We start from the raw sequence: 57671 nt of genomic DNA on the forward strand, positions 1-57671 counted from the left end.
CCGGGCGGGGATCTCCTCGTTCGGTATCAGCGGCACGAACGCCCACGTCATCATCGAAGCCGCCGAGCCCGCCCCGCGGCCCGACTCCGGACCCGCATCCGCACCCGTCGCGGGCGGTACGGTCCCGTGGGTGCTCGCGGGCAGCACACCGGAGGCCCTGCGGGCGCAGGCCGTCCGGTTGCGCGAGCGACTGGACGACCTCGGCACCCGGGACCCGGCCGCCGTCGGGCACGCCCTGGCGACCTCCCGAGCCGCCCTGGAACACCGCGCGGTGCTCGTCGGCTCCGGCCACGAGGACCTGGCACGCGAACTGGACGCCCTCGTCCGCCAGGACCCGCCGCCCGGCGCGCTCCAGGGACCGGCGGCCGGCGGCGGCCTCGCGTTCCTGTTCACCGGACAGGGCGCGCAACGGCCCGGCATGGGGCGGGAGTTGTACGAGCGGTTCGCCGCGTTCGCCGAGGCGTTCGACGCGGTCGCCGCCCTGCTGGACAAACAACTGGAGCGCCCCCTGCGCGAGGTGCTGTGGGCCGAACCCGAACCGGCCGAACCCGCACGGGACGGATCCGCACGGGACGGATCCGAACCGGACGAACCCCGACTGCTCGACGAGACCGTCTGGACCCAGGCCGGACTGTTCGCGGTCGAGGTGGCACTGTTCCGGCTGCTGGAGTCCTGGGACGTACGGCCCGACTACCTGCTCGGTCACTCGATCGGCGAGATCGCCGCGGCGCACGTCGCGGGAGTGCTGTCCCTGCAGGACGCCACGACGCTGGTCGCGGCCCGCGGCCGGCTGATGCAGGCACTGCCGCGCACCGGGGCCATGGTCGCGGTCCGGGCCGCCGAGGCCGAGGTCGTACCCCTGCTGGGTGACGGCGTGGCGATCGCGGCGGTGAACGGCCCGTCCTCGGTGGTGATCTCCGGCGAGACGGACGCGGTGCTCGACACGGCCGCCCGGCTCGCCGCCGACGGCGTGCGGACCACCCGCCTGCGGGTCTCCCACGCGTTCCACTCCCCGCTGATGGAACCGATGCTGGACGACTTCCGCCGCGTCGCCGAGACCCTCACGTACCACCGTCCGCACCTCCCGGTCGTGTCCAACCTGACCGGCGGGATCACCGACCAGGGCTCGGCCGACCACTGGGTGCGCCACGTCCGCGCACCGGTCCGGTTCGCCGACGGTGTGCGGTTCCTGTCGGGCCTCGGCGTGACCACGTTCGTCGAGACCGGCCCCGACGCGGTCCTGTCGGCGCTGGGCAGGGAGTGCGTCGACAGCGGCGGCAGCGGCAGCGACGGCGAGAGCGACGGCAGCGGCGGCGTCGCGTTCATACCGCTGCTGCGCCGCGACCGGCCCGAGGAGCACGAGCTGGTGTCCGGTGTGGCCGCGGTCCACGCCCGCGGCGCGCACGTGGACTGGGACGCCTTCTTCGCGGGGCGGCCCCGTGACGCCTCGATCGACCTCCCGACGTACGCGTTCCAGCGGCGCCGCTTCTGGCTGGACGCGGGCGATCCCGCCCCCGGCGACGTCGGCCTCGCCGGGCTGGAACCGGTCGACCATCCGATCCTGCGCGCCGCGCTGGACACCCCGGACTCGGGCCGGGTCGTCCTCACCGGCCGTCTCGCGGCGGACGTCCGGACCTGGCTCGCCGACCACGCCGTACTGGGCTCGGTGCTGCTGCCCGGTACCGCCTTCGTGGACCTGGTCCTCACGGCGGGCACCCACGTCGGCTGCGGCACGCTCACCGAACTCACGCTGGAGGCACCGCTCGTACTGCCCGACCGGGGCGCCGTGGCCGTGCGGGTCACCGTGGACGAGCCGGACGGCGCCCGCGCCCGGACGGTCGCCGTCCACGCACGCCCCGAGGGCGAGCCCGACCTGCCCTGGACCCGGCACGCCACCGGCGTACTGGGGGCCGAGGCCGAGGAGCCCGCGTTCGACTTCACCGCCTGGCCACCCGCCGGGGCCGATGCCCTGGACGTCACCGGCGCCTACGAACTGCTCGCGGCCCGCGGGTACGGCTACGGCCCGGCCTTCCGGGGCCTGCGGGCCGCGTGGCGCCGTGGGGACGAGGTCTTCGCCGACATCGCCCTGCCGGACGCGGCCCGCGACGACGCGGCGCGGTTCGGTCTGCATCCCGCCCTGCTGGACGCGGCGCTGCACGTGGACGCCCTGGACGACGACGGCGCGACGAGCGTCCCCTTCTCCTGGGAGGGCGTGACGCTGCACGCCACGGGCGCGTCCGCCCTGCGCGTGCGCACCCGCCCGGCGACGGACGGCGACGGCACGTCGATCCTGCTCGCCGACGAGTCCGGCCGACCGGTGGCGACGGTGCGGTCCCTGGTCACCCGGCCCCTGTCGGCGGACCGTCTCACGAGCACCCGGCGCGGCCCGCTGTTCCACGTCGGCTGGACCCCGCTGCCACCCGGCCCCGCCGACACCGCCGGCCGGTTCGCCGTCGTGGGCACCGGCCGGATCGGACCACTCGCCCCCTGGTACGACGACGCGCCCAGGTACGCCGATCTCGCCGCGCTGGCGGACGCGGCGGCACCCGTGCCCGAACTCGTGCTGTTCCGCTGCCCGGCGCCTTCGCGTGACGGTCACGTACCCCTCGGGGTGCGCGCGACCACGACCGCGGTGCTGGAGGTCCTGCAGGGCTGGCTGGCCGACGAGCGGTTCGCCGACTCGCGGCTCGTCGTCGTGACGGGCGGCGCGGTGGACACCGGCGACGGCCGGATCGATGTGCGGCAGGCACCGGTGTGGGGCCTGGTCAGGGCAGCACAGACGGAGAACCCCGGCCGGTTCACCCTGCTGGACCTGGACCTGGACCTGGACCTGGACCCGGGCCTTGGCCTGGGCCCTGACCTGAACCTGGCCCCGGGCCTGAACCCGGACCTGGCCCCGGGCCTGAACCCGGACCTGGCCCCGGGCCTGAACCCGGACCTGGCCCCGGGCCTGGCCCCGGACCTTGGTGCGGGCGGTTCCGGCGGCGTGGCGCCGTCGCTTCCCGTCACCGAACCCGAGGTCGCGGTACGCGGCGGCAGGGCGCTGGTGCCCCGGCTGGCGAAGACCGCCGGACCCGCGGCCCCGACGGTCTGGGACCCCGACGGCACCGTCCTGGTCACCGGCGGGACCGGTGGGCTCGGCGCACTCGTGGCACGCCACCTGGTCACCGAGCACGGTGTCCGCCGGCTGGTGCTGGCGGGCCGCCGAGGCCCGGCGGCGCCGGGCGCCGCGGCCCTGGCCGCCGAACTGACCGCACTCGGCGCCGAGACCGTGGTGGCCGCCTGCGACACGGCCGACCGCGACGCGCTGGCCGCCCTCCTGGCCGCGATCCCGGCCGACCGGCCCCTCACCGCGGTGCTGCACCTGGCGGGCGTCCTGGACGACGGGCTGATCGGCTCGCTGACCCCGGCCCGGCTGGACGGCGTACTGCGCGCCAAGGCCGACGCCGCCTGGAACCTGCACGAACTGACCCTGGAGGCGGACCTGTCGGCGTTCGTGCTGTTCTCCTCGGTCAGCGGCCTGATGATGGGCGCCGGCCAGGGCAACTACGCCGCCGCCAACACCTTCCTGGACGCGCTCGCCGTGCACCGCCGCTCGCTCGGCCTGCCCGCGATGTCCCTCGCGTGGGGGCTGTGGGACGAGAGCGCCGGTATGGGCGGGCGCCTCGGCGAGGCCGACCGCGGCCGGGTCCGCGCCTCGGGGGTGCCGCCCCTGTCACCGGCCGAGGGGCTGGCGCTGTTCGACGACGCGCTGGCGGCCCGCGAGACGCTGCCGGTGCCGGTCCGGCTCGACACGGCGGCGCTGCGGGCCACCCGCGACGGTCTGCCCGCGCTGCTGCGCGGCCTCGTACCGTCCGCGCCCGCCTCACCCGCCGGACCCGCCCGCCCCGCCGCCGTGGGCCCTTCCCTCGGACAGCGGCTCACCGCTCTCGCGGGCGAGGACGAGCGGGAGTCGCTCCTGCTCGACCTGGTCCGCGCCGAGGTGGCGGCGGTCCGGCACGACGACCCCTCCGCAATCGACCCCGGGGCCCCGTTCACGGCGCTCGGACTCGACTCGCTCGCCTCGATCGAACTCCGCAACCGGCTGGGCGCCGCGTCCGGGCTGCGGCTGCCCGCGACCCTCACCTTCGACCATCCCACGCCCGCCGCACTGGCGAGGTTCCTGCTGGCCGAACTGCTCCCCGAGGGGGCGCCGTCCGCCCCGGACGAGGACTCGGTCCGCTCGGCACTCGCCACGATCCCGCTCGCCCGGCTGCGCGAGTCCGGGCTGCTGGACACCCTCCTGCGGCTCACGGAAACCGTCCCGCCGCACTCGGCGATCGCTTCGCTGCCCCGCCGGGCGCCGGCCCGCGACGACGACCGGACCGAGGAGACCAGGTCTGAGGAGGTCAGGGCGGAGGAGGTCAGGGCGGAGGAGATCAGGGGCATGGGCGTCGAGGACCTGCTCCGCGCCGCCCGCCGCACGACACCGACCTGAGGAACCGGCCCCGAGGAACACGCTTCGCACGGAACACCCCGCACGGAACGACCTTGAGAGGGAGAGACCGGCAATGGCGGAAACGATGGACCGCACGGCCGACCCGGGGCTGCGCTACCCCACCGACGAGGAGCTGCTGGCCCAGGTGCTGCGCCCCTACCGGGCGAAGAACTGCGAATACCTGAAGTCGGCCGTGGTCGGCGTGGACAGCGGCCCCGACGGCCGGCACAGGGTCGGCGCCGCCTGCACCTTCCAGATCCCCGAGTCGTGCTACATCGACGACACCGGACACTTCAACTCGGTCGAGTTCAACATCTGTTACAACCAGATGTTCTATTACCTCCTCGCGAAGTCCGTCCGGGAGAGCGTGCTGGAACCGTTCGCGCGCTGGACGATGGACGACTTCTGGGCCCGCCAGCTCGGCGACATCCTCATCACCGACTTCCGCAGCACGTTCCGCCGCCAGATGGGCGCCCGTCTGTTCCACGGCGAGATTGAGATGGCCGACGTCGCCGAGTGGGACGGCAGCGACATCCGCGACGCCCTCGTGGTGATCCGTACCAAGTGCCGTTACTGGGACGACCTGGGCGGCGACAGCCACGGCGAGGTCACCGTCGCGATCCTCAATCCGCCGCAGAGCGGTCCCTGACCAGCACGCGGGAGATGCGATGAACGTCCCGGCCGACCACGTCCCCTCCGCTGCCGGCCCCTGGCCGCCCGCCGGGGCCGTCCCGGTGCGCACCGACGACCTGTACGCCCTGCTCGCCGCGCGCGGATACCAGTACGGTCCCGCGTTCCGTGGGCTGCGCGCGGCCTGGCGGCGGGGCGAGGAGGTCTTCGCCGACATCACGCTGGACGGCGCGACCGGCACCGCCTCCTCCTCCTACCTTCTGCACCCCGCCCTCTTCGACGGCGCCCTGCACGGAGCTCTGCTCCCGTCGGAGGACCGGCGGGACGCACTGCTGCTGCCGTTCATCTGGCGAGGGGTGCGGATACGGAACTCCGGCGCCCGCGACGTGCGTCTGCGTCTGGCGCCGAGCGGTGACGACGCGGTGTCGCTGACCCTCACCGACACCGAGGGGCGGGAGGTGGCCGCGGTCCGCTCGCTCGCGTTCCGCCCGGTCACCGCCGAGCAGCTCGACCGCGAGGGCCAGGGCGGCACCCTCCTGCGCGTCGCCTGGAACACCGTGCGGCTGCCGTCCGACGACAGGCCCGCGGCAGCGCACTGGGCCTTCCTCGGCACCGACCACCTCGGCGTGACCGGCGCCCTGAAGGCCGCCGGCCGACAGCCCGGGATCTACCCCTCGCTGCGTGACCTGGACGCCGGTCTGCGCGACGGCGGCACCGTCCCCGACGTCGTCGTGGTCTCCTGCACCGACGAGGGCGCCGAGGCGCGTGCCGCGACACAGCGGGCGCTCGTCCTGGTGCAGGAGTGGCTCGACGACGAACGGCTCGGCGGTGCCCGCCTGGTCCTCGTCACCCGGGGTGCCGTCGCGGCGCGTACCGGGGAGGACGTGCCCGATCTCGCCGGGGCCGCCGTGTGGGGCCTGGTGCGCGCCGCCCAGTCCGAACATCCCGGCAGGTTCCACCTGGTGGACGTGGACGACGTCGAGTCCTTCGGCGCCGCGCTGGTGTCCGGTGTGGAGGCCGGGGAGCCGCAGCTCGCCGTCCGCGACGGCGGCCTGTCGCGCCCGCGCCTGGTCCGCTGCCCGCCCGGGACGTCCGCGCGCCGCCCCGACACCGCAGGGACCGTCCTCGTCACCGGCGGGCTCGGCGCCCTGGGCGCGCTCGTGGCCCGTCACCTCGTACGCCGCCACGGTGTCCGCCGCCTCGTGCTGCTCGGCCGCCGGGGCCCCGCCACCCCCGGGGCCGGCGAGCTGGCGGCGGAACTGACGGCACTGGGAGCGGACGTACGGGTCGTGGCCTGCGACGCGGCCGACCGTACGGCCCTGGAGCGCGTCCTGGCGAGCGTGCCCGACCGGTATCCGCTCACCGCCGTCGTCCACGCGGCGGGCGCCGTCGACGACGGCACCGTCACCGAACTCACCCCGCGCAAGGTCGAACGCGTACTGCGCCCCAAGATCAACGCGGCGCTGAACCTGCACGAACTGACCCGCTGCGACCTGATCCTGTTCTCTTCGGTGTCCGGGCTGGTCGGCAGCGCGGGACAGGCCGCCTACGCCGCCGCCAACACCTTCCTGGACGCGCTCGCGCACCGCCGCCGCGCCCTCGGCCTCCCCGGCGTCTCGCTCGCCTGGGGTCTGTGGGCGGACGGCATGGGCGCGGAACTGGGCACCGCCGACCTCGCCCGGATGCGCCGCAACGGACTGGCGCTCCTGACCGCCGCCCAGGGACTGGCCCTGCTGGACGCGGCCGTCTCCCGGACGGAACCCGCGCTCGCCCCCGTCCGGCTGGACGACGAGGCGCTGCGCCAGGGCGCCGGGTCCCTCCCCGAGTTGCTCCGGGACCTGGCCGCCCCCGTGTCCGGCACGGCTCCGGCCGGGCGGCCCGCCGGGGCCGAGGCGCTGCGCGAACGGCTCGCCGGGCTGCCCGTGGCCGAACGCGACGCCGCCGTCCTGGAGTTCGTCCGCGCCGAGGTCGCCGCCGTTCTAGGCCATCAGGCGCCCGAGGGCGTGGACCCCGGCCTGGAGTTCCGCGAGATCGGCCTGGACTCGCTCACCAACCTGGAGCTGAACCGCCGGCTGGCGACCGCGACCGGACTGCGCCTGCCGGTCACCCTGTCCTTCGACTACCCGAGCCCCGCCGAACTGGCCGGGCACCTCGCGCGGCGGCTCGCCTGACGGACCGTGCACCCGACGAAGGGACCGGACATGCACACAGTGATCGTCGGCGGCGGAGTGATCGGCCTCGCCACGGCGTGGCGGGCGCTCGCCCAGGGACTGGCCGTCACCGTCGTGGACCCCGAGCCCGCGAGCCGGGCGTCGTACGCCTCGGCGGGCATGCTCCCGCCCGCCAACGAGCAGCTCTACGACGACGAGCCCCTGCGGCGCCTGTATCTGGCCTCCCGCGACCGCTACCCCTCGTTCGTCGCGGAACTGGAGGAGGTGTCCGGCCGGTCCACCGGACACCGCCGCGACGGCGTCCTGGACGTCGCCCTCGACGCGGCGGCCGTCGCCGACCTCGACCGCGCGCACCGCTTCCACAAGGCGCACGGCATCAGGACCGAGGCCCTCACCGCCGAGGAATGCCGCGTGTACGAACCGAGGTTCGCCCCGTCGGTGCGCGGCGGCCTCCTCGCCCCCGACGACGGGGCGGTCGATCCCAGGCGGCTGACCGCGGCGCTGCTGGCCGCGGTCGAGCGGCTCGGCGGCACGCTCGTCACCGACCGGGTCACCGACGTGCTGATCGAGGGCCGCGCCACCGGCGTACGGCTCGCCGGGGGCGGCACGGTGACCGGCGACCGTACCGTCCTCGCGGCCGGCTGCTGGACTCATCTGCTCGGCGGTCTGCCGCCCGGGGTCGTCCCGGAGATCCGGCCGGTCAAGGGGCAGATCCTGCGTCTGCGCTCCGAGGAGCCGTTCCTCCACCGCACCACCCGGGGCCTGGCCGGCGGCTCGGCGGTGTACCTGGTGCCGCGCGCCGACGGCGAACTGGTCGTGGGCGCGACCTACGAGGAGCGCGGCTACGACACGACCGTCACCGCGGGCGGCCTCGCCGAACTCCTGGACAAGGCCCGCGCGGTGCTGCCCGAGGTCACCGGTCTGGCGTTCGCCGAGGTGAGCGCCGCGCTGCGGCCCGGCTCGCCGGACGACCGTCCGCTGATCGGCGCCACGTCCGTCCCGGACCTGCTGCTGGCCACCGGGCACTTCCGCATCGGGGTGCAGCTGTGCGCGGTGACCGCGGACGCGCTCGCCACGGTGCTGTCCGGCGACGAACTCCCCGACGCGGTGCGGCCGTTCTCACCCCTACGCGGTGACGGCGTCGGTACCCACTAGGGCACCCGCGAGCGTCCCCTCCGCGTTGCGTGTCCACGCGGGTTCGTCCTGGCGTCGCGAGCGGACGACGACCGGCCGCCGGCCCGTCCCGTCCGCCGCGCCGGCCACCAACTGCAGCAGGACCGCGCCGTCCGGGGCGAACGTGACCGGGGTGTGCAGCACCAGTTCCTCGATCTCGTCGCAGCCGGTCGCGCCCGCCGCGTGCATCGCCAGTTCCACCAGGGCCGTACCGGGCAGCAGCACCGTGCCGAGGATCGTGTGGTCGGCCAGCCACGGCTGGGCCGCGAGCGAGATCCGCCCGGTGAACAGGTGCCCCCCGTCGGGCAGTTCGGTCGCGGTCGACAGCAGCGCGTGCCCCGCGTCGTCGAGCCCGAGCCCGGCCGCGCCGCCCACCGACGCGGGGGCCCGCAGCCAGTACCGCTGCCGTTCGAACGGATAGGTCGGCAGCTCCACCAGCCGTACGTCTCCCGCGGCGCCCCAGTTCACCCCGCTCGTGCGGGCCCGGGCGAGGGCGGCGGTGAGGGTGTGGGCCTCGGAGCGGCCCGGGCGCAGCAGCGGCAGCAGGACCGGAACGGCCGCCGCGTCTTCATCGGGCCCGGCCGGCACGGTCTCCGCAAGCGCGGAGAGCACTCCGCTGGGTCCGAGCTCCAGACAGGTGCGTACGCCCTCGGCCCGCAGGGTCTGCACGCCCTGCCCGAACCGGACGGCCCCGCGGACGTGCCGGACCCAGTAGTCGGGTGTCGCGATCTCGGGTCCGGCGACGGCACCGGTGAGGTTGGACACGACCGGGATCGCCGGCGGCCGGAACGTGAGCGTCCCGGCGACGCGCCGGAACTCCTTTAGCATTCCGTCCATGTGGGCCGAGTGGAAGGCGTGACTGACCGTCAGCCGCCGTGTCCTGACGCCGAGTTCCTCCCAGTGGGCGGCGACGGCGAGGACCGCGTCCTCGTCGCCGGAGACGACGGTGGCCAGCGGCCCGTTCACCGCCGCGACCGACACCCCGCCCGGCAGCGAGGCGGCCACCTCGTCCTCGCCGGCCTGGACCGACACCATCGCCCCGCCCGCGGGCGCCTCCTGCATGAGGCGGGCCCGCGCCGCGACGAGGACGCACGCGTCGGACAGCGTGAGCACCCCGGCGAGATGGGCCGCGCTCACCTCACCGAGCGAGTGGCCGAGCAGATGGCCGGGTGTGACGTCCAGCGACTCCAGCAGCCGGAACAGGGCGACCTGGAGCGCGAACAGCCCCGGCTGGGTGTACTGCGTCCGGTGCAGGGCCGCCGCCTCGGGCGTGCCGGGCTCGGCGAACACCACGCTCCTGAGCGGACGCTCCAGATGCGGGTCGATGTGCGCGCAGACCTGGTCGAACGCCTCCGCGAACGCCGGATACGTCTCGTACAGCTCACGGCCCATGCCCGGCCGCTGGGAGCCCTGGCCGGTGAACAGGAAGGCGGGTGTCCCGCCGCCCACCGCCTCGCCGCCCACCGCGTGGCCGCCCGCCATCTCGCCGTCCGCCTCGTACGGCCGGCCGTCGGCCAGGGCGCGCAGGCCGGCGAGCAGTTCGTCGCGGCTCTCGCCGAACACCGTCGCCCGGTGGTCGAACGCGGCGCGGCCGGCGGCGAGCGTGTAGCCGATGTCGGCCGCGTCCAGAGCGGGCCGCCCGCCGATGAACCGGTGGAGCCGTGCCGCGTGGGCGCGCAGCGCCTCCTCGGACCTGGCCGACAGCGGCCACGGCAGGGGAGCCGTGCCCGTCCGTGGTGGCTGCGGGCGCACCGGCGCCTGTTCGAGGACGACGTGCGCGTTGGTGCCCGAGATGCCGAACGACGAGACGGCCGTCCGGCGCGCCCGCCCGGTCTCGGGCCACGGTGTCGCCCGGTCGAGCAGCGCGACCTTTCCCCGCGACCAGTCGACGTGCGGGGACGGAGTACCGGCGTGCAGGGTGCGGGGGAGCAGGCCGTGCCGCATCGCCAGCACCATCTTGATGACGCCGCCCACTCCGGCGGCGGCCTGCGCGTGCCCGATGTTGGACTTCAGCGACCCCAGCCACAGCGGCCGTTCCCTGCCCTGGCCGTACGTCGCGATGAGGGCCTGCGCCTCGATCGGGTCGCCGAGCGCGGTGCCGGTGCCGTGCGCCTCGACCGCGTCCACGTCGGCGGCGTCCAGCCGTGCCGCGGCCAGCGCCTGACGGATCACCCGCTGCTGGGCCGGGCCGCTGGGCGCGGTCAGCCCGTTGCTGGCGCCGTCCTGGTTGACGGCGCTGCCGCGCAGCACCGCGAGCACGGGATGCCCGTTGCGCTCGGCGTCCGACAGCCGCTCCAGCAGCAGCAGTCCCGCGCCCTCGCTCCACGCGGTGCCGTCCGCGTCGGCCGAGAAGGGCTTGCACCGGCCGTCGGGAGCCAGGCCGCGCTGCTGGCTGAACTCCACGAACATGCCGGGAGTGGCCATCACGGCGACACCGCCCGCGAGCGCCAGCGAGCACTCGCCCTGCCGCAGCGACTGCGCGGCCTGGTGCAGTGCGACGAGCGAGGACGAGCAGGCCGTGTCGACCGTCACCGCCGGCCCCTCAAGGCCCAGGGTGAAGGCGATGCGCCCGGAGGTCAGGCTCGGTGAGCCGCCGGTGAGCAGATAACCGCCGAGGCCCTCGGAGGAGTCCTGGAGCCGGGGCCCGTACTCCTGGGCGGTGGCGCCCACGAACACCCCGGTGCTGCTGCCGCGCAGTGTGCCCGGGTCGATGCCGGCCCGTTCCAGCGTCTCCCAGGCGACCTCAAGCAGCACCCGCTGCTGCGGGTCCATCGAGGTGGCCTCGCGGGGGCTGATCCCGAAGAACGCCGCGTCGAACCCGTCGGCCCCGTCGAGGAAACCGCCGCGCCGCACATAGGTCCGGCCGGGGGTGGCGGGTTCGGGGGCGTACAGGGCGTCGAGGTCCCAGTCGCGGTCGGCGGGGAAGTCGGAGATCGCGTCCGTGCCCGCGGTCACCAGGTCCCACAGCTCGCCCGGGGAGCCGACGCCACCGGGGTAGCGGCAGCCCATCGCCACGACGGCGACCGGGTCGCCGTCCGTCGGCGCGGCGAGGGGCCGGCTGTCGGTGCTTCCGCCGGGGCCCCGGCGCTCCCTGAGGTGGTCGGCGAGCCCCGTGGGTGTGGGGTGGTCGTAGACGACGGTGGCGGGGACGGGAAGACCGGTCGCGGCGGCGAGCCGTTCGCTCAGCTCGACCGCCAGCATCGAGTCGACGCCGAGGTCCTTGAACGTCTTCCCGGGGTCGACAGCCTGCGCGTCGGCGTGCCCGAGCACGGCGGCCGAGTGGGCGCGGACGAGGTCCAGCAGACCCCCCTGCCGCTCACCGGCCGGGGGCCCGGCGGGAGCGGGCCGCTCCCGCGACGGCCAGTGCCGTTCCCGCTGGAAGGCGTAGGTGGGAAGGGGCACTCGCCGTGGGTCGTGCGCGGCGAACACCCCTGACCAGGACACCACTTGGCCGCGCACATGCAGTGCGGCGACCGCTCCGAGCAGCGAGGACCGTACGGACTCGCCCGGCAGCGGCGCACGGACGGCGGTCGCGCCGGTGTCGTCGCCCAGCAGCGTCCGCCAGTCGTCCGCGCCGCGCACGGCCCGCGGGCTCACCTCAAGGAACGTGGGGTGCCCGGTCCGCGCCAGCGCACGGATCACGGCGTCGGCCCGCGAGGGCCAAGGGAGGCGGCGCGACCAGTAGGCGGTGTCGAGAGCGGCCGTGTCCAGGACACCGCCGGTGACGGACGAGTGGAACGCGACCGCGGACGGCCGGGGCGTGACCGGGCCGGGCGGCGCGCCGTGCGCGCGGGCCGTGACGATCCGGGCGGCGTCCTCGACGGTCAGGGCCCCGGCGACATGCGCGGCGGCGACCTCCCCCTCGGCGTCGCCCACGACGGCTTCCGGACTGATTCCCAGGGACTCCCACAGCCGGGCCAGCGCGACGGCCACGGCGAACCGGACCGGCCCGGCGACGTCGGCCCGGTCCGGCCTCGGGGCCCCCGGAACCCCGTCCAGGACGTCCGTCAGGGACCAGCCGGTACGGGCGTCGAGCGCGGCGGCACAGACACCGACCGCCGAGCGGAACACCGGTGACAGGGCCATCAGTTCGCGTGCAGTCCCGGTCTCCACCGGACTCCCGCCGGGGAAGACCAGCACGACACCGCCGGGGCTGCCGGCCGTCGCCCTGACCACACCGGGGGCGTCACGGCCGGTGGCGACGGCGTCCAGGCCGTCCAGGAGGGCTTCCGTGCCGGTGCCGAGGACGGCCGCGCGGTGCTCGAAGTGTGTGCGGCCGGTGGCCAGCGACCAGCCGACGTCACCGGGGGACCGCGGATCGCGTACCAGCTGCTCCCTGAGTCGCGCGGCCTGTGCGCGCAGGGCCCCGGCCGTCCGGCCGGAGAGGGGCCACAGGACGGGACGGGCATCGGGCTCGGCCCGCACGGCGTCCGCCGGTCCGTCCGGGGCGGCGCCGAGGACGACATGACAGTTCGTCCCGCCGATCCCGAACGAACTCACCCCGGCCAGCAGCGGCTCGCCCGGCCGGGGCCAGGGACCGTGCTCGCGCCGCACGCGCAGCCCCAGCCGGTCCAGGTCGATACGGGGGTGGGGGGTCTCGAAGTTGAGGCTGGCGGGGATCTCCCGGTGCGCGACGCCCAGCACCGCCTTGATCAGACCGACGATGCCCGCGGCCCCCTCCAGGTGACCGACGTTCGTCTTCGCCGAGCCGACGTGCACCGGCGCCCGGGACGCCGCGTCACCGAGCGCGCCCGCGAGGCCCGCCGCCTCCAGTGGATCACCGACGCGGGTGCCGGTGCCGTGCAGTTCGACGTACTGCAGCGCCTCGGGGGCCACGCCCGCCCGGCGGCAGGCCAGCCGGATCACCTCGGACTGCGCCGCGGGACTCGGCACGGTCAGCCCGTCGGTGGCGCCGTCGTTGTTGACGGCGCTGCCGCGGATCACCGCGTGCACACGGTCGCCGTCGGCCAGCGCCCGTGCCAGCGGCTTGAGCAGGACCGCCCCGCCGCCCTCGCCCCGTACGTAACCGTTGGCCCGCGCGTCGAAGGTGAAGCAGCGGCCGTCGGGGGACAGCCCGCCGAACCCGGCGACCGCGGCGGCGCTCTCGGGGACGAGGTTGAGGTTCACCCCGCCGGCGAGTGCCAACTCCGCCTGGCCGGTGCGCAGAGTCTCGGCGGCCAGATGCACGGCGACCAGCGCGGACGCCTGCGCCGCGTCCACCGTCATGCTCGGACCGCGCAGCCCCAGCGTGTAGGACACGCGGTTGGCGATGATGCCGCGCTGGACACCGGTGAGGGTGTGCCGGGTGATGTCGAGGGGATCCTGGACGAGGGCGGCGAAGTCGCCGGACATCGCGCCGACGAACACGGCCGTGCGGCTCTCCCGCAGCTTCGCCGGTACGGTCCCGGCGTCCTCCAGCGCCTCCCAGGCCAGCTCCAGCACGAGCCGCTGCTGCGGGTCGGTCGTGGTGGCCTCGCGCGGTGAGATACCGAAGAAGCCGGCGTCGAACCCGGCGATGTCGTCGAGGAAGCCGCCGTGCCGCAGACCGGGCCGGTCGAGCCCCGGTGCGTCAGGGTCCCAGCGGCCGTCCGGGACCTCGGTGACCGCGCTCACGCCGTCCCGCAGCAGCGTCCAGAACGCGGCCGGTGACGGCGCCCCGGGAAGCCGGCACGCCATGCCGACGATCGCGACCGGCTCGCCCTCCTCGACGGTCATGACGCCGCGGGGCCCGTGCCGTGCGCGCGCAGCACCGACTCCAGCCGGTCCAGGGTCGTGGCGGGATCGGTGCTCAGATAGAAGTGGCCGCCCTCGAAGACCTGCAGATCGAACGGCCCGGTGGTGTGCTCCCGCCACGCCAGCGCCTCGTCCATCGTCACCTGCGGGTCCCGGTCGCCGGTGAACACGGTGACCGGGCAGCCGAGCGCGGGACCGGGCACGTACGTGTAGGTCTCGACGGCGCGGTAGTCGGCGCGCAGCGCCGGCAGGAACATCCGCACCAACTCCTCGTCGTCCAGCAGGGAGTTGTCGGTGCCGTTCAGCAGTTTCAGTTCGGCGATCACGCCGTCGTCGGAGCGCAGATGCACGGACTCCTGCCGGCGGCGCGAGGGCGCCCGCCGTCCCGACACCACCAGCGCGGCGGGCTGGACACCGCCCTCGCGCTCCATCCGCCGGGCCACCTCGAACGCGACGACGGCTCCCATGCTGTGCCCGAACAGGACCGGCCGCCCGGTGAGCACGGGCCGCAGCGCCTTGAAACTCAGGTCCGCCAGGGTCCCGATGTCGGTGAGGGGTTCCTCGGAGCGGCGCTCCTGGCGCCCCGGATACTGGACGGCGAGCACGTCCACCCGCGGATGCAGCGTCCGGGCCACGGGGAAATAGAAGCTCGCCGCGCCGCCGGCGTGCGGAAAACACACCAGACGGCTTCCGGCGTCCGGGGCCGGCCGGAAGCGCCGGACCCATGCGTTGCTGTCGACGAGCGAGTGCGTCATGGCGTTCATCTCTCCTGCGGGCTGCAGAGCGGGCATTCGATCATGTTGCCGTCACCGGGAATTCAACCCAACCCCTAACCTCCCCTAAGAAATCCGGGAGTTCTTGAACCGGCGTCCAAGGCCGGGAGACCTTGAGGCGGTCCGGATCTTTTCCTGGCCGCTTTCGGCCTCGGTAACCGGCGAGGGGAAACTGAATGACCATGGTCGCGGGGGAAGCGGCGGATGTGAAGGGCGCGGAGGACGTTCCGGGCCCGGCCGCCGGGGCGGAAAAGGGGCCGCCCGACATGCGCTCGGGCGTCGCCGAGCTGCTTCAGGTCAGGGCGGAGGCCGAGCGGGGTCCTTCACCGGGTGCGACCGGGCAGCAGCACGCCCGGGGCAAGCTGACGGTCCGTGAGCGGCTGGACCTGCTCTTCGACCCGGGGACCTTCCGCGAGATCGAGCAGTTGCGCAGGCATCGCGCCACCGGGTTCGGCCTGCAGGACCGGCGTCCGTCCACCGACGGTGTGGTCACCGGCTGGGGCAAGGTGGCGGGCCGGACCGTGTTCGTCTACGCCCATGACTTCCGTATCTTCGGCGGCTCCCTCGGCGAGGCCCACGCGGAGAAGATCCACAAGGTGATGGACCTGGCCGAGGCGGCGGGCGCACCCCTGGTCAGCCTGAACGACGGCGCGGGGGCCCGCATCCAGGAGGGCGTCACCGCGCTCGCCGGCTACGGCGGGATCTTCCGCCGGATCGTCCGCGCCTCGGGGGTCATCCCGCAGATCAGCGTGATCCTCGGGCCCTGCGCCGGAGGCGCCACCTACGCCCCGGCGCTCACCGACTTCGTGTTCATGGTCCGCGACACCTCACAGATGTACATCACAGGACCGGACGTGGTGAAGGCGGTCACGGGCGAGGACGTCACCCACGAGCAGCTCGGCGGCGCGCAGGTGCACGGCTCGGTCTCCGGAGCCGCCACCCATGTCTGCGACAGCGAGAGGGAATGCCTCGAAGAGGTCCGGTACCTGCTGTCCCTGCTGCCGTCCAACAACCGCGAGCTGCCGCCGGTCGTTCCCGCGGACGACCCGCCGGACCGGCGTTCCGAAGCGCTGCTCGACATCGTTCCACCGGACCCGAAGAGGTCGTACGACATGCGTGCCGTGATCGAGGAGATCGTCGATCACGGTGAATTCTTCGAGCTGCATTCCCGCTGGGCCACCAACATCATCTGCGCATTCGCGCGCTTCGAGGGGCATGTCGTCGGAATCGTCGGAAACCAGCCCGCCGCCATGGCCGGAGTGCTCGACATCCACGCCTCGGAAAAAGCGGCGCGATTCGTGCAGACCTGCGACGCCTTCAGTATTCCGCTGGTGACCCTGGTCGACGTGCCCGGCTTCCTCCCGGGCACGGACCAGGAACACGACGGCATCATCCGGCACGGCGCGAAACTGCTCTACGCGTACTGCAACGCGACCGTCCCGCGCGTCCAGGTGATCCTTCGCAAGGCGTACGGCGGCGCCTACATCGTGATGGACTCACGGTCCATCGGCGCCGACCTGTCGTTCGCCTGGCCCACCAACGAGATCGCCGTGATGGGCGCCGAGGGCGCGGCGAACGTGGTCTTCCGGCGGGAGATCGCCGCCGCCCCCGACCCCGAGGCGGTCCGGGCCCAGCGCATCAAGGAGTACCGGCAGGAGCTCATGCACCCCTACTACGCGGCGCAGCGCGGGCTCGTCGACGACGTGATCGACCCCGCGGACACCCGCGCGGTCCTGGTGGACGCGCTGGCGATGCTGCGCTCCAAGGACGCGCGGCTGCCCTCCCGCAAACACGGCAACCTCCCGATGTGACGGCGGAGAAGACCATGGACACTCCCGAGATCCCGCTGCTGACCTTCGTACGCGGAATGCCCACCGACGAGGAGGTGGCGGCCGTGCTCGCCGTGGTGCACGGGCGCGCCGACCGCGCCGATCCCGACGAGCCGGCCCGCACGGCCGCGAGCCCGCGCTGGGCGCAGACCCGGGCCTACCGGACACCCCGGGCCTGGACCTCACGCTGACCTCCGCCGGACATCTGCCTCCACCGGACGCCTGCTTCCGTCAAGCGCCTGCTTCCGTCAAACGCCTGCCTCCGCCAAACGTCCGGACGCCGGGCGGCAGACGTTCAACTTCCCGCCATCGCCCGGCTGTGGCGGGTGAGGAGCGTACGGGCTGCCAACCGGTTTCGTCCTACGGAGCGTCCATGACTGCGGAAGAACCCCAGAACCCCCTGCACAGACGCGCCCTGCTGCGCGTCGCGGCAGCCCTGCCCGTGGCCGGCGCGGGCGTCGCCGCCTTCGAGGCGACCGCGCGGGCCGCCACCGGCTCGGCTCCCACCGGCGCACAGGCCACCGCCTCCGCCGCGCACGCCGGCCGCTTCGACCCCGAGAGCCCGCGGTTCGTGCTGGCCGTGCTGCCCGACACCCAGTACCTCTTCGACGCCGACAGCACCGACCCCGCGCCGCTGCGGGAGGCCTTCCGGCACCTGGTCGCCGAGCGCGGCGAGGCGAACATCGCCTTCATGACGCACCTCGGCGACGTCACCGAGCACGGCACCGAGGACGAGATCGAACGCGCCGCCGACACCTTCCGGACCATTCACGGCAAGGTGCCCTACAGCGTCCTGGCGGGCAACCACGACATCGACTCCGGGGACGACCAGCGCGGCGACTCCGCGTACCTCGCCGCCTTCGGGCCCGCCCGCTACAAGTCCATGCCGACCTACCGCGGCGCCTCGCCCGACGGCTACAACACGTACCACGTGCTCAAGGCCGCGGACCGGTCCTGGCTGGTCCTCGCCCTCGACTGGCGGATCTCGGACAAGGGCCTGGCCTGGGCGCAGGGAGTCCTCGACGCGCACCCCACACTGCCCGCCGTCCTCACCACCCATGACATCGCCTGGGCCGACGACGACGGCAAGGCCCAGCTGTCGGACAACGGCAAGCGCCTGTGGGACGGACTCGTCCGCGGCAACGACCAGATCTTCCTGGCGCTGGGCGGCCACTACTGGCCGCCGGGCCGCACGGTCCTGCGCAACGACTCCGACAACGATGTCCACGTCCACATCACCAACTACCAGGACCGCTACTACGGCGGCGCCGGCATGATCCGTACCTACGGCTTCGACCTGGCCCGCGGGGTCGTCGACGTCGAGACGTTCTCTCCGTGGCTCCTCGCCCGTGACCCGGAGAAGCGGTCGCCGCTGGAGGCCGAGACCATCGAACTGACCGGTGACGCCGACCGGTTCAGCCTGGACATCGACTTCGACGAGCGGTTCAAGGGCTTCGCCCCCGTCGCCGTGCCGAAGCCGCGGCCCGCCTCCGCGGTCATGCCGCGCGGCACGGTCGCGTACTGGCGCTTCGACGCCGCCGGGACCTCCGCGGGCGGCACCGCGGGCAGGCCCGTCGCGAACGGTGCCGTCGTACGCGACCTCACCGGCAACGGCAACGACCTGACCGTGAGCCGGCTGGCCGCCAGTGGCTCCGACGCGCTCACCTGGTCGGCCGACCACCACCCCGGCCAGCCCGCGCACGCCAGCCTCCGCTTCGACGGCGGCAAGAGCCCGGACCGCGGCGCCATCCTGACGACCTCCGCCCGAGCCGCCCTGAACAGTGAGAAGTTCCTCCGCGGCTACACCGTCGAGACCTTCGTCCGGCTGCCCGAACCCTTCGAGGGCGACCACTCCTGGATGGGCATCCTCAGCTGGGAGGGCCGCAACGGCGACGCGGGCAAGACCACGGGCTGGTCCCCGCTGGAACCCACCTGCAGCCTCAACCTGTCACCGGAGCGGTTCCTCCAGTACGTGGTCTATCCGCAGCGCCAGGACGCCGACCCCACGTCGTGGAGCCACGCGGTGCCCGTGGGCCGCTGGATGCACATCGCCCTCGTCAACGACGGCCGCCGCACGGTGATGTACGTGGACGGCTCGAAGATCGCCCGTAGTCCCTCGCAGCCGTCCACCGGCATCGCCACCCTCGGCAAGCCCTTCGTGCTCGGCGCCACGCAGTTCGACGAGAGCTTCGGACAGGGCTTCTACGGCTGGATGGGCGACACGCGCATCGTGAACAGGGCACTGCCCGTGGGGGAGTTCCTGACCCCTTACGCGTAGCCGCCCGACCAGCCGCACAGCGCTACGAGTTGAACGCCTCCGCCTTCAGGAGCGGCTGGTGCGAGGTGAGCGCCCGGGCCGGCCACGACAGCGTGACCGTCCGGGACTCGCCGGGCAGCAGCCACAGGTAGTTGTCGCTGTAGAGGGTCGGCAGGACGCGGTGCCCCGTCTTCTCGTCCAGCAGCGACAGCCGGACCATGGCGGCGACGGCGGAGCCCTGGTTGCGCACGGTGGCGGTCAGTCCGTGCCTGGTCCCGGACCGGGAGACGCGGGTGACCTTGGCGGACACCTTCGCGCGCGGCACCCGGTTCAGGGCCCGCATCGCGGCCGGGGTGCGGTAGCGCCAGTAGGTGTTCCGCGACAGCTCACGGCCGTCGCCGTCCTCCAACGTCAGCCGCAGCAGGTGCAGTTCGGGCAGGCCGTCGTCCCAGCCGACGGTGAACGCCTTCTCTGTCGCGGCAGGTGCCACGTCCAGCCGGGCGCTCCTGCTCTTCCCGAGCTGCCTGCCCGACAGGTCGAGCAGCCGCGCCGAGGCGACGGCCCCCCGCAGGTTTTTGCGTGTGTGGTTGACCGCGATGACCTGCCCCTTGGGATCGGCCTGGACGTGCAGCGGCTCGCAGGCCGAACGGGCCCCGAAGTAGGTGCCGTTGACGTCGAAGTCGTAGTCGTACGTCTGCCAGACGGTGCTGTGCCAGGCCGGGTGGGACATCCACAGCATGAGGCCGCTGGCGTTGTCCCACAGGTTCGCGTTCCACGCCTCGAACATGGCGCGGGTGTTCTCGTAGTTGACGAACTGGGCCTTGCGGGCGAAGTCGTCCAGGTCCGTGACCGCCCCGAGCCGGGCCTCGATCGCGGCCTTGTAGTTCTGCGGCGCCTGATTCCCGCGCTCGCTCCAGTCGTGGTAGTACCACGCGCCGCGTATCGGCCACTCGGGCTCGTCACCGGTCAGGTTCCGCATGCTGGCGGCGGTGGAGACGACGGGCATACCGATCTCGGTGTGGAATCCGAAGTCCTTGCTGCCGTACGTGGACGGGTCGAAGTACTTGTCCGGTTCCACCCAGCCGTAGGGGCCGCCGCCGGTGATGATCCCGCCGGCCGAGTTGTTCTGGTAGAGCAGACCGGGTGCCTGCTCCTCGACGGCGGCACGCATGCCCCGGTCGATGGCGGCGGGCGGATTGCCCTCGTTGGCCCCGCACCAGACGACCACGCTCGGGTGGATCCGGTAGCGCAGCACGGTGTCCCGCGCGATCGAGTTGAAGGCCTCGTGGTCCGGCGGGTCCATCGCCCAGGCGTTGGGGAAGTCGTTCCACACCAGGATGCCGTGTTCGTCGCAGGCGGCGAAGAACTCCTCCCGGTCGCAGGTGCCGACCCAGTTGCGGATCATCGTGAAGTTCATGTCCCGGTGCATCCGCACCGCCGCGTCCATCCGCTCCGGCGGCATCCGGCGCAGCAGCTCGTCCCAGCCCCAGTTGCCGCCCCGGGCCAGCACCCGGACGCCGTTCACGCTGATCTTCAGCGGGTCGGGGGTGTTGGACACGGACTTCACATCGGTCCAGGTGTCCCCGTCGTCGGACACCTGGATGACGTACGTCTTCGGGTAGGCGGGTTCCCACACGATCGCCACCCGGTCGAACCGCTGCGCGGAACCGAGGTCCACCTGGATCCACTGCTGGTCCTCGTACGCCGACGACCAGCGCGTTCCCGGGTCGCCGTCGGTGGCGTTCGCGGCCGGGTGGTCGGACTCCTCGGTGGACGCGGTCGCCTTCTGCCGCAGGGCGAGGTCGGTGCCCGGCTCGGCGCTGTCGATGACACCCAGCGACCACAGGGAGTTGCCCCAGCTGGTGTTGCGCACCCCGCAGGCGATCCGGACATGGCGGGCAGTGCGCGGTGCGAAGTCCTCGACCTGGAGACTGGCGTTGCCGTTGTTGAAGGGCAGGGGGATCGCGCCGTTGTCCACGGCCGCGACATCGGTCCAGGTGTCGTCGTCGGAGGAGACCTGCACGACGAAGGTCTTCGCGTACGCCTGCTCCCAGGTCAGGTCGACCCGGTCGAACGACTGCTGCGACCCCAGGTCGACCCGGATCCACTGGTCGTCCTCATAGGCCGACGACCAGCGGGTGCCCGGATCGCCGTCGGTCGCGTTGGCCGGACCGCGGTCGCCCCCGTCCTCGCTCGACGCCTTCGCCGGTGCGTGCAACGCGAGATCGGTCGAGGCCCGCTCACTGTCGAACACGGACAGCGCCCACAGCGAACTGCCCCAACTGGTCGCCCGGGTCAGGCACTTCACGCGTACGTATCTGGCCTCCCGCCGGTCGAAGGTCACGGACTGGGTGTACGCGTCGCCGGTGGACGTGAACGGCAGTGGCACCTCGAACTCGTAACCGAACTGGCGGATGCCGAAGCGGGTGGTGCGGCGGTCGCTCTCGGCGCCGTCGACCGACGCGGTGAGGGTCAGTTCGTGCAGGGCGGGGTCCCCGAGCCCGTTCGGCCACCACAGCTTCGGGTTCTGTACCCGCAGCCGGCCGTAGGCGTCCGGGGTGAACGTGACGTCGATGCTTTTGCCCGCCGGGACGGTGACGACCTTGCTGAGCCGTACGTCGTCGAAGGACGCGGAGACCGTCGTGCGGTGGTCGGCGGTGTCGGCGTTGCGGACCGGGACGACGAGCGTCAGCTCGGCCACCGACACGTCGGGCAGCTTCGGCAGCACGGTGTCGACCCGGGGGTCGCCGATCACGACCTGGCCGGTGGATCTCAGCCGGACGTGGTTCCAGATCCCCGCGGCCCGGTCGCGTACCGCGGGCATCCAGTCCCAGCCCGAAGCGGCAAGGTAGGTGGGCGAGTTGAGGTTCATCTGGTTCGCGCCCGCGTCCACCCAGGCTTCACCCGCGGGGCCCTTGTCGCCGGGGCTGCCGGGCACCGGCATCGGCGTGATCCTCACCGCGAGCGCGTTGGCCCCGCCGCCCGCGGCGAGCAGTTGGGTCACGTCGTGCGCCGAGCGGGCGAAGGGGTACGTCAGCTCGCCCACGCGGTGGCCGTTGAACCAGATGTCGGCCGTGTGGTTGACGCCGTCGAACTCCAGCCAGATCCGGCGGCCGGGTCCGGTGCGCAGGCCGCGCGGCACCTCGAAGTCCCGTTTGTACCACCAGGAGTGACGGGACAGGGCTTCGGGGATGTGGAGGTTGTTGAGCCCGGCCACCGGGTCGGGCAGCTTGCCCTGGTCCACGAGCGAGGCCAGGACCGTGCCGGGCACGGTGGCGGGCAGCCAGCGGCTGGTGTCGGCGGACGTCTTCGACAGCTCCTTCCCGTCCCCGCCCTTCCCACTGCCGTCGCCGTCAGCCCAGTCGTCGAGGGTGAGCCGCCAGCCCGACTCCACCGGCACCGTGCCGTCGTCGGCCACGGTCAGCTTCGGCGCGGGGCCCGTGCGGGTGCCCCAGTCCGTCCAGCCGGTGGCCGACGGCCGGTGCCCCTTGGCGTTGCCGTGCACCTCGAAGCCGTTCAGGCCCAGGGGGTTGGGGTTGGAGCGTCTGCGCGAGGTCATCCGTACCCAGCGCGCCGGGACCGGGCGGGGGAGCTGGATGTCCACCACGCCGCCCGTGCCCGCCGTCGTGCGGTACACGCTGGTCCAGGACGTGTGATCGGTCGACGTCTCGACCACGAAGTCGACCGCGTAGCTCGACTGGATCTCCTCGCCCGTGGTGCCACTGGCCGGATTTCCCGTGGTGGGAGGCGTGAACACCGGGTCGCTCGCGTCGCCCTCGAAGGTGAGCCGGATCCAGGTGACCTCGCACCGGGCCTGCAGATCGACCGAGATCCACTGCGGGTCGCCCGCCCCGGCCCGCCAGCCGCTGCCCCGGACGCCCGGCGAGGCGAGCCGGTCCACCACGAACGAGCCCGGCGTGGCCGCGTAGGCCGTGGAGGAGACGGTGACCGGGCGGTGCAGGGCGAGTTCGGCGGGCGGGGCGGACCCGGCCGACCCCTTGCCACCTGCGGCGGCGGCCGGCAAGGGAGCCAGGGCGCCCAGGCCGAACCCGGCCAGCAGGGTGGAACCCGTGGCGACGACGGATCGCCGCGAGAGCTGACGCGGCGAACTCGACTGATCTGTCATGAGCGTGATGTCCCATCGGAAGACAGCGGCGCGGGCCGGACCCGACACGGCGCGCGGGAGGCACTGACAACGTTGCCAAAGGCTGGGACTTGGGGAGTTTCCTGTCAACCCCTGCGACAGACCCGGACCCTCTTTCTATTAAATTAGGAATTAATATTGACAGGGTTTCCGGCCACGGGCCACAGTCTTCGCCGTGACGCCGACGGCCGCCGCCACCGCGCGGCCCACGTCACGCCCTCGTGCTTCCCAGCACTTTCGTGCTTCCCAACCACCGGGAGAGGCAAGTGAATTCACACCCGCAGGTCCGCACACCCGCGGCTCGCAGACTGACCCGCCGCGCCACCACGGCCGCCATCGCAACGGTCCTGGCGGTGACCGCGGCCCCCGCGGCCACGGCCGGGACCGGCAGGGCGGAGGCCAGTACCGGCAAGGCTGCGACCGGCGCCGGCGTCGACCAGGGCGCGCCCGAGTACTACGACAGCGGCCTCGCGCCCACGCCCTACATGGGCTGGAACACCTACTACGGCCTCGGCGCGCCCACCGAGAAGGAAGTGCGCTCCGTCGCCGACAAGCTGGTCAGCAGCGGTCTGCGCGACAGCGGCTACGACGTCGTGTGGCTCGACGGCGGCTGGCAGGCCGACAACCCCCGCGACGCGCAAGGAAACCTGGTCGCCCACCCGGACCGCTTCCCCTCCGGCATCCCGGCACTGGTCTCGTACCTCCACAAGCGCGGCCTGAAGGCGGGCATCTACACCGACGCGGGCGCCTACGACGGCGGCAAGAGCTGCGGACTCGGCAGCAGGGGCCACTACGACGAGGACGCGCGGCAGTTCGCCGGCTGGAAGATCGACGCGGTCAAGGTCGACTTCCTGTGCGGGATCGGGGCGAAGCTCGATCCGGGCCCGGCGTTCAAGGAGTTCAGCGACGCGGTCGCCAAGTCCGGCCGCAAGATGCTGCTCAACCTCTGCAACCCGCTCACCGACGACTGGGGCGTGCCGCACACGCCCGAGCAGGACGCGCACAACTCGTACGTCTACGCCCCGACGATCGCCGACTCGTGGCGTACGGGCACGGACATCGCGTGGGGCACCCCGAGCCCCGGCCAGTGGCCCAACGTGCTGCGCAACATGGACGCCAACGCCTGGCACCCCGAGGCGCAGGGGCCGGGCCACTACAACGACCCCGACTACCTCATCCCCACGCGGCCCATGAGCGACGGCTCGCTGGAGCTGACGGAGGAGGAGTCGACCACGCAGTTCGTGATGTGGGCCGAGATGGCCTCGCCGCTCGTCCTCGGCTCCGATCCGCGTACGTTGTCGCCGTCGATGCTCAGGACACTGCGCAACCCGGAGATCATCGCCGTCGACCAGGACCCGCTGGCCGTCCAGGGCGTGCGGGTGGCGAGCGACTCCGTGGGTGACGTCTACAGCAAGGTCCTCCAGGGGGACGGCCGGCGTGCGGTCGTGCTGCTCAACCGCTCCGACAAGCCGGCCGAGCGCACGGTCCGGTTCTCCGACGTCGGGCTCGGCGGGGCGGTGGACGTCCGCGACCTGCGGGCCCGTGCGGACCGGGGCGCCCACAGTGACACGTACACGGTCGAAGTGCCCGCGCACGGCACCGCGTTCCTGAAGCTGACCGGCGCCGACGCCCTGCCTGGAACGAGCCTCGGACAGAAGACCTCGGCGAGCCCGGCCGTGGTGCGCGACGGTGACTCGCTCACCACGTTCCTGCGCGGACCGCACGGATCCCTCGTCCAGCACACCACCACGTCCGACGGCAACGGCCGGGGCCGGACCCGGGACCTCGGCGGTCCCACGGGAGGCAGGTTCCTGGGGCAGCCCGCCGCGTACGCCTCAGCCGGCGGCCGGATCGACGTCTTCGTGCGCGGCACCGACTCCCGCGTCCACCGGCGGGTCCTCGCCGACGGACGCTGGGGCGCGTGGCAGAGCCTGGGCGGCCGGGTGACCGACGCGCCGACGGTGGCGTTCACCGACCCCGGCCACTGGACGCTGGTCGCCCGCGGCACGGACGGGGAGGTCGTGCGGCGCGGCCCGTCGACCGGCTGGTCCTCGCTCGGCGCACCCGACGACCGGCCGACGTACGGGCGTCCGTCCGCCGCCGTCGGCTCGGACGGGCGGATCCACGTGGCCGTCCGCACCGCCGCCGACGACGTGTGGACCCGGACCCGGACGGCGGCGGGGGAGTGGTCGCCGTGGACCTCGCTCGGCGGAACCGTCAGCGGCAGCCCGACCCTCGTCACGGCCGGGAACACCGTCGTGCTGTACGCGCGCGCCGCCGACTACACGCTCTGGCAGCGGCGTTACGAGGACGGCGCCTGGCAGGGCTGGACGAAGCGGGACGAGTTCCCGAGCGCCGCGTTCGAGGGCTCGCTGGGAGCGGTGGCCGGGGCGGCCGGGCCTGACGGCACGGCCGGTGTGGACGCGGTGTACCGGGGCGTCGACGGTCGCGTCCACCTGACGTCGTTCACCCGGACCCAGTCCAAATAAATTAGTAATTATTCTTGACGTGGCGTGAGCGTCACGCGAATCTGGATCAGCGCGGATCCACAGGGAGCCCCTCATGACGAACCACCAGACCAGCAGACGCCGGTTTCTCGCCGGTGCCGGCGCCGCCGGGACAGCGGCGCTGCTCAGCGGCTGTGTCACCTCGACCTCCACCGGCAAGAGCTCGTCCAAGGGCTCGGTGACCCTCCAGTCCAACCTCTCCGCCCCGCAGGCCAAGGCAGCGATGCAGGACGTCGTCGCCGCGTACGCCAAGAAGGGGTCGGGGAGCGCCAGCCTCAACACGGTCGCCGCCGAGACCTTCCGCACCCAGCTGCCGACCTACCTCACCTCCGCCAACCCGCCGGACGTCTACACCTGGTACCCCGGGTCGGTGGCGGACGCGTACGCGAAGAAGGACCTGCTGCTCGACCTCGGCGAGGTCTGGTCCTCACCCGACCTCAAGGGCTACTCCAAGGCCCTCAACAGCCTCTGTACCTCGGCCTCCGGCAAGAAGGTCTTCGTGCCGACCACCTACTACTGGTGGGGCATGTTCTACCGCAAGTCGAACTTCGCCAAGTGGGGCGTGAGCGAGCCCAGGAGCTGGGACGACTTCCTCGACCTGTGCGACAAGCTCAAGAGCAAGGGCGTCGACCCCATCGGCCTGGGCGCGGGCGGCAACACGGCCTGGGTGGCCTCGGCCTGGTTCGACTACCTGGACATCCGCATCAACGGCGCCGAGTACCACCGCGAACTCCTCGCCGGGAAACACCGGTTCGACGACCCCGAGGTCCGCAAGGTCTTCGACCGCTGGCAGGAACTGCTGCCCTACTTCGACCCGAACGGCACGGCCGTCGCCTTCCAGGACGCCACGACCTCCCTGCTCAACGGCCGCAGCGGCATGATGCTCATCGGCACCTTCTTCGCGGACGCCGCCCCCAAGGACGCCCTCGACGACATCGACTTCTTCCGCTTCCCCGTCATCGACCCGAAGGTCCCGCTCGCCGAGGAAGCGCCCACGGACGGCTACTTCGCCAGCGCCCGCACCGGCCGCCAGGACCAGGTCGTCGACCTGATGCGCTACCTCGCCGGCGCCGAGGCCCAGGAGATCTACATCAAGGGCTCCTCCGGCACGGTCCTGCCGTGCAACCCCGACGCCAAGGACTCGGGGACCGCCCTGGTGAAGAAGGGCCGGGCGCACATCGAGGAGGCCGCCGAGATCACCCAGTTCTTCAACCGGGACTCCAGCGACGCCCTCCAGCCCACCGCCGACAACGCGCTGACCAAGTTCATCGCCAAACCGAAGCAGATCGGCTCCATCCTCACCGACTGGCAGCGCGACGCCGCGAAGATCTGGACCGCCTGACATGCCCGACACGGCCGTCCTGACCGCCCCCGACCGAAAGGCCCCCGCCCCGCCGCCCCGGGGCAGGCGGAACCGGGGCCCGCGCCGCACACCCCCGCTGGTCCTCGCCTTCGTCCTCGTCCCGCTGCTCGCCGAGGCGCTCTGGGTGTTCTGGCCGGCGCTCCAGGGCTTCTACCTCGCCCTCACCAGCTGGGACGGCGTCTCCCCACCGAAGTTCGTCGGCCTGGCCAACTTCCGCGAGATGGCCCACGACGACGTCTTCCTCGACGCGACCGGCCACACCGTGCTCTGGCTCGTCCTCTTCGGCGGCCTGTCCGCCGTCCTGGGCCTCGGCGCCGCACTCGTGCTCCAGCAGGAACGGCGCGGCGTCGGCTTCTACCGCGCCGCCCTGTTCCTGCCCGTCGTCTTCTCCCTGGTCGCCACCGCCCTGGTGTGGCAGGCGATCTACCAGCCCGACGGAGTCCTCAACCAGCTCCTCGAATCGGTCGGCCTCGGCAACCTGCGCCACGCCTGGCTCGCCGACCAGGACACCGCCCTGTACGCCGTGATGGTCCCCGCGCTCTGGCGCCAGATCGGTTACGTGATGGTCCTGTACGTCGCCGGCCTCAAGGGCATCGACCCGGCGCTGTACGAGGCCGCCAAGGTCGACGGCGCCGGTGCCTGGCAGCGGCTGCGGCACGTCACCCTGCCCCAGCTGCGCAGTGTCAACGCCGTCGTCCTGTCCGTCATCGTCATTGACTCACTGCGCTCCTTCGACGTCGTGTGGTCGCTGACCCGGGGCGGCCCCTACCACTCCTCGGAACTGCTGAGCACGTACATGTACTCCACTGCCTTCCAGTCCCTGCGCCTCGGTTACGGGTCCGCCCTCGCTGTCGTCATCTTCGTGCTGGCCTTCGGCGTCATCTGCTCCTACCTCGTCCGCGCGTTCCGGGAGGCCGACTGATGTCCGCCCCGTCAGCCCCCTCGACCGCGTCCGCCTCCTCCACCCCGTCGGCCTCCGCCACCGCGCTGCGCCGCAGGCGGGCCGCCACCGCGGGGTTCCACCTCGGCGCGGGCACCCTGGCCGTGCTGTGGCTGCTGCCCATCGCCCTGGTCCTGGTGACCAGCCTGCGCACCTTCGACGACATCGCCGCGCACGGCCTGGGCAGCCGGCCGCACTCCTTCACCCTCGGCAACTTCGGCCAGGCCTGGAACGACGGCGGCCAGCAGCGCGCCCTGATCAACAGCCTGCTGGTCACCGTGCCGGCCGTCCTGGTGACGCTCGCACTGGCCGCCATGGCCGCGTTCGGGCTCAGCCGCTACGACATGCCGTTCCGCCGCTCCCTGCTGCTGCTCATGCTCGGCGGCAACCTGCTCCCGCCGCAGATCCTCCTCATCCCCGTCTCCAAGCTGAGCGAACTGCTGGGGATCTACGACACCCTGCCCGCCCTCGTCGGCGTACAGATCGGCTTCGGCGTCGGCTTCTACGTCTTCGTCCTGCACGGGTTCATGCGGTCGATCCCGCCGGAGATCCAGCAGGCGGCGGTCGTCGACGGCGCCGGACCCTGGCAGATCTTCTGGCGGATCATCCTGCCGCTCACCCGCCCCGCCCTCGCGGCCCTCAGCGCACTGTCGTTCACCTGGATCTTCAACGACCTGCTGTGGGCGATCACCGTGCTGCGCAGCGACACCAAGATGCCGATCACCGCCGCCCTCATCGGACTCCAGGGGCAGTACGTGTCCATGTGGAACGTCATCGCCGCCGGATCCGTCATCGCCGCCGCGCCCACCGTGATCGTGTTCCTGCGGTTCCAGAAGCACTTCGTGGCCGGCCTCAACCTGGGAGCGGTGAAGTGACCACGGGAGCGGAGCGGGAACAGGTGGCTACGGCCCGGCGCTGGACCCTGCGCGCCGAACACACCAACTACACCGTGCGGCTGTCCCCGGACGGCCCGTGGGCCGAGCTCGAAGCCTGGGGCCCGACCGGCGTCGAGGACGGCCCGTCCGCCCTCGACTGGTCGCGGCGCACGCACTTCATCACGCCCGCGGACGCGGCACCGGCCGAGTATCTGCCGTACGGGCTGCGGCCGTTCACCGGAAGCGAGCTGATCGCCGGGCGGCCGGGCGATCAGCGGGGGGTGTGGTGGGAGTTCGACGGGGCGGAGGAAGGGGAGGAGGGCAGTCTGCGGCTGGCCTTCACCGATCATGTCCTCGGGCTGCGTACGGTCCTCTGCTACGAGGTGGTGCCGGGCACGGACGTGATCCTGCGCTGGACCGAACTGACCGCGACCAGGGGCGAACTGCGCCTGGAACGGCTCGACTCGGCCGCCGTGAACATCCCCGTCACGGGCGCCGCCCGGCTGACCTGCCTCACCGGCCAGTGGTCGCAGGAGTTCCAGCGCACCCAACTCGACCTGCCACGCGGCACGTTCACCATGGGAAGCACCCAGGGCGTGCCCGGACACGCGTACGCGCCCTGGCTCGCGATGCAGGACGGCGCGGACGGGACAGCGGCGGGAGGGGGCCCGGCGTACGGCATCGCCCTCGAATGGTCCGGCAACTGGCACATCACCGCGGAGGCCGAACCGGGCGGTCTCGTCCGCGTCCGCGCCGGACGGGTCCCGCACGAGGGCGCCGTGCTCCTGGCCCCCGGCGAAACCCTCACGACCCCCCGACTGGCCTGCGCGTTCAGTCCGGACGGCCTCGACGGGCTCTCCCGGGTCTGGCACCGCTACGAACGCCGGCTCTCCGGCGAGCGGCTGCACCGGCCCCGCAAGGTCCTCTACAACTCCTGGGAGGCCACCGGCTTCGACGTCGACGCGGCCGGGCAGCTGGAGCTGGCCAAGGCCGCCGCCGACATCGGAGCTGAACTGTTCGTCGTCGACGACGGCTGGTTCACCGGCCGCACCGACGACACCGGGGGCCTCGGCGACTGGTACCCGGACCCGGCGGCCTTCCCGCAGGGCTTCGGGCGGTTCGTCGACGACATCCGGGGGCTCGGCCTCGACTTCGGCCTGTGGGTGGAGCCCGAGGCGATCAGCCCCGGCAGCCGCCTGTACGCCGAACACCCCGAGTGGACCTACCGGATCGAGGACCGCCCCGCCCGCCTGGTCCGCAACCAACTGCTCCTCGACCTGGGCCGCACCGACGTCCAGGACTTCGTCATCGGCACCCTCGACCGGCTGCTGACCGCGTACGACATCAGCTATCTCAAGTGGGACATGAACCGGCCGCCCACCGAACGCGGCCGGGCGGGCACCCCGCCCGACGCCCGGCTCGACCTGGACGCCGAGCACGTCGCCGGATACCTGCGTGTGCTGGACCACCTGCGCGCCACCCACCCCGACGTCACGGTCGAGGGCTGCGCGGGCGGCGGCGCACGCATCGAGCACGCGACCGTCGCGCGCACCGACGTGGTGTGGCCCAGCGACAACACCGCCCCGCTGGACCGGCTGGCCATCCAGTACGGCTTCCTGCACGCCCACGCTCCGCACGTCATGAGCTCATGGGTCACCGACGCGCCCGGAATCTTCGACCCGCGCCCGCGCAGCCTCGCGTTCCGGTTCGTCAACGCCATGTGCGGAGTCCTCGGCATCGGCGCCGACCTGCGGGCCTGGTCGCCGGACGAACGCGCCGAGGCCGCCGGGTGGATCGCCCGCTACAAGGACGTACGGGAGACCATCCACCAGGGCGATGTCCACCTCCTCGGCACCCCCGGGGACCCCACCTACGGTGTGCAGTACGACGATCCGCGGGCGGGGCGCACGGTCGTCGCGGCCCTCGGCACCGGGCGCCTCGACGGGGCCCCGCTGCTGCCCGGCCGCCCCGACCGGCTGAGACTGTGCGGCCTCGATCCGGAAGCGCGTTACCACGACGCCGGATCGGACAGGACGTACAGCGGAGCACATCTGCTGCACCACGGTCTGCCCTTCACCTGGAGCGAGGGCCACGACGCCGAACTGGTGGTGCTGCGGCGGCGGTGACAGCGGTCCGGCATATGTTTTCGGGACGGACGGCCGTCCCCCGCACGCGAAGGAGTCGAACCCCACGATGGAGCAGCCCGCACGACCGCCCGGCGCCCGTTTCACCGGCCGCACGGCCGTCGTCACCGGCGCGGCCTCCGGCATCGGAGCCGCCACGGCCGAACGCCTCGCCGAGGAGGGCGCCGCCGTGGTCCTCGCCGACCTCGCCGAGGACCGGGGCGAGAGGATCGCCGCGCGCATCACGAAGGCGGGCGGCCACGCACGGTTCGTACGGGCCGACGTCGCCGCCGAGGACGACTGGACCCGGATCGTGGCCGCCGCCCACGGCTTCGGACCCGTGGACGTCCTCGTCAGCAACGCCTACACCGTCGAGGTGACACCCGCCCATGAGATGTCCCTCGACTCGTGGCAGCGCCAGCTCGCCGTCAACACCACCGGCGCCTTCCTCGGCTTCCGGGCCTGTCTGCCCGACCTGCGGGAACACCGGGGAGCGGTCGTGCTGACCTCGTCCGTCCACGCGAACAGGGGTATCCCGGGACACCCCGCGTACGCCGCCTCCAAGGGCGCCCTGCTCTCCCTGTGCTCACAGCTCGCCGTCGAGTACGGGCCCGAGGTCCGCGTCAACGCCGTCGTACCCGGCCCGATCCTGACCGCCGCCTGGGACAGGGTCACGCCCGAGGACCGGGAACGCAGCATCGCCGAGACGGCGGCGCGCCGCTTCGGCTCACCGGAGGAGGTGGCCGCGGCCATCGCCTTCCTCAGCGCCGGCGAAGCCTCGTACATCACCGGGACGAGCCTGGTGGTGGACGGCGGCTGGAGCGTCGTCAAGGCCTCCGCATGACCACGCCCACCGCCCAGCCGTAAGCCCAGTAGAAAGGCTGTACGACATGACGCCCTATGCCCGCCGCGGCGTGCACGGCCAGACCGTGGAAGTCCTCGCCCGCCGCATCCTGGGCGGCGAGATCCCCGAGGGGGCCACGCTGGACCTGGTGGCGCTGCAGAGCGAGCTGGACGTGAGCCTCACCGCTCTGCGCGAGTCCCTCAAGGTGCTCGCCGCCAAGGGGATGGTCGACGCCCGCCAGAAACGCGGCACGTTCGTCCGCATCCGTGCCGAGTGGAACCTCCTCGACGTCGACGTGCTGCGCTGGCAGTTCGAGGGTGGCCGTACCTCGGAGGCCGACGAGGCGCTGCTGCAGAACCTCGCCGAGGTGCGCGCCATCATCGAGCCGGCCGCGGTACGGCTGGCAGCCGCCCGGCGCACCGACGCCGATCTGGCGGCCCTCGACGGCGCGCTCGACGCGATGGGGGAGGGCGGCGACGCCGCCCACGCCGTGGAGGCCGACCTCGCCTTCCACCGGGCTCTGCTGGCCGCCACCCACAACGAACTCCTCGAACGCATGGAGATGGTGATCGAGTCCGGGCTGGCCCACCGCGACCGCATCGTGCACAGCGCCCCGCACAGCGAGGATCCGGTCCCGGCGCACCGGGCGGTCCTGGACGCCGTACGCGACCGGGACCCGCGGGCCGCCGAGAACGCGATGCGGGCCCTGCTCGACCAGGCGGGCCGCGACCTGGACCGCCTCGGCGACGCCGACGACGCGGATACCGCCCATACCGCCCATACCGCCGATGACGCCGGTGACCGCCATGTGCCCGACGCGACGGAAGGCTCCCGCTCTCAGTGAAGATCACCCGTATCGAGACCTTCCTGGTTCCGCCCCGCTGGCTGTTCTGCCGTGTCGAGACCGACGACGGTGTGGTCGGCTGGGGCGAACCGGTCGTCGAAGGGCGGGCCGAGGTCGTGCGCGCCGCAGTCGACGTGCTGGCCGAACACCTCATCGGCCAGGACCCGTTGCGCATCCAGGACCACTGGCAGGTGCTGACCAAGGGCGGCTTCTACCGCGGCGGCCCGGTGCTCTCCAGCGCCGTCGCCGGGCTCGACCAGGCCCTGTGGGACATCGCGGGCAAGACGTACGGGGCTCCGGTGCACGCGCTGCTGGGCGGCCCGGTGCGGGACCGCGTCCGCGTCTACGCCTGGGTCGGCGGCGACGAACCCGCCGAGCTGACCGAGCAGATAGCCGCGCAGGTGGAGGCGGGCTTCACGGCGGTGAAGATGAACGGGGCCGGGGCCACCTCGCCGATCCCCACTCCGGCCGAGACAGCCGCGATCGTGGGCCGGGTGGCGGCCGCCCGCGAGGCACTGGGCCCGGACCGGGATGTCGCCGTCGACTTCCACGGCCGTTTCACGGCGGCGGGCGCGCGCCGGGTCCTGGCCGAACTGGGGCCCCTGCACCCGCTGTTCGTCGAGGAACCCGTCGTGCCCGAGCACGGCCACCTGCTGGCCGGCCTCGTCGCCGCGAGCCCGATCCCGCTCGCCACCGGTGAACGGCTGTACGGCCGCGCCGACTTCCTGCCCGTACTCACCGCGGGTATCGCGGTCGCCCAGCCGGACCTGTCCCACGCCGGCGGCATCTCGGAGGTGCACCGCATCGCGTCGCTCGCCGAGACGCACGGCGCGCAACTGGCTCCGCACTGCCCGCTCGGCCCGATCGCGCTCGCGGCCAGCCTCCAGGTCGCCTTCGCCACCCCCAACTTCCTGATCCAGGAGCAGAGTCGGGGCATCCACTACAACAAGGACGCCGACCTGCTGTCGTACCTGGTCGACCCCGAGCCGTTCCGGTTCGTCGACGGACACGCCTCGCGCGGAGACGCCCCCGGTCTGGGCATCACCGTCGACGAGACCGCCGTACGCGCCGCGGACCGGTCAGGACACGCCTGGCGCAACCCGGTGTGGCGGCACGCCGACGGCTCCTTCGCGGAGTGGTGAGCATGCCGCTCGACGTGGTCACCGACCCGGCCCACGGCGGCCGTTGGACCTCCCTGCGCACGACCGCGGGCCGGGAGTGGCTGTGGCACCGCGACGCCCCCGAACGGAAGGGGGTCGCACCGGGCGACGCCTTCGTGGACGCGGGCGGCCTGGAGGAATGCGTCCCCACGGTCCGGGGCGACCCCGACCACGGGGAGGCGTGGTCCCGCCCTTGGACCCGGACCCTGGCCCCGGCTCCGGCCAAGGACCGGGCCCCGGTCCAGGCCTCGGCCCCGACTCCGGCCCTGGAACCGGCCCCGGCCCTGGCCCCAGACCCGGGCTCGGTCTCAGACCCGGAGCGGGTGGCGGGCCCGGACCAGATCCGGGCCCAGGCCTCGGACGTGGGCCAGGACCAGGATCCGGGCCCCGAACGTGGCGAGGACCGGTACGTCGTCCACTGCGACCGGTTCACGCTGAGCCGCACTATTCGCCGCACCCCCGACGGAGCGGAAGCCGACTACGTGCTGACGGCCGACGCGGGCTTTCGCTTCGTGTGGGCCGCTCATGCCCTGCTCGACCTCTCCGAGCGGGCGAGCGTACGCATCGGCGACGGGGCGCGGGCCCGCCTCTTCCCCGAGGCGGCCCCCCTGTTGGCGCGGGCGTGGCCCGAGGGCGCCCCGTGGGTGGAGGGGACCTGGCCCGACCCCTGCGGACTGCGTATGGACCGGTTCGGGCCGGACGACGGCACCGCGGTCGGCGCCGTCGTGGACACCCCCGGCTGCTGCGTCCACGACGGCCGGGACCGGCTCTCGCTGGCCCTGGAGGCCGACGGGCAGCCCACGTCCGTCGCCCTCTGGCGCAACCTGGGCGGCTTCCCCGCCGGGCGCCCCTACCGCAGCACAGGCGTCGAGCCCATGCTCGGCCGCGTTTTCGACCTCGCCGAGGCGAATCCCGGCGACGCCGCCCGGGTACCCGCGTCCGGCGAGGCGCGGTGGCGGCTGACGCTCACCACGCACTGCCGCTGCACCTGAACCGACCTGTCCCACAAGGAGTCTCCATGGACCTGCTGGACCTTCGAGCGGCCCTCACCGCACACCGCCTGGTCGCGATCGTGCGCGGCGACGACCCGGAAGCGGCGGTGCGCACCGTGCTGGCCCTCGCCGAGGAGGGCATCGAGCTGATCGAGGTGTCCCTGAGCGGCAAGGACGCCCTGTCGGTCATCGAGCGGGCCCGCAAGGAGCTCGGCCCCGACCGCCCCCTCGGCGCCGGTACGGTCCTGACCGCCGACGACGCCCGCGCCGCCCGGCAGGCCGGTGCGGACTTCGCCGTCACCCCCGCACTCGGGGACGGCGTCACCGCGGCACGCGAACTGGGACTGCCGGTCCTGGCCGGGGTGATGACCCCGACCGAGATCCTGGCCGCACGGCCCCTCGGCGCCGCCGCCCTGAAGATCTTCCCCGCCGCCCAGGCCGGTGGACCCGACTACCTCAAGGCCCTGCGCGGCCCGTTCCCGCACGAGCTGTTCGTGCCGGTGGGCGGGGTCGACGGGGCCGCCGCCCGCGCGTATCTGGCGGCCGGGGCGACCGCCGTCGGCGTCGGCTCACCGCTGATCGGGGACGCGGCCGACGGCGGCAGCCTGACCGCACTGCGGGACCGCGCGCGGGCGTTCCTCACGGTGGCGAACGAAGGCACGTCGTGACCCACCCCGAAGCCGAAGCCGAAGCGGCAGCCGAAGCCGAAGCCGCAGCGGAGCCAGGGACAGGGGCGGAGCCAGCCGTTCTCGGCCCCGACCGTCTTGAACTCGGCGAAGGCATCCGCTGGACGGACGACCACGGCATCGTGCTCGTGGACATCCTCGCGGGCCGCCTGCTCACCGCCACCACGGACCGTCCCGCCGACCCCTTCCGGCAACTGGCGCACCTGCCCTTCCCGCTGAGCGCGGTGGCCCCCGTGGCCGACGCCCCCGGCACCTGGATCGCCGCCGCGGGAACCGGCATCTGCCTGCTCACCCCCGGCACCCCGCCCCACTGGCTGGCCCGGCCCGAGGCGGACGTGGACACGGGCACGGGCCCCGCACGACCCATGCGCATGAACGATGGGACCGCCGACCCCTCCGGCCGCTTCTGGGCGGGCAGCATGGCCTACGACGCCCACGACGGAGCCGGCTCCCTCTACCGCGTCGACCACGACGGCACGGTGGTCCGCGTCCTCGACGGCATCACCGTGCCGAACGGGCCCGCCTTCACGGCCGACGGACGCACGATGTACCTGGCCGACAGCGCCCGTGGAGTCGTCCGGCGCCACTCCGTCGACCGCGCCACCGGCGGCCTCGGCGCCCCGGAGGCGTACGTCACCGTCGACGACGGCAGCCCCGACGGCATGGTGGTGGACGCCGAGGGCGCGGTGTGGATCGCGGTGTGGGGCACCGGCACCGTACGCCGGTATCTGCCGGACGGCTGCCTCGACCGCACCCTGAGGCTGCCCGCGCGGCAGCCCGCCGGAGTGTGCCTGCGGGAGGACCTGCTGTACGTCACCAGCGCCCGGGTGGGCCTCGCCGCGCCCGGCCCGTACGACGGCGCCGTGTTCACGGTCCGGGTCGACGTACCCGGGAGACCGGCGGACCCCTACCGGCACGGCCCCGACTCGTCCAGGAAGGAGGCGGCATGAACAGCGCGTCCGCATCCCGCGCCGCCTGGCGGCCCCGCGAAGGGCCGGTGGTCTGTGTCGGGGAGACGATGGCCGCGCTCGCCCCCGCCCCGGCCGAGTCCCTGGAGCGCGCCGAGGGCCTGCGCCTGTCGGTGGCCGGGGCCGAGTCGAATGTGGCGATGTACCTGGCCGACCTGGGCGTCCCCGTCGCCTGGCTCTCGGCGCTGGGCGACGACGCGTTGGGCCGGCGGGTGCGCGCCGCGGTCGGCGCGGCCGGTGTCGACGTCGGGGGAGTGCGGCACGACCCGGAGCGGCCCACGGGCCTGCTCGTGAAGGAGCCCGCCGCCACCGGCACCCGTGTCCACTACTACCGCGGCGGTTCGGCGGCCTCGGCCCTGGGCCCCGAGGTGCTCAAGGACGACCGGTTGCGGTCCGCCTCCGTCGTCCACCTCACCGGGATCACCCCGGCCCTGTCCCGGTCCTGCCTGAGCCTGGTCGAGGAGGCGCTCGCCACCCCGCCGGACGAACGCCCGTACGCCATCAGCTTCGACGTCAACCACCGGAAGGCGCTGTGGCCGCCGGGCACGGCCGCCCCCGTGCTGCGGGAGCTGGCCGACCGCGCCGACCTCGTCCTCGTCGGTCTCGACGAGGCACAGGACCTGTGGGACGCCGGCCTCGAACCGGACGGCGTACGGCGGCTGTTGCCGCATCCGCGTCTTCTCGTCGTGAAGGACGGCGGCCGGTCGGCCACGGTCTTCGGCGACGAAGGCTCCTGGACGGTGCCCGCCCTGCGCACGGACGTGGTGGAGCCCGTCGGCGCGGGAGACGCCTTCGCCGCCGGGTTCCTGACCGGCCTGCTGCGCGGCGCCGACATGGAGCGCGCGCTGCGGCTCGGACACATCACCGCCGGTTCGGCGCTCCAGGTGACCGGCGATCACGGCCCGTTGCCGGACAAGGCCAGGATCGAGGAACTCCTCGGTCTCTCCGCGCCCGACTGGGCCCGGGTGAACCGCGAGTGACGGACCGGTCGCGGTGAGGTGGTCAAAGGGCCAAGGTCACCGTCGGGTACGACGAAGGTCACATTTACATATCGGACACTTCGCACTTCAATCTTCACGCGAGACACACAAGTTGGCTAAGTTGACGGCTAGGCCGTTCGACTGGCTCCGGTGAACCTCGCCGGGTCGCGCGGTCTCCGCCGAATCCGACCGGCCCTCGTGGCGGCCGGAGCCGTAGGTCCAGTCGACTTTCCGGGTGAACCGGCCCAACTGCGCAGCAGGCAGGGGCCGTAGGGCAGGGACGTCCGAACTGTCCGCCCGAACCCGGCGGTCGGCCCGGCAGGCGGTGCACGGAAGGAGTCGTCTCCCATCGCGCCGGAACGAACGCAGCGCCCCGGAGGCACCGGCCTCCCCGGCATGTCCCGCTCCGCCCTCGTGAAGGCGGCCCCCGCTTCCGTGGACCAGTTCGCCTCCGCAGGCATTCCCGCCCAGCGGGGTGACGAACCCAGCCGCGAGGAAGTACAGCAGCGGATCACCAATCTCTACGACCGCGTCGAGAACGCCACGGGCAACATCAACGTGACCCGTGCGATGAGCGCGGGGACGCGCGACGCCTTCAAGCCGGCGTCCACGTCCGGGGACAGGGGCGGCCGGGGCGGAGCCACCGATGCCGCCGCCCCGCTGCCGGACGTCGCGAAGCAGTGGTTCGACGTGGGCCGTTCGCAGCTGGGCCCCGTCTTCCCGGCGGTGCTGCCGCCGGACAGGACACCGGACCGGGGTGCGGCCGGGTCGCGGCCCGCCGATTCGGGCGGCCGTCCGGACGGCGGTGGCCGTGAGGGACGCGGGGCGCGCGAGGGTGCCGACAAGCCCGTTCTGGAGCTGACCGCCGGTGCGAGCGGCGGCCCGGGTGCCGGAGGCGCCGCAGGACCCGTCGCGGAACTGACCGCGAGGCCCGTCGCCGAGCTGACCGCTGGACCCGTCGCCGCGCTGCCGGCCGTTCCGGCCCAGCGTCAGGCGGCGGACAAGGCCCTGCCCGGGGCGTCCGGCGGACCGTCGCAGGCGACGCTGCGGACGTCGAAACAGCGCAACCAGCGCAAGCTCGGCCAGGCCCGTGACCTGCTGGCAGGACACGCTGCCCGGCGCGGTGCCGCACCCGTCGCGGAACTGCGGCCCTTCCAGGCGATCGAGGGCGCCTGGGGCCCCGCCGCCCAGCAGCAGGGCTATCGCACGGCCGCGCCGGTCACGGAGGCGTGGCAGCAGCCGGCCATCGGTACGGACATGCGCGCGGGCACGGACATGTACGCCGGTACGGCCACGTATCCCGGGATACCCGACGCGGGAGCGGGTGCCGCCGCCGACCAGAGCATCGGCAACGGCATGTACCTCGGGGTCGACCAGTACGCCGGTGCCCCCTACGCCCGGGGCCGGCAGAGCGACACGAGCAGGTACGTCGACGCGAGCACGCCCATCGCCACGGGAGTCGCCCTCGACATGCAGGCCGCGGCCAACCCCGGATACGCCGCCCCTGCCCCTGCCCCTGCTCCCGCCTACACAACGCCCCCCTACGGCACGCCCCTTTATGCCGCGCCCGACCCCGGGTACGGCGGCCAGGGCGCCAGGGCCGTCGACTTCGCACGCGCCCAGATCGGCAAGCCGTGCGTATGGGGCTCGATGGGACCGGGCTCGTACGACTGCTCCAGTCTCACGCAGGCCGCCTGGAAGGTCGCCGGAGTCGCGCTCCCGCGTTCCGTCCAGGACCAGGCGACCGCCGGCACTCCGGTCCCCGTCTCGGACATCCGGCCCGGTGACCTGGTTCTCTTCAGCGGACAGGTCGCGCACGTCGGCATCGCCACGGACAACGGCATGATGATCCACGCCCCGAGCCCGGGTGTCGCCATCCGCGAGGAGTCGATCTATTGGGCCGGCGAGGCGGCGATCCACAGTGTGATCCGCCCCGCATGAGCCCGGGTTCGGCGTGAAGGTGCCGTCTCCACGGGCTGCATCAGGGCCGGCGCGGTCGACTCCACCGCCGCGAGGGCCGCTCGCGCCAGCCACCGGCACGTCGTCGGCGCAGGCGACCCAGGTGGCGACGTGATCATGCGCACATGCGCACACCGGCGAGGAAGGCCGGGTGGCGGCCGAGACGCCGGACGTACCGGTCCAGATGGAGGTACGCGGACAGGGCGTCGTCGGCCGGGCCGAGACGGGTGAGCGCCACCCACAGATCCACGTCCGCGGCCGTGATTGCTTCCCCCAACACGTGAGGGCTGGAAGCCAGTTGGTGGTCGAGCAGGGTCAGTGTGGCCGCGCGTGCAGGGGGCGGGGAGTCCGGTGTGACGTCCCGGGTGAGGAGTTCCCGCAGGGCGTCGATCTCCGCGGCGAGGTCCGGCGGCCGCAGCGCGGGCAGGCCGGGCCCCTCGTCGTCCCGGAGGTCGGCGAGGTCGGCGAGGTCGGCGAGGTCGCGCAGGATGTCGGGCGTGTGGTTGCTGACGACGCGGCCGCTCCACCGGTCGCACAGCGCGGGCGCCGTGAGCGGGCCGTCGTAGTGGTGCCAGGTCGCCTCGTAGGCCCGGCGCAGCGAGGCGAAGGCGTCGGGCGTCTCGGCGGGACAGGTCAGCACGGTGGTGGCCGTCGAGCCCTCAAGTCCCAGCAGGGCAAGGGTGATCGAGACACGCAGCGAACGCTGACAGCCTTCGGACAGATACAGCTGATAGCGGTGCGGTGCCGGGTAGAAGCCGCCGGCGAGACCGACACCTATGCGTCCGCGGAAGCGGTGCGGACGTGCGGTCGCGCTCGGTGCGACCGTGCCGCAGGCGGGCGCGCCGGTGACGGCCGTACGGGCGGCCGTGGCGAAGGTACCTGTGCTCGAACCGCGGGAAACTGTCTCGGGCATGGCTCTCCAGAGGAAATCGCGGAAGCCCTGGCCGCCTTGTGGGCACCAGTGGCGAAACGGAGTGACTGCGCTGTGTCGTGCACGTCCGGCAGGTTCCACGGGTCCGACAGGTCCGGATCGAGCGGACCGGAAGGACCGGGTGGACCGGTGGCGGACTAGTAAGCGCTGGAGACGCGCAGCAGATCGATGTGCAGTCGCCTCGTCAAGCCGTTCCTGGGCAATTCCCACCCGTCCCGGTCGGGGCTCGCACGAGGCGAGACCACGCTTGTCCCGCCGCACCGGCGGAACCCGGTCGTCACCCGGGGCACCCCGTCGCGGTGGAAGGGTTGCCTGTCAGCGGGCCGGGGCCGATGACCGCACGGACGGGGGAGGACCCCGTCCGACGGGCGCTGACAATCGTGACCGTCCCCGCAAGTGTCTGTGCGCTGAGTGAGTGTCGTCAAGATGCCGAGACGACGTCTCAGTAGGTGGGCAGTGGCCTGTGCGGGTCGGTGGGGGTTGGCCGCGCAGTTCCCCGCGCCCCTAGGGGGCGCGGGCGAAGCCCCGCCTTCAGGGGCGCGGGGAACTGCGCGCTCAGCCCCCACCGACCCGCACACGACAACGCACCGACCGCCCAAGGAAGCGCCGAGATCAAATTCGTACTGCCGGAAGAAAAGGAACAGCCGTACTGTTGTCAGCGTCGACGAGGAGACGAGCCGCAGGACGGAGGTGACGCACGTGGGACGACCAAGCCCAACCCCCCGCCTCCGTGTCCCCAAGCTCACCCCGCGCCGCCGCGTACGCCTGTACTCCCGACAGCACATCGACCTGCTGCGCGTCGCCGGCGCGCTCTGTCGTCCCTGACCCGTACCTCCGCGGCCCCGCCCTCCGCGCAGTGAGGGCCGGCTTCCTCCACGGTCGATCAGGAAGGCACCCCCGTCGTGTCGTCAGTACCTTCTTCTGCCCTGCCCTCTTCCTCGCCCTCTTCCTCCGTCCTGCATCTCGCCGTCGCGCTCGACGGAGCCGGCTGGCATCCCGCCGCGTGGCGCGAACCGGTGGCCCGCCCCCGGGACCTGCTCACCGCCGGCTACTGGACGGACCTCGTCACCGAGGCCGAACGTGGCCTGCTCGACTTCGTGACCATCGAGGACGCCCTCGGCCTCCAGTCCTCGCACTTCACCGAACCCGACGGACGCACCGACCAGGTCCGCGGCAGGCTCGACGCCGTCCTGATCGCCGCCCGGGTCGCCCCACTGACCAGCCACATAGGTCTGCTGCCGACCGTGGTGGCCACGCACACGGAGCCGTTCCACATATCGAAGGCCATCGCCACGCTGGACTATGTGAGCACCGGCCGTGGCGGCGTACGGATCCAGGTGTCGGCCCGCCGCAACGAGGCCGCGCACTTCGGCCGCCGTACGGTCCCCTCGTTCCGTGTCGAGGACCTGGAGAGCCCCGCCGTACAGGAGTTGACGGTCGACCTCTTCGACGAGGCGGCCGACTACGTCGAAGCGGTGCGGCGGCTGTGGGACAGCTGGGAGGACGGCGCGGAGATCCGGGACGTCGCCACCGGCCGCTTCATCGACCGGGAGAAGCTGCACTACATCGACTTCGAGGGCACGCACTTCAGCGTCAAGGGACCCTCGATCACGCCCAGGCCCCCGCAGGGACAGCCGCCCGTCGGGGCGCTCGCCCACGACACCGTGACCGGTGCGCCGTTCCGGCTGCTGGGCCGCTCCGCGGACCTCGGGTTCGTCACCCCGCACGACACCGGGCAGGCCAGGGCGATCGTCGCCTCGGTGCGCGCCGAACAGGACGCGGCCGGGCGGGCGGGGGAGCCCCTGCACCTCTTCGGCGACCTGGTCGTCTTCCTGGACGAGGACCCCGCCGAGGCCGCGGCCCGCAAGGAGCGGCTGGACGCCCTCGCGGGGTACCCGTACACGAGCGACGCCCGCATCTTCACCGGCACCCCGTCTCAACTAGCGGACCTGCTGCAGGAGTTCGGCGAGGCCGGACTGACCGGCTTCCGGCTGCGCCCCGCCGTCGTCGGCCACGACCTCCCGGCGATCACCCGGGGCCTGGTCCCCGAACTCCAGCGCCGGGGCGTCTTCCGGCACGCGTACGAGGCCGACACCCTGCGCGGACTGCTCGGGCTCGCCCGCCCGGCCAACCGGTACGCCGCTGCCTCCGCCGAGCCCGCAGCCGCAGCGGCCGACGCAGCCGCCGGCGCCGTCACCACCGTCTGAGCCGGAAGGACCCACGAACATGAGCGAGCCCCGCAAGCCTGTCAAGCAGATCCATCTCGCGGCCCACTTCCCCGGCGTCAACAACACCACCGTGTGGAGCGACCCCCAGGCGGGCAGCCACATAGAGTTCAGCTCCTTCGCGCACTTCGCGCGCACCGCCGAACGCGCCAAGTTCGACTTCCTGTTCCTCGCCGAGGGCCTGCGCCTGCGCGAACAGGGCGGCCAGATCTACGACTTGGACGTCGTCGGACGCCCCGACACCTTCACGATCCTGTCCGCGCTCGCCGCCGTCACCGAACGCCTCGGCCTGACCGGCACCATCAACTCCACCTTCAACGAGCCCTACGAGGTGGCACGGCAGTTCGCGAGCCTCGACCACCTCTCCGACGGCCGCGCCGCCTGGAACGTCGTCACCTCCTGGGACGCCTTCACCGGCGAGAACTTCCGCCGCGGCGGCTTCCTGCCGCAGGAGGAGCGCTACTCCCGGGCCAAGGAGTTCCTGGCCACCGCGAACGAGCTCTTCGACTCCTGGCACGGGGACGAGATCGTCGCCGACCCGGCGACCGGCACCTTCCTGAGCGACGCCAAGGCCGGAGCCTTCGTCCACCAGGGGCAGCACTTCGACATCGAGGGGCAGTTCAACGTCCCGGGCTCCCCGCAGGGCCGCCCGGTGATCTTCCAGGCCGGCGACTCCGAGGAGGGCCGCGAGTTCGCCGCCGCCGGAGCCGACGCGATCTTCAGCAGGTACGCCACCCTGAAGGAGGGCCAGGCCTTCTACACGGACGTCAAGGGCCGCCTGGCTCGCCACGGCCGCACCCCCGACCAGCTGCTCATCCTGCCCGCCGCGACCTTCGTCCTGGGCGACACGGACGCCGACGCCGCCGAACTGGCCCGCGAGGTGCGCCGGCAGCAGGTCAGCGGGGCGACCGCGCTCAAGCACCTGGAGTTCGTCTGGAACCGCGACCTGTCCGGGTACGACCCGGACGGGCCCCTGCCCGACATCGACCCCGACCTCGGTGAGCACACCCTCGCCCGCGGCCGGGCCCAGGTGCGCATGTACCGCGACCCGCTCGCCACCGCCCGCGAGTGGCGCGAGCTGGCCGCGGCCAACAAGTGGTCCATCCGCGACCTGGTCATCGAGACCGGCAACCGGCAGGCCTTCGTCGGCTCGGCCGAGACGGTCGCGCACACCATCAACGAGTTCGTGCAGGCCGACGCAAGCGACGGCTTCATCCTCGTCCCGCACATCACCCCCGGCGGCCTTGACGTCTTCGCCGACACGGTCGTCCCGCTGCTCCAGGAGCGCGGCGTCTTCCGCACGGAGTACGAGGGCACGACCCTGCGCGACCACCTGGGCCTCGACCGGCCCGCCGCCCGGTCCGGCTCCGCGGCGCACGGCGAGCGGGCGGTCGCCTCGTGAAGTTCCTGGCGATCACCCTGATCGTGCACGCGCCGGACCCGGTCACCGGCATCCAGAAATCCACCGCCGACCGCTTCCGCGAGGTCCTCGACAACGCCCTGCTGGCCGAGGAGCTGGGCTTCGACGGCTTCGGCGTGGGGGAGCGGCACGAGCGCCCCTTCATCTCCTCCTCACCACCCGTCGTCCTCAGCCACATCGCCGCCCTGACCTCCCGCATCCGCCTGTTCACGGCGGTGACGACCCTCAGCCTCCTCGACCCGGTCCGCGCGTACGAGGACTACGCGACCCTGGACCACCTGTCCGGCGGTCGCCTCGAACTGATCATCGGCAAGGGCAACGGAGCCGCCCAGCGCGACCTGTTCGACGTCACGCCCGAGGACCAGTGGGACCGCAACGCCGAGAGCTACGAGGTGTTCCGCACGCTCTGGCGGCAGGACAAGGTGACCGCCGCGACCCGCTTCCGCCCGGAACTGGTGGACGCCGAGGTATGGCCCAGACCGCTCCAGCAGCCCATCCGCGTCTGGCACGGCAGCGCCACGAGCAAGGAGTCAGTCGACCTCGCCGCCCGCTACGGCGACCCGCTCTTCTCCGCGAACGTCTCCAACCCCATCGAGCCGTACGCCGAGTTGATCCGCCACTACCGCGAACGCTGGGAGCACCACGGTCACGACCCGGCCCGTATCGCCGTCGGCGCCGGGACGGCCGGCTACTACGCGGCCCGTACGTCACAGGAAGCGATCAGCGCCTACCGGCCCGTCTTCGAGGGGCAGTTGGCGTTCCAGAAGCGCCTCGGACTCGAACCGGTCTTCCCCACCCTGGAGGACTTCGTGGAGCGCAGCTCGGCCCTCATCGGCAGCCCGCAGCAGATCATCGAGAAAGTGCACCGCTACCACGAGCAGTTCGGCCACACCGTCCTCCATCTCCACGCGGACGCGGGCGGTCTGACGGACACTCAGCACCGCGATTCGCTCGCCCTCTTCCAGTCGGCCGTCGCCCCGGTGCTGCGCCGCGAGATCCCCGACCCGCCGTTCCCCTGGGGCCCGGTGCAGACCGGACCCGCGCCGGTACCCGTCGCCGCCGACCGCTGAGGAGAACCCGTACCCATGTCAGACATCCCCCTCGGCGTCCTCGACCTGGTCCCGGTGTCGTCCGGCTCCACCGTGGCCGAGGCGCTGCGCAACTCCATCGACCTGGCCCGGCGGGCCGAACAACTCGGCTACTCCCGCTACTGGTTCGCCGAACACCACCTCAACCCCGGAGTGGCAGGCACCTCCCCGGCGGTCGTGCTCGCGCTCACCGCGTCCGCGACCTCGACGATCAGGCTCGGCTCCGGAGCCGTACAACTGGGCCACCGCACCGCCCTGTCCACGGTGGAGGAGTTCGGGCTCATCGACGCGCTGCACCCCGGGCGCCTCGACCTCGGCCTCGGCCGGTCCGGCGGCAGGCCGCCCGGCGGACCCGTCGAGCCGCTGCCCGACGCGACCCCGGTCGTGGACGGCCGGGCCCCCAACGGCCTGTTGATCCCGCCGAAGTTCTCCTTCGCGCATCTGCTCGGCTCACCCCGTGTGGCCCTCCAGCTGAAACTGCTCAAGCAGCCGAACGCCGAGTCGCAGGAGTACGGCGAGCAGATCGACGACATCCTCGCGCTGCTGGCCGGCACCTACCGGTCGGCGGACGGCATCGAGGCCCATGTGGTCCCGGGCGAGGGCGCCGACGTCCAGGTGTGGATCCTGGGCAGCAGCGGGGGCGAGAGCGCCGAGGTGGCGGGCCGGGGCGGTCTGCGGTTCGCGGCGAACTACCACGTCAGCCCCGGGACGGTACTGGAGGCGGTGGAGGCCTACCGGGCCGCGTTCCAGCCCTCCGACGTACTGGACAAGCCGTATGTGAGCGTCTCGGCCGACGTCGTGGTCGCCGAGGACGACGAGCGCGCCCGTGAACTGGCCGCCGGATACGGTCCCTGGGTCCGCAGCATCCGTACGGCCGAGGGCGCGATCCCCTTCCCCACCCCCGACGAGGCCCGCGCCCATGTCTGGACCGAGGTGGACCGGGCGCTGGTCCAGGACCGTGTCGACACCCAGTTCGTCGGCACGCCGAGCCGGGTCGCGGGTCAACTGGAACAGCTGGGGGAGGCCACCGGCGCCGACGAGCTGCTGATCACCACCATCACCCACGACCACGCCGACCGCGTCCGCTCGTACGAGCTGCTGGCGGAGGAGTGGCGACGGAGGTGACGAGGCCGGCGTGAGGGCTTGCCTGCGGTGGGGCGTAGCTCCACCGCAGGCAAGCCGGGCGGGGCTCAGCCCAAGCCCACGTAGTCCTGCAGCGCCTGCGAGCGGGAGGGATGGCGGAGCTTCGACATCGTCTTGGACTCGATCTGCCGGATGCGCTCCCGCGTGACCCCGTAGACCTGGCCGATCTCCTCCAGGGTCTTCGCCTGGCCGTCGAGCAGACCGTAACGGAGGGTGATGATGCCTGCCTCGCGCGGGCTCATCGCGGAGAGGACGGTCTGGATGGTGTCCCTGAGGAGGCGGAACGACACCGCGTCGAAGGGGGAGACGCTTTCGCTGTCCTCGATCACATCGCCGAGTTCGGTGCCGCCCTCCTCGCCCAGTGGCATATGCAGCGAAACCGGTTCTTTGATGTAGGTGTCGAGTTCCACGATCTTCGAAACGGGTAGATCCAATTTCTCCGCGATCTGCTCCACTGTGGGCTCGACGCCCAGTTCCTGCAGCAATTCCCGACGAAGTCTGGCCACTTTGTTGATCGCTTCCACCGCATGGACCGGAATGCGGATGGTGCGGCTCTGATCGGCCAGCGCCCGGGAAATCGCCTGCCGGATCCACCAGGTCGCGTAGGTCGAGAACTTGAATCCCTTGACGTAGTCGAACTTCTCGACGGCCCGGATCAGGCCCGTGTTGCCCTCCTGGATCAGGTCCAGGAAGTTCAGCCCGCGGCGCGTGTAGCGCTTGGCTATGGACACGACCAGCCGGAGGTTCGCCTCGGTGAGGTGCGACTTCGCCCGCAGCCCGTCCTCGGCGACGGCGGTCAGCTCCCGCCGGAACAAGGGGTCGAGACCGCGCTCCTCGTCGAGCTTGCGCTGGGCGAACAGGCCGGCCTCGATCCGTCTGGCGAGGTCCACCTCCTGCGCGGCGGTGAGCAGCCGCACGCGGCTGATCACCTTCAGATAGTCGCGCACCTGGTCGACGGAGGCGCCGTCGGACGTGAGCACGGGTTCGGGGGCGTCGGACTCGTCGTCGGGAGCTGCCGCAAGGGGCTGCTGCTCCTGGTGGTCTGTCTCCATCGCGCTCAGCATCTCTTCCCGGGCCTCAGTCCCCGCGCACACTCAAGCAATGTCAACCAACGTGAACCAGGACCTCTGGGCCCTCGCAAACCCCGCATTCTCGTCATTCCACTTTCCGCTCATAAAGGTACACCCGCCCGAGCGGTCGGAGACGGCCTGGAATTGCCGCAAAATGCGGGTGAGAAGTATCACGTGATCTGCGTGGTTGCTTTTCGGGACGTTTTGCGCACGTCCTCGACTCGGGCCGAGACATCCACGGGGATCGCACGTACTACTGCTTGGTCTCCGCCACCGGCCCGCAGGAGGAGAGCGGCATCTCGGGGCGGGTGGCGGCGACCGTCCGCGGCAGTGGCCCTGGGGCAGCGGACGGCCCCGATCTCACGCCCCCGCTGACGGCGCCAGAACCCGCAGGGCCCGGGGTACGACGTCCAGCGTGTACCGCGTGGCGTCGCCGGTGCGGACCAGGTCGCCGTCGTACTCGAAGAGCAGCGGGCGGCCGTCGGTGCGTTCCAGGACGATCCGGCGGCCACGGGCGTAGACCACGCCCTCGCGGCCCACATGCCGTCCCTCGCGGGCCAGTCGCAGCAGCTCGGGGGTGGGCAGGGCGGTGCCCGCGACACAGACGTCGAGGAGGCCGTCGTCCAGGACGGAGTGCGGGCAGGCCATGAAACGGCCGGCCCGGTAGCGTCCGCCGCCCACGTTGGCGCAGACCGTGTCGCCGGAGTGGACCTCGGCACCGTCCACGGTCACCCGGCCGGGATAGGGCGGGAACCCGGTGTCGAGGGCGTCGAGCAGCGCCTTCTCGTAGCGCTCACGGCCGCGTGCGGCGCTCCCACGGGCACGGGAAGGGTTCAGCGTCCGGGCCGCGAGCCCGGTCGAGGCACCCAGCAGCGCGGTGCCGCCGGTCTCCGCCACCCGGATCAGGTCCACCTGCCGTACGCGGGGTGCGGCGAGGGCGGACTCCAGGACCGGCTGCCAGGGGCGGTCCGACCACAGTTCCCGGTAGAGGGAGTTGCCGCTGCCGCCGGGCAGGACCAGCAGGGCCGGATGCTCGGGGGAGTCGGCCAGGCCCGTCATCAGCTCGTGCGCGGTGCCGTCGCCGCCCAGCGACACCAGCACGTCGGGGCCGCCCGGACCGCCGGCCGCCCTGGCGAGCGCACGGGCGTGGCCGGGGTGCCGTGTCAGGATCAGATCGACGGCGGGACCGGCCTCCCAGACCAGCCGCAGCGCCTCGGCGGTGGTGTCGGCCGAGTACGACCCGGCAGCCGGATTGGCCACGATCAGAACGGACTTGGGAGCGCTCATCGGCGGACTCTCCGATGCGATCGGTGGCGGTGTGTCGGCGGTGCGTCGGCGGTGCGACGGCAACGTGGGGACAGGGCCGGCGCGGAGCGCCGGGAACTGGCGGAGAGGGCAGGATTCGAACCTGCGTGGGCTTGCACCCGAACCGGCTGACGCCGGCACCCCGTTGGGCCGCTGCGGGCACCTCTCCCGGTGGAAGCTCGTGCATCGTGTGGAACCTTCGACGAGTCCGATGCTGCCGCAGACCGCTGAGACGCCGCTGAGACGCCGCTGAGACGGTGCTGAGATCAGCCACCCGTCCGCGGTCAGGGGGCGGCGGGCGCCGGTTCCGACGGCACGGGCGGCCCGCCGAGACCGCGGTGCGTCAGTTCCCGTACAGCTGTCACGACCGCTTCCGGGTCGATGTCCTCGCCTCGGCTGATCATGTCGTCGAGCAGGCCGTCCGCCGCGTAGAACAGCATCCGGCACACCAGCCGGATGTCGCACGCCTCGAACGCTCCTGCCTGCGCGCCGCGTTCGACGAAGTCGCCGACCAGGTCCACCACCCGTCGGTTCGAACTCCGGCACAGATCGAGGGCCTTGGCGTTCGCCGAGCCGTAGACGATCCGGTGCAGTTCCGCGTTGGTCACGGCGTGCTCCACCAGGGCGCGCAGCAGCCGGTCCAGGGTCGGCCACCAGTCCTCGCTCTCCTCCAGCCGTTCCCGGGTGGCCTGCAGGAATCCGTCGACGTACTCCTCCCATATCGCGCCCAGCAGTTGGTCTTTTGAGTCGAAGTACAGATAGAAGGTGCCTTTGGCGACCTCGCCCGCCTCCGCCAGCTCCGCGACCGTCGCCGACTCGAAGCCCTTCTCCCGGAAGACCTTTGCCGCGCCCCGCACCAGTGCGGCCCTGCGGTCCTCGGGACTCTTGGTGACCCGTTTGCGTCGTGTGACCGGCGGTGCCATCAGTTCGCCTTTTCTGTAAGGGAGTCGACTGACCCACGGTCATTCCTCGTTGACTGACTGACCGTCGGTCATTTACCTTCTCACGCAAGCCCCGCTCCGGCCCCTCACGGTGAGGACCCGCAATGAGCGACGCACCACGCGCGACCGGTGCACGGACCGCGCACCAGCGGGCCACGCACCATCCGGCCCCGCGCCACCCGGCCCCGCGCCATTCGAAGGGCCTGCTCCTGTCCTTCGTCTGTTTCGGCGTGTTCATGGTCTACCTCGACGCCACGATCGTGAACGTGGCGCTGCCGGAGATCCAGCGCGACCTGGACGCCGGCCTGTCCGGCCTCCAGTGGGTGGTCGACGCGTACGCCCTCGCCTTCGCCTGTCTGCTGCTCACCTCGGGCACCGTCGGAGACATCATCGGCCGCAAACGGCTGTTCCTCGCCGGTCTGGTCGGCTTCACGCTCAGCTCGGTCCTGTGCGCGCTGGCAGGATCGACGGAGATCCTGCTGCTCGGGCGGGCGCTGCAGGGAGTGTGCGGATCCATCATGATCCCGGTGTCGCTCGCGCTGGTCTCGGCGGCCTACGCCGAACCGGCCGCCCGCGCGAAGGCCATCGGCATCTGGGCCGGGATCGGCGGACTCGCCCTGTCCGCCGGTCCGTTGGTCGGCGGAGTGCTCGTCGACACCGTCGGCTGGCAGTCCATCTTCTGGGTCAACGTACCCATCGGGGTGCTCGCCACCGCCGTACTGGCCCGGCTGCTGACCGAGAACCGCGGACCGCGCGCCCGGCGTCCGGACCTCGTGGGCCAGTTGCTGTTCGTCGTCGCGATCGCCTCACTGGCGTACGCGCTCATCGAGGGCAACAGCGAGGGCTGGACCTCCGCGCCCATCCTCGGCGCGTTCGCCGCGTCGGGGACGGCGCTCGCGGCCTTCGTGGTGTGGGAGCTGCGGCAGTCCGATCCGATGCTGCCGCTGAAGCTGTTCCGCAAACCTGTCGTGGCGGTCGCGGGAGCCGTCAACTTCCTCAGCCTCTTCGGCCTGTTCGCCGCGATCTTCCTGCTCACCCTGCATCTGCAGAGCGTCCAGGGACTGAGCGCCGTCGAGACGGGCGTACGGTTCCTGGCGTTGACCGTGCCCATCATGGTCGCCTCGTTCGCGGCGAGCCTCGCCGCCGCCAGGACCGGACCGCGTGCCCCCGTCGTGGGCGGCTCACTCCTCTCGGCCGCCGGTCTCTACGGCCTCACCCTGCTCGACGCGGGCAGCGGCTTCGGCGCCTACTGGTGGGCACTGGCCCTCCTCGGCATCGGCGTGTCCTTCACCGGCGCGCCCGCGACCGTCGCCCTCCTCGGGGCCGTACCGCCCGAGCAGGCCGGCACCGCGTCCGGCATCTCCAACACGTTCCGCCAGGTCGGCGCGGTCTTCGGGGTGGCGCTCGCGGGCGGGCTGCTGCTGCGCCACCTGCGGGACGCGCTGCCCGGCGCGCTCGCCGGGGTGCCCATGCCGCAGGACGCCCGCGACCGTGCGTACGTGCTGCTCAGTGACGGTGACCTGTCCCGCACCGACGCCCTGCCGCCCGCGCTGCGGGAGCCGGTCCTCGACGCGGTGGGTCCCGTCTTCGTCGACGGCATGCACCTCGTGATGCAGGTCGCGGCGGCCGGCACGCTCGTCGGCGGGCTCTGCGCGCTGCTGCTCCTCGGGCGCGGCGCGGGGCGGGTCGCCGCTGACGCCCCGGCCGCGCCCGAGGCCGCCGAGGCCGCCGAACCCGCCGGGACGACGACGGGACACGTCCGGTGACCGCCGCACCGGCCGACGCCAATGGCGGCCGCACCCTGATCCGGCGACTCGCCGACTGGGCGAGCGACCTCGAACTCGACGACGCCCCCGACCGGGTCGTGGCCCACCTCAGGAGCCAGCTCCTCAGCCAACTGGCCGCCGCCCGCACCGGCTACGCGCATCCGCTCGGCAGACGGATCGCGCGGGCGTACGGCGGCCCGCTCCAGCCGGATCCCGCACGCGCGGCCGTCTCCCTGGCGATGGCCGCGATCTGCCTGGACCACGACGACACGGCGTACGCGGGACACCTCTCGCACTCCTGTGTCACCGTGCCCGTCGTGTACGCGCGGCAACTGCGCCTCGACGGACGGCAGTTGCTCACCGCGATCCTGGCCGCCGACGAGAGCGCCGCCCGGATCACGGCCGCCGCCACCCTCGGACCCTTCCGCGGGCAGGCCGCCGCGCACACCCACCTCGCGGGCACGGTCGCCGGGCGGCTGAGAGCCCTCGACGCACCTGCCCGCGCCTGGGTGAACGGGCTCGGCCTGGCCTTCTCCGTACCCCCGTGGACCCTCACCCCCGGCTTCCTGTCCACCGACGCCAAGGGGTTCGCCGCGGCGACGCCGATCCAGACCGGCCTCACCGCCTGTGACGGGGCCCTCGCCGGGCTGCGCGGACCCGCGGACGTACTGGAACACCCGGAAGGGTTCCTGCGCCGGTACGCGGACGTGCCGCTGCCCGACGAGGCGGTGGCCGGCTTCGGCACGCTCTGGCACACCGAGACGCTCTCCTACAAGGTCCACCCGGGCAGCGCCTACATCGGCGCCGCCGTCGACTGCGCGACCGACTGCGCGGCGGAACTGCGGGCCACCGGGGCGACCCCCGACGACATCGCGGAGGTCGTCGTCGCCGGGTCCCTCCTCACCGGCGGACTCGACCGGGCGTCCCGGGCACGGCACATCGGCCCGAACGCGAGCGTCGCCGCACTCAACTTCTCCCTGCCCTACAACGTGGCCACCGCCCTCCTCACCGGCGGCCTCGGCCCCGCGGACCTGATGCCTCCCGCCGTCGAACGCCCCGAACGCTGGGAACTCGCGGCGAAGGTACGCACCGTCCACGACCCGCGGCTCAGCCGCGCCGCGCTCCTGGCGACCGCGCCCCTGGGTCAGGCCCTGCGGCGCGCGGGCGAACACGCGGACGCCTGGGTGCGCGCGGCCGACGAACGTGCCGCCGACCTGCTTCCCCCGGCCTGGCTGGCCCCCGAGACCGACTTCCGCTTCGCGACCAAACGGCTGGGCGCGCGGGTGACCGTACGGCTGCACGACGGGCGCGAGCTGACCGCCCACCGGGTACAGGCCGTCGGAGCCGTGGGCGGCGGGGAGCACGCGGCACTGGCCCGCGAGAAGTTCCTGCGGAGCGGAGGGCATCCCGAAGTCCCGCACATGGTGGCGGAGTTGACCGACCTCGACGCGCACGGGGTCGTACGGCTGATCTCCCTCGCGCTGTCCGGAGCGGCGGACGAGGCGCGGGCGGAGATCCTCCGGGGCGAACGGCGGCGCCCCAGACGGAGTCGGCGGACCCTCTCGGTGGACACCCGTGCGTTGGAGGGGGCGTACGGGCGTCTGCTGGGGTCCGCCGACTCCGTCCCCGACCACCTCCTGGCCGAACTCGCCCTGCAGGCGGGCGTGTTGGCGGCATCAGGGATTCTCTCCGAGGTGTCGAGGGCGGCGGTCGACGCGCTGGTCGCCTCGGCGCCCAGGGACGTGCTCGTCGACCTCGTCCGCCGTAACGCCGCCCATCTGCTCGGAGTGCTCGACCGCATGCCCGCGGGCGACGCGGGCCTCTGGTCGCGGGTCGCCGACGAACTCCGCGACCACGTCGAACGCGCGGAGAAGAGCGCGAGGACGGGCGCGGAGAGGAGCCCGGTGGCGGACACCGGGAGGAACGCGGAGACGGGCAGCACGGGGAGGCTCGCGGAGACGGGCAGCACGGGGAGGCCCGCGGAGACGGGCACGGAGGGTGCCCATGGCGGATGACACGCACGCGCCGCCCCGGACTCCTCCCTCGGAGGACGATGATCCGCGCTGTCTGCGTCCCGGCGAGGCCGTCGCCGCCCTCGCGCACGTGCCCTGGCGGCGGGTCGTGATCCTGGGGGAGCACGAGTCGCGGCCGGCGCGGGCCGCCGTCGTGCCCGGCTACCGCGCGGTGAGCTGGAGCGACCGGGTGTCCGGCGCGCTCCGGGCGGCGCACCCCGACCTCGCCTGCCGTGCCGCGCGCGGCCGCAAGGACCTGTCACTGTTCGAGATGCGCTCCCGGCAGGTGTTGGACGCCCTCGTCTTCCGCGGCGACCTCGCGCTGATCTCGTGCGGTGGCCCCGAACTGCGGCAGACGACGTTCGACCTCGACTCGGTGGAGATCGAACTCAGCCGCGTCCTGGACTCCCTGCGGAGCGCCACCTACCGCCACGCCGTCGTGATCAGCCCCTTCGACCGGTCCACGGCGGCCGGACCACCGGCGGACCCCGCCTCCGCCGCCCGAGCGGACGCCGTACGCGAGCGTCAGCGCCGGCTGGTCCAGCGCATCGCCCTGGTGACGCTGCACCACGCGGCGCAGCACGTCGACCTGATGCGCCACCAGCGCGGACTCGATCCGCGGACCCTGTGGGCGCCGGGGCCCGGCCGGCTCAGCAGCAGAGGGCACGCGGTGGCCGCCGCGGCCGTGGTACGTGCCCTCGCGCGCCGACAGCCCTGAGCGGGTGGCCTTGAACCGACAGCCGTGAACCGACGCCGTGAACCGGCAGCCGTGACCCGGTGGTCGTCAGGCCGCCTCCGGGAGGCCCATGTACGCGAGCCGCCGGGACTGCATCTCCTCCGACCACCGCAGCGCCGTGCCGACCCGCTCCTCGACGGTCGTGTCCACCAGCCGCCGTCCGGGCCAGATCTCGTAGTCGCCGACCAGGTCGGCGTGCTTGTCGAGCCCTTCCTGGAACAGGGCCTCGCGGCCCAGCACCATGTCGGTGACGGGCAGATCGCTCCACAGCCGCCGGCCGCGGACGATGAGGTCCAGGATCCGCGGCCGGTCCTCGGGGTGGGCGAGGAGATGCTCGCGGGCGACGGAACTGCCGACCGTGAGATGGCGTATCTCGTCGATGCCCGCGCCCCGCTCGATGTCGGAGACCGCCGGGTCGAAGATCCGCCACTTGCGTTCGCTCAGCTCGGCGGCCGGCGCCAGCACCCCCTCGACGAGGATCGTCAGCACGACCACTCCGCCGATGAAGTCGCCCTCGTCCCGCAGGACGCGCAGGCCCAGTTCCTCCAGCGGGGCGAGGACCGCGTCCCGGTCCGCTCCCGCGAGCCGCTCGACGTCGGCGGTGAGGTCCGTGACCCCCAGCGCGGTGAGGTGGTTGCGGAACACCATGGAGTGCCGTGCCTCGTCGATCAGCTGGGTGGCGTAGAACTCCATCGTCTCCAGGGACGGCGCCAGCGCGACCAGGTACGAGATGGCCCGGGTCGCCTTCTCCTCGGCGATCGAGCGGAAGGCCAGCTCCTGGGTGAGCGCGGCGTTCAGCGGGCCGGGCTCACGGGTGATGTCGAGAGGAACGACGTCCGGTGCGTGTCCGGCGATCTGCCCGCGCAGGGTGCCCTGGGGCACCGCGCGCAGCCAGTACCCCAGATCGCAGGCGGCGGCGGTCAGTTCGAGGTTCATCGCGCCCTCGACGAGCGAGGGGGCGTTCGCCCAGTCGGCCTCGGCCGGAACGGCAGTCATGCCGGTGATGTCAGTCATGCTCTGCTCCTGTCGTGGGTGGCACTCGTGGGCAGGGTGTTCAGCAGGGGTGATCCGGTGCCGGACCGGGAGGTCAGGACACGGGCCAGCACCAGTTCGTGGTCGCCGACCGCCACGGTCCGCTCGACCCGGCACTCCAGCCAGCCCACGGCGTCGCGCAGCAGCGGTGCGCCGCAGGCCGAGCGGCCGTCCCACAGACCGGTGGCGTCCGGCAGGTCCCAGCCGTCCGTCCGGTCGGAACGGGCGAAGCGCCGGGCCAGCGGGGCCTGTCCGTCGGACAGCGCGCTGACCGCGAAGCGGCCCGATCCCAGCAGGGTGGCCAGCCCCCTGCTGCCCCGACGCAGGGCCACGGACACCATGGGCGGGTCCAGGGAGGCGACGCACAGCGTGCTGACCGTGACGCCGTGGGCCTGTTCCGCCGGGCCGCACGTCAGGACGGCCACCCCGGCCACGGACCGCCACACCGCCGTGCCCTCGTCCAGAAGACCCGTGCCGGTCATGTCGCCCTCGCGTCGAACCGGCCGGCGAGCCGCCGCTCCTCATCGGCCGCGTCCATGGTGTCCGGGGACAGCGCCGCGTACTCGGCGCGGAATCGCTCGTACGCCGGATGCGTCTCCGGCTCGAAGCGCAGGCCGAACGGTTTGAGGAAGTTCCCGAACAGCGCCCGGTCGCCGAAGAGATGGATCGGCAGCACCAGCAGCGCCCACTCCGCGCCGGCCAGCCAGATCCACGCCAGGGCCACCAGACCCTGGGTGACGAGGCTGTGCATCACGTTGTAGAGGACGTGGTAGGTCCGCCCGATCCGCCTGCCCCTGGCACGCCGGTGGGCGATCGCCCCGGGCAGGTAGCCGACCAGGTCGATGTAGACGAAGAGCGCGAGCGCCGGCAGCCATCGCACCTCGTCCAGGTGTGCCAGGAACAGCGCCGTGGCGACGACGAGACCGAGCCCGTACTCCAGCCGGATCAGCCGGTAGGTGACCGGCGTCTCGAAGAGGTTGTGCGCGTCCATCAGGCGGCCACCGCGGGTTCGGGCTCGCCGGCCTCCTCGGGGCCGACCACCGTCGCGCCGGGGAACAGACCCGTCAGGACGGTCGCGATGGTCTCCTTGAGCACCCGCTCGGCCACCGGGTCCAGGATCCCCGCCAGACTGGGGATCCCGAAGTCGAACTCGGCGGCGAAGTCGATCAGGCAGTCCGCGCCGACCCGCACCCGCCAGGTTCCGGTGAACTCCTCGAAGTCACCGTGCAGTTGACGGAAGGCGATGGTCAGGCGCTCCTCGTCGAACCGGTCGGCCTCCGTCCAGCGCAGGATGCCGTTGCGGAAGTGCACCGCCCAGTCGCTGTGCTCCTCGCCGTCCGTCCCTTCACGGACCGTCACCGACCGGACGACGGGCGACAGTTCGGGGTAGCGGGCGAAGTCCCGGACCCGCCGGTACGCCTCCACGGCGCCGACACCCCCGGTCCGTACCGTCAGTTGAGCGCTTCGCATGTCGTCACGTCACCTTCCGTAGCGGGCCGACTGCGCACGGCAGGCCCGGTCGAGCGCTTCGTAGAGGAAGTCCAGGTCGCCGCGGGTCAGGACGGCGGGCGGTGTCAGCCGCAGGACCAGATGGGAGTTGAGCGAGTGGTTCGCGACGACCCCGTGCTCGATCAGCTCGATGAGCAGGTCGCCCGCGGGCCCCGGTTCGGCGAACTCCACGCCCAGCAGCAGGCCCCGGCCGCGCACCTCGCGTACCGCGCTCCCGTAGTGCGCGCGGACGATCCGCCCTAGCACGTTCAGGATCTCGCCGCCCAGCACCCGTGCGCGGTCGATCAGTTCGTCCTCCTGGATCGCCGCGAGAGCCCCGCGTGCGGCGGCCATCGCGAGGGGCGCTCCGGAGAACGTCGAGGTGTGCAGATACGGGTCGCGGTCGAGCACCGAGAACGCCTCCGGCGTCGACAGCACCGCCGACACGGGTACGACCCCGCCGCTGAGCCCCTTGCCGACCAGCAGCAGATCGGGGCGGACGTCCTCGGCGTCGGCTCCCCACCAGCTGCCCAGCCGGCCCATACCGGTCTGGATCTCGTCGAGGACGAGCAGTGCCCCGTGCTCCCGGCACAGCCGTCGCACCTCCCGCAGATAGCCGGGCGGCGGGATCACGACCCCGGCCTCGCCCTGCACCGGCTCGACGAACACGCACGCCTCGCCGGGCGCCGCCGCCAGTGCCTCCCCGAGCGAGGCGGTGTCCCCGTACGGCACATGTGTGACGTCGGGCAGCAGCGGCCGGAACGGGTTCTGGAAGACGTCCTTGCCGGTCAGGCTCAGCGCTCCCATGGTCTTGCCGTGGTAGCAGGACTCCATGGCGATCAGCCGGGTCCTGCCCTGGGTGCGGGCCACCTTGATCGCGGTCTCCACGGCCTCCGCCCCCGAGCCCGCGAAGTGCACGCGCTCCAGGCCCGGCGGGGCGACGGCCACGAGCGCGTCCGCGGCGAGGGCGGCCTGCGGCTCAAGGAACAGCCGGGTCGCCACCGGGTGCGAGTGGAGCTGCTCGGTCACGTACCGCAGGACGGTGGGGTGCCGGGCGCCGGTCAGGAAGACGCCGTAGCCACCGCA

38 protein-coding genes, 1 tRNA gene, 2 pseudogenes and 1 riboswitch (1 of these 42 running past the window's edge) are annotated in these 57671 nt (G+C 72.8%); of the genes and pseudogenes, 28 read left to right on the forward strand and 13 right to left on the reverse strand.

Going from position 1 to position 57671, the window contains the following annotated elements; all coding sequences use genetic code 11:
• From C6Y14_RS45570 to thiO, 4 genes are all read left to right on the forward strand, one after another.
• Positions 1–4477: type I polyketide synthase (locus tag C6Y14_RS45570; protein ID WP_159074312.1), on the forward strand; the 4477-nt coding region annotated here is incomplete at its 5' end.
• Between the two features lie 73 nt (positions 4478–4550).
• Complete coding sequence (locus C6Y14_RS25985) at positions 4551–5126, forward strand: FcoT family thioesterase (protein WP_225891280.1); 576 nt, start codon at positions 4551–4553, stop codon at positions 5124–5126.
• Between the two features lie 19 nt (positions 5127–5145).
• Complete coding sequence (locus C6Y14_RS25990) at positions 5146–7278, forward strand: type I polyketide synthase (RefSeq protein ID WP_107019263.1); 2133 nt, start codon at positions 5146–5148, stop codon at positions 7276–7278.
• 30 nt (positions 7279–7308) lie between these two features.
• Entirely contained in the window at positions 7309–8433 is a 1125-nt protein-coding gene (thiO, locus tag C6Y14_RS25995; protein ID WP_107019264.1) for a glycine oxidase ThiO, read from the forward strand.
• Here the strand turns inward: thiO and C6Y14_RS26000 are convergent.
• Positions 8416–14166: pseudogene (locus tag C6Y14_RS26000) on the reverse strand (type I polyketide synthase); the annotation flags it as partial. The gene thiO and the pseudogene C6Y14_RS26000 sit on opposite strands and share 18 nt — an antisense overlap.
• Entirely contained in the window at positions 14163–14939 is a 777-nt protein-coding gene (locus C6Y14_RS26005) for a thioesterase II family protein (protein ID WP_107019536.1), read from the reverse strand. The pseudogene C6Y14_RS26000 and the gene C6Y14_RS26005, both read right to left, overlap by 4 nt.
• Before the next feature lie 284 nt (positions 14940–15223).
• On the opposite strand from C6Y14_RS26005, the gene C6Y14_RS26010 reads away from it, so the two are divergent.
• The 3 genes from C6Y14_RS26010 to C6Y14_RS26020 all read left to right on the forward strand — a co-directional run bounded on the left by C6Y14_RS26010 (position 15224) and on the right by C6Y14_RS26020 (position 19064).
• On the forward strand, positions 15224–16768 hold the full coding sequence (locus C6Y14_RS26010; RefSeq protein ID WP_225891315.1) for an acyl-CoA carboxylase subunit beta: 1545 nt from the start codon (positions 15224–15226) through the stop codon (positions 16766–16768).
• Positions 16769–16782: 14 nt separating this feature from the next.
• Complete coding sequence (locus C6Y14_RS26015) at positions 16783–16977, forward strand: acyl-CoA carboxylase subunit epsilon (RefSeq protein ID WP_107019266.1); 195 nt, start codon at positions 16783–16785, stop codon at positions 16975–16977.
• A 182-nt stretch (positions 16978–17159) separates the two neighbouring features.
• Positions 17160–19064, forward strand: a complete 1905-nt coding sequence (locus C6Y14_RS26020) for a LamG-like jellyroll fold domain-containing protein (protein WP_107019267.1) — start codon at positions 17160–17162, stop codon at positions 19062–19064.
• A 22-nt stretch (positions 19065–19086) separates the two neighbouring features.
• Here the strand turns inward: C6Y14_RS26020 and C6Y14_RS26025 are convergent, their stop codons facing one another.
• A complete protein-coding gene (locus C6Y14_RS26025) occupies positions 19087–23169 on the reverse strand; it encodes a discoidin domain-containing protein (RefSeq protein ID WP_107019268.1) in 4083 nt (1360 codons plus the stop codon).
• A gap of 284 nt (positions 23170–23453) precedes the next feature.
• On the opposite strand from C6Y14_RS26025, the gene C6Y14_RS26030 reads away from it, so the two are divergent.
• The 13 genes from C6Y14_RS26030 (at position 23454) to C6Y14_RS45180 (ending at position 39410) form a co-directional block, all read left to right on the forward strand.
• Entirely contained in the window at positions 23454–25676 is a 2223-nt protein-coding gene (locus C6Y14_RS26030) for a glycoside hydrolase family 27 protein (protein ID WP_107019269.1), read from the forward strand.
• A gap of 73 nt (positions 25677–25749) precedes the next feature.
• Complete coding sequence (locus C6Y14_RS26035; protein WP_107019270.1) at positions 25750–27036, forward strand: ABC transporter substrate-binding protein; 1287 nt, start codon at positions 25750–25752, stop codon at positions 27034–27036.
• Between the two features lies 1 nt (position 27037).
• The gene (locus tag C6Y14_RS26040; protein WP_107019271.1) at positions 27038–27979 is read left to right on the forward strand and encodes a carbohydrate ABC transporter permease; all 942 of its coding nucleotides are present in this window, start codon (positions 27038–27040) and stop codon (positions 27977–27979) included.
• On the forward strand, positions 27979–28872 hold the full coding sequence (locus C6Y14_RS26045; protein WP_107019272.1) for a carbohydrate ABC transporter permease: 894 nt from the start codon (positions 27979–27981) through the stop codon (positions 28870–28872). Before C6Y14_RS26040 ends, C6Y14_RS26045 begins: the two co-directional genes overlap by 1 nt.
• The gene (locus C6Y14_RS26050; RefSeq protein ID WP_404828833.1) at positions 28869–30998 is read left to right on the forward strand and encodes an alpha-galactosidase; all 2130 of its coding nucleotides are present in this window, start codon (positions 28869–28871) and stop codon (positions 30996–30998) included. The genes C6Y14_RS26045 and C6Y14_RS26050 overlap by 4 nt, the downstream gene beginning before the upstream one ends.
• A 67-nt stretch (positions 30999–31065) precedes the next feature.
• On the forward strand, positions 31066–31839 hold the full coding sequence (locus C6Y14_RS26055) for an SDR family NAD(P)-dependent oxidoreductase (RefSeq protein WP_107019273.1): 774 nt from the start codon (positions 31066–31068) through the stop codon (positions 31837–31839).
• Positions 31840–31885: 46 nt separating this feature from the next.
• Positions 31886–32683 carry a FadR/GntR family transcriptional regulator gene (locus tag C6Y14_RS26060; RefSeq protein ID WP_225891281.1) on the forward strand — a complete coding sequence of 266 codons (798 nt, stop codon included), beginning with the start codon at positions 31886–31888 and terminating at the stop codon, positions 32681–32683.
• Positions 32680–33825 (forward strand): galactonate dehydratase, encoded by a 1146-nt coding sequence (dgoD, locus tag C6Y14_RS26065; protein WP_107019274.1) that lies wholly within the window; start codon positions 32680–32682, stop codon positions 33823–33825. The genes C6Y14_RS26060 and dgoD overlap by 4 nt, the downstream gene beginning before the upstream one ends.
• A gap of 2 nt (positions 33826–33827) precedes the next feature.
• Positions 33828–34835 carry a hypothetical protein gene (locus tag C6Y14_RS26070; protein WP_107019275.1) on the forward strand — a complete coding sequence of 336 codons (1008 nt, stop codon included), beginning with the start codon at positions 33828–33830 and terminating at the stop codon, positions 34833–34835.
• A 35-nt stretch (positions 34836–34870) separates the two neighbouring features.
• Positions 34871–35503, forward strand: a complete 633-nt coding sequence (locus tag C6Y14_RS26075) for a bifunctional 4-hydroxy-2-oxoglutarate aldolase/2-dehydro-3-deoxy-phosphogluconate aldolase (protein WP_107019539.1) — start codon at positions 34871–34873, stop codon at positions 35501–35503.
• Positions 35504–35616: 113 nt separating this feature from the next.
• Complete coding sequence (locus C6Y14_RS26080) at positions 35617–36471, forward strand: SMP-30/gluconolactonase/LRE family protein (protein WP_225891316.1); 855 nt, start codon at positions 35617–35619, stop codon at positions 36469–36471.
• Complete coding sequence (locus tag C6Y14_RS26085) at positions 36468–37469, forward strand: sugar kinase (protein ID WP_107019277.1); 1002 nt, start codon at positions 36468–36470, stop codon at positions 37467–37469. The genes C6Y14_RS26080 and C6Y14_RS26085 overlap by 4 nt, the downstream gene beginning before the upstream one ends.
• 396 nt (positions 37470–37865) lie before the next feature.
• Positions 37866–39410 carry a C40 family peptidase gene (locus tag C6Y14_RS45180; RefSeq protein ID WP_225891282.1) on the forward strand — a complete coding sequence of 515 codons (1545 nt, stop codon included), beginning with the start codon at positions 37866–37868 and terminating at the stop codon, positions 39408–39410.
• Between the two features lie 133 nt (positions 39411–39543).
• Here the strand turns inward: C6Y14_RS45180 and C6Y14_RS26095 are convergent, their stop codons facing one another.
• Complete coding sequence (locus C6Y14_RS26095) at positions 39544–40341, reverse strand: glutathione S-transferase family protein (protein WP_107019278.1); 798 nt, start codon at positions 40339–40341, stop codon at positions 39544–39546.
• Positions 40342–40597: 256 nt separating this feature from the next.
• A riboswitch (SAM riboswitch) is annotated at positions 40598–40745 on the reverse strand.
• Between the two features lie 40 nt (positions 40746–40785).
• Between C6Y14_RS26095 and C6Y14_RS45910 the strand changes: the two genes are divergently transcribed.
• From C6Y14_RS45910 to C6Y14_RS26115, 5 genes are all read left to right on the forward strand, one after another.
• Positions 40786–41184 carry a putative leader peptide gene (locus C6Y14_RS45910; RefSeq protein WP_404828837.1) on the forward strand — a complete coding sequence of 133 codons (399 nt, stop codon included), beginning with the start codon at positions 40786–40788 and terminating at the stop codon, positions 41182–41184.
• Positions 41185–41261: 77 nt separating this feature from the next.
• Positions 41262–42566 (forward strand): LLM class flavin-dependent oxidoreductase, encoded by a 1305-nt coding sequence (locus C6Y14_RS26100; protein ID WP_107019279.1) that lies wholly within the window; start codon positions 41262–41264, stop codon positions 42564–42566.
• Between the two features lie 19 nt (positions 42567–42585).
• On the forward strand, positions 42586–43986 hold the full coding sequence (locus C6Y14_RS26105) for an NtaA/DmoA family FMN-dependent monooxygenase (protein ID WP_107019280.1): 1401 nt from the start codon (positions 42586–42588) through the stop codon (positions 43984–43986).
• Positions 43983–45074: an LLM class flavin-dependent oxidoreductase gene (locus C6Y14_RS26110; RefSeq protein WP_107019281.1), complete on the forward strand. Its 1092-nt coding sequence runs from the start codon at positions 43983–43985 to the stop codon at positions 45072–45074. The genes C6Y14_RS26105 and C6Y14_RS26110 overlap by 4 nt, the downstream gene beginning before the upstream one ends.
• A gap of 15 nt (positions 45075–45089) precedes the next feature.
• Complete coding sequence (locus tag C6Y14_RS26115) at positions 45090–46217, forward strand: LLM class flavin-dependent oxidoreductase (RefSeq protein ID WP_107019282.1); 1128 nt, start codon at positions 45090–45092, stop codon at positions 46215–46217.
• A 65-nt stretch (positions 46218–46282) separates the two neighbouring features.
• On the opposite strand, the pseudogene C6Y14_RS26120 reads toward C6Y14_RS26115, so the two are convergent.
• The 4 genes and pseudogenes from C6Y14_RS26120 to C6Y14_RS26130 all read right to left on the reverse strand — a co-directional run.
• A pseudogene (locus C6Y14_RS26120) lies at positions 46283–47320 on the reverse strand (RNA polymerase sigma factor); the annotation flags it as partial.
• A 345-nt stretch (positions 47321–47665) separates the two neighbouring features.
• Positions 47666–48592, reverse strand: a complete 927-nt coding sequence (locus C6Y14_RS44195) for a diacylglycerol/lipid kinase family protein (RefSeq protein WP_159074313.1) — start codon at positions 48590–48592, stop codon at positions 47666–47668.
• Between the two features lie 97 nt (positions 48593–48689).
• Positions 48690–48779 (reverse strand) — tRNA-OTHER (locus C6Y14_RS44200).
• Positions 48780–48894: 115 nt separating this feature from the next.
• Positions 48895–49533, reverse strand: a complete 639-nt coding sequence (locus C6Y14_RS26130) for a TetR/AcrR family transcriptional regulator (protein WP_107019284.1) — start codon at positions 49531–49533, stop codon at positions 48895–48897.
• A gap of 122 nt (positions 49534–49655) precedes the next feature.
• Between C6Y14_RS26130 and C6Y14_RS26135 the strand changes: the two genes are divergently transcribed.
• The 3 genes from C6Y14_RS26135 to C6Y14_RS26145 are packed head-to-tail and all read left to right on the forward strand — an operon-like array spanning position 49656 to position 54047.
• Positions 49656–51317, forward strand: a complete 1662-nt coding sequence (locus C6Y14_RS26135) for an MFS transporter (protein WP_107019285.1) — start codon at positions 49656–49658, stop codon at positions 51315–51317.
• Positions 51314–53332, forward strand: a complete 2019-nt coding sequence (locus C6Y14_RS26140) for an MmgE/PrpD family protein (protein ID WP_159074314.1) — start codon at positions 51314–51316, stop codon at positions 53330–53332. The genes C6Y14_RS26135 and C6Y14_RS26140 overlap by 4 nt, the downstream gene beginning before the upstream one ends.
• Entirely contained in the window at positions 53322–54047 is a 726-nt protein-coding gene (locus C6Y14_RS26145; RefSeq protein WP_107019286.1) for an SGNH/GDSL hydrolase family protein, read from the forward strand. The genes C6Y14_RS26140 and C6Y14_RS26145 overlap by 11 nt, the downstream gene beginning before the upstream one ends.
• 66 nt (positions 54048–54113) lie before the next feature.
• Here C6Y14_RS26145 and C6Y14_RS26150 read toward each other — a convergent pair whose 3' ends face one another.
• The 5 genes in view from C6Y14_RS26150 to C6Y14_RS26170 are tightly spaced (at most 9 nt apart) and all read right to left on the reverse strand, a layout consistent with a single transcriptional unit that may run on beyond the window.
• The gene (locus C6Y14_RS26150) at positions 54114–55079 is read right to left on the reverse strand and encodes a ferritin family protein (protein ID WP_225891283.1); all 966 of its coding nucleotides are present in this window, start codon (positions 55077–55079) and stop codon (positions 54114–54116) included.
• A complete protein-coding gene (locus tag C6Y14_RS26155) occupies positions 55076–55579 on the reverse strand; it encodes a flavin reductase family protein (protein WP_107019287.1) in 504 nt (167 codons plus the stop codon). Before C6Y14_RS26155 ends, C6Y14_RS26150 begins: the two co-directional genes overlap by 4 nt.
• The gene (locus C6Y14_RS26160; RefSeq protein WP_225891284.1) at positions 55576–56088 is read right to left on the reverse strand and encodes a hypothetical protein; all 513 of its coding nucleotides are present in this window, start codon (positions 56086–56088) and stop codon (positions 55576–55578) included. The genes C6Y14_RS26155 and C6Y14_RS26160 overlap by 4 nt, the downstream gene beginning before the upstream one ends.
• Entirely contained in the window at positions 56088–56567 is a 480-nt protein-coding gene (locus C6Y14_RS26165; RefSeq protein WP_107019288.1) for a type II toxin-antitoxin system RatA family toxin, read from the reverse strand. Before C6Y14_RS26165 ends, C6Y14_RS26160 begins: the two co-directional genes overlap by 1 nt.
• Before the next feature lie 9 nt (positions 56568–56576).
• A protein-coding gene (locus C6Y14_RS26170) for an aspartate aminotransferase family protein (protein ID WP_107019543.1) crosses the window boundary here: on the reverse strand, positions 56577–57671 show its 3' portion. It continues 165 nt past the right edge of the window; the window shows 1095 of its 1260 coding nt (coding positions 166–1260); its start codon lies off the right edge, out of view; the stop codon is at positions 56577–56579.

Source organism: Streptomyces dioscori, from assembly GCF_003024195.1.
GTDB lineage: Bacteria > Actinomycetota > Actinomycetes > Streptomycetales > Streptomycetaceae > Streptomyces > Streptomyces dioscori.

What these genes read in the sequence shown, in the direction of transcription:
- C6Y14_RS25985 (WP_225891280.1), top strand. Translation starts at nt 4,551, where the DNA reads ATGGCGGAAACGATGGACCGCACGGCCGACCCGGGGCTGCGCTACCCC.
- C6Y14_RS25990 (WP_107019263.1), top strand. Translation starts at nt 5,146, where the DNA reads ATGAACGTCCCGGCCGACCACGTCCCCTCCGCTGCCGGCCCCTGGCCG.
- thiO (WP_107019264.1), top strand. Translation starts at nt 7,309, where the DNA reads ATGCACACAGTGATCGTCGGCGGCGGAGTGATCGGCCTCGCCACGGCG.
- C6Y14_RS26005 (WP_107019536.1), bottom strand. Translation starts at nt 14,939, where the DNA reads ATGACGCACTCGCTCGTCGACAGCAACGCATGGGTCCGGCGCTTCCGG.
- C6Y14_RS26010 (WP_225891315.1), top strand. Translation starts at nt 15,224, where the DNA reads ATGCGCTCGGGCGTCGCCGAGCTGCTTCAGGTCAGGGCGGAGGCCGAG.
- C6Y14_RS26015 (WP_107019266.1), top strand. Translation starts at nt 16,783, where the DNA reads ATGGACACTCCCGAGATCCCGCTGCTGACCTTCGTACGCGGAATGCCC.
- C6Y14_RS26020 (WP_107019267.1), top strand. Translation starts at nt 17,160, where the DNA reads ATGACTGCGGAAGAACCCCAGAACCCCCTGCACAGACGCGCCCTGCTG.
- C6Y14_RS26025 (WP_107019268.1), bottom strand. Translation starts at nt 23,169, where the DNA reads ATGACAGATCAGTCGAGTTCGCCGCGTCAGCTCTCGCGGCGATCCGTC.
- C6Y14_RS26035 (WP_107019270.1), top strand. Translation starts at nt 25,750, where the DNA reads ATGACGAACCACCAGACCAGCAGACGCCGGTTTCTCGCCGGTGCCGGC.
- C6Y14_RS26040 (WP_107019271.1), top strand. Translation starts at nt 27,038, where the DNA reads ATGCCCGACACGGCCGTCCTGACCGCCCCCGACCGAAAGGCCCCCGCC.
- C6Y14_RS26045 (WP_107019272.1), top strand. Translation starts at nt 27,979, where the DNA reads ATGTCCGCCCCGTCAGCCCCCTCGACCGCGTCCGCCTCCTCCACCCCG.
- C6Y14_RS26055 (WP_107019273.1), top strand. Translation starts at nt 31,066, where the DNA reads ATGGAGCAGCCCGCACGACCGCCCGGCGCCCGTTTCACCGGCCGCACG.
- C6Y14_RS26060 (WP_225891281.1), top strand. Translation starts at nt 31,886, where the DNA reads ATGACGCCCTATGCCCGCCGCGGCGTGCACGGCCAGACCGTGGAAGTC.
- C6Y14_RS26070 (WP_107019275.1), top strand. Translation starts at nt 33,828, where the DNA reads ATGCCGCTCGACGTGGTCACCGACCCGGCCCACGGCGGCCGTTGGACC.
- C6Y14_RS26085 (WP_107019277.1), top strand. Translation starts at nt 36,468, where the DNA reads ATGAACAGCGCGTCCGCATCCCGCGCCGCCTGGCGGCCCCGCGAAGGG.
- C6Y14_RS45180 (WP_225891282.1), top strand. Translation starts at nt 37,866, where the DNA reads ATGTCCCGCTCCGCCCTCGTGAAGGCGGCCCCCGCTTCCGTGGACCAG.
- C6Y14_RS26095 (WP_107019278.1), bottom strand. Translation starts at nt 40,341, where the DNA reads ATGCCCGAGACAGTTTCCCGCGGTTCGAGCACAGGTACCTTCGCCACG.
- C6Y14_RS45910 (WP_404828837.1), top strand. Translation starts at nt 40,786, where the DNA reads ATGCCGAGACGACGTCTCAGTAGGTGGGCAGTGGCCTGTGCGGGTCGG.
- C6Y14_RS26105 (WP_107019280.1), top strand. Translation starts at nt 42,586, where the DNA reads ATGAGCGAGCCCCGCAAGCCTGTCAAGCAGATCCATCTCGCGGCCCAC.
- C6Y14_RS26115 (WP_107019282.1), top strand. Translation starts at nt 45,090, where the DNA reads ATGTCAGACATCCCCCTCGGCGTCCTCGACCTGGTCCCGGTGTCGTCC.
- C6Y14_RS44195 (WP_159074313.1), bottom strand. Translation starts at nt 48,592, where the DNA reads ATGAGCGCTCCCAAGTCCGTTCTGATCGTGGCCAATCCGGCTGCCGGG.
- C6Y14_RS26130 (WP_107019284.1), bottom strand. Translation starts at nt 49,533, where the DNA reads ATGGCACCGCCGGTCACACGACGCAAACGGGTCACCAAGAGTCCCGAG.
- C6Y14_RS26135 (WP_107019285.1), top strand. Translation starts at nt 49,656, where the DNA reads ATGAGCGACGCACCACGCGCGACCGGTGCACGGACCGCGCACCAGCGG.
- C6Y14_RS26145 (WP_107019286.1), top strand. Translation starts at nt 53,322, where the DNA reads ATGGCGGATGACACGCACGCGCCGCCCCGGACTCCTCCCTCGGAGGAC.
- C6Y14_RS26150 (WP_225891283.1), bottom strand. Translation starts at nt 55,079, where the DNA reads ATGACTGACATCACCGGCATGACTGCCGTTCCGGCCGAGGCCGACTGG.
- C6Y14_RS26155 (WP_107019287.1), bottom strand. Translation starts at nt 55,579, where the DNA reads ATGACCGGCACGGGTCTTCTGGACGAGGGCACGGCGGTGTGGCGGTCC.
- C6Y14_RS26160 (WP_225891284.1), bottom strand. Translation starts at nt 56,088, where the DNA reads ATGGACGCGCACAACCTCTTCGAGACGCCGGTCACCTACCGGCTGATC.
- C6Y14_RS26165 (WP_107019288.1), bottom strand. Translation starts at nt 56,567, where the DNA reads ATGCGAAGCGCTCAACTGACGGTACGGACCGGGGGTGTCGGCGCCGTG.